This is a genomic window from Blastococcus sp. SYSU D00922, from assembly GCF_054050495.1.
In genome coordinates this window covers 111,886-159,351 of record NZ_JBJGZL010000010.1, presented here as the reverse complement: position 1 = coordinate 159,351, position 47,466 = coordinate 111,886, and the positions used below count along the sequence as shown (strand labels likewise).

At 75.9% G+C, this 47,466-nt stretch carries 44 protein-coding genes, 1 pseudogene and 1 riboswitch (1 of these 46 only partly in view); of the genes and pseudogenes, 19 read left to right on the top strand and 26 right to left on the bottom strand.

What is annotated here, in order from left to right; translation table 11 throughout:
* The 9 genes from ACI78T_RS15445 to mraZ form a co-directional block, all read right to left on the bottom strand.
* Nucleotides 1–761 (bottom strand): UDP-N-acetylglucosamine--N-acetylmuramyl-(pentapeptide) pyrophosphoryl-undecaprenol N-acetylglucosamine transferase (locus ACI78T_RS15445; protein WP_456558996.1); only part of this gene is annotated, 761 nt, incomplete at its 3' end.
* Nucleotides 758–2,296, bottom strand: coding sequence for a putative lipid II flippase FtsW (gene ftsW / locus ACI78T_RS15440; protein ID WP_456558995.1), 1,539 nt, complete (start codon nucleotides 2,294–2,296; stop codon nucleotides 758–760). The genes ftsW and ACI78T_RS15445, both read right to left, overlap by 4 nt.
* Nucleotides 2,297–2,489: 193 nt before the next feature.
* Nucleotides 2,490–3,569, bottom strand: a complete 1,080-nt coding sequence (gene mraY / locus ACI78T_RS15435; RefSeq protein ID WP_456558994.1) for a phospho-N-acetylmuramoyl-pentapeptide-transferase — start codon at nucleotides 3,567–3,569, stop codon at nucleotides 2,490–2,492.
* Nucleotides 3,566–4,975, bottom strand: a complete 1,410-nt coding sequence (locus ACI78T_RS15430; RefSeq protein ID WP_456558993.1) for a UDP-N-acetylmuramoyl-tripeptide--D-alanyl-D-alanine ligase — start codon at nucleotides 4,973–4,975, stop codon at nucleotides 3,566–3,568. The genes mraY and ACI78T_RS15430 overlap by 4 nt, the downstream gene beginning before the upstream one ends.
* Nucleotides 4,972–6,492, bottom strand: a complete 1,521-nt coding sequence (locus tag ACI78T_RS15425) for a UDP-N-acetylmuramoyl-L-alanyl-D-glutamate--2,6-diaminopimelate ligase (protein WP_456558992.1) — start codon at nucleotides 6,490–6,492, stop codon at nucleotides 4,972–4,974. The genes ACI78T_RS15430 and ACI78T_RS15425 overlap by 4 nt, the downstream gene beginning before the upstream one ends.
* A gap of 100 nt (nucleotides 6,493–6,592) precedes the next feature.
* A complete protein-coding gene (locus ACI78T_RS15420; RefSeq protein WP_456558991.1) occupies nucleotides 6,593–8,416 on the bottom strand; it encodes a peptidoglycan D,D-transpeptidase FtsI family protein in 1,824 nt (607 codons plus the stop codon).
* 3 nt (nucleotides 8,417–8,419) lie between these two features.
* The gene (locus ACI78T_RS15415) at nucleotides 8,420–8,905 is read right to left on the bottom strand and encodes a hypothetical protein (protein ID WP_456558990.1); all 486 of its coding nucleotides are present in this window, start codon (nucleotides 8,903–8,905) and stop codon (nucleotides 8,420–8,422) included.
* Nucleotides 8,902–9,906 carry a 16S rRNA (cytosine(1402)-N(4))-methyltransferase RsmH gene (gene rsmH / locus ACI78T_RS15410; protein ID WP_456558989.1) on the bottom strand — a complete coding sequence of 335 codons (1,005 nt, stop codon included), beginning with the start codon at nucleotides 9,904–9,906 and terminating at the stop codon, nucleotides 8,902–8,904. The genes ACI78T_RS15415 and rsmH overlap by 4 nt, the downstream gene beginning before the upstream one ends.
* A gap of 393 nt (nucleotides 9,907–10,299) precedes the next feature.
* Entirely contained in the window at nucleotides 10,300–10,734 is a 435-nt protein-coding gene (gene mraZ / locus ACI78T_RS15405; protein WP_456558988.1) for a division/cell wall cluster transcriptional repressor MraZ, read from the bottom strand.
* Between the two features lie 270 nt (nucleotides 10,735–11,004).
* Between mraZ and ACI78T_RS15400 the strand changes: the two genes are divergently transcribed.
* The 3 genes from ACI78T_RS15400 to ACI78T_RS15390 are packed head-to-tail and all read left to right on the top strand — an operon-like array spanning nucleotide 11,005 to nucleotide 15,734.
* Nucleotides 11,005–11,988: an AAA family ATPase gene (locus tag ACI78T_RS15400; protein ID WP_456558987.1), complete on the top strand. Its 984-nt coding sequence runs from the start codon at nucleotides 11,005–11,007 to the stop codon at nucleotides 11,986–11,988.
* A 6-nt stretch (nucleotides 11,989–11,994) separates the two neighbouring features.
* A complete protein-coding gene (locus ACI78T_RS15395; RefSeq protein ID WP_456558986.1) occupies nucleotides 11,995–13,377 on the top strand; it encodes a DUF58 domain-containing protein in 1,383 nt (460 codons plus the stop codon).
* The gene (locus ACI78T_RS15390) at nucleotides 13,374–15,734 is read left to right on the top strand and encodes a transglutaminase family protein (RefSeq protein WP_456558985.1); all 2,361 of its coding nucleotides are present in this window, start codon (nucleotides 13,374–13,376) and stop codon (nucleotides 15,732–15,734) included. The genes ACI78T_RS15395 and ACI78T_RS15390 overlap by 4 nt, the downstream gene beginning before the upstream one ends.
* Nucleotides 15,735–15,803: 69 nt before the next feature.
* Here ACI78T_RS15390 and ACI78T_RS15385 read toward each other — a convergent pair whose 3' ends face one another.
* Together ACI78T_RS15385 and dinB are read right to left on the bottom strand one after the other, a co-directional pair.
* The gene (locus ACI78T_RS15385) at nucleotides 15,804–16,214 is read right to left on the bottom strand and encodes a DUF3040 domain-containing protein (RefSeq protein WP_456558984.1); all 411 of its coding nucleotides are present in this window, start codon (nucleotides 16,212–16,214) and stop codon (nucleotides 15,804–15,806) included.
* Between the two features lie 125 nt (nucleotides 16,215–16,339).
* Complete coding sequence (gene dinB, locus ACI78T_RS15380; RefSeq protein WP_456558983.1) at nucleotides 16,340–17,620, bottom strand: DNA polymerase IV; 1,281 nt, start codon at nucleotides 17,618–17,620, stop codon at nucleotides 16,340–16,342.
* A 227-nt stretch (nucleotides 17,621–17,847) separates the two neighbouring features.
* On the opposite strand from dinB, the gene ACI78T_RS15375 reads away from it, so the two are divergent.
* From ACI78T_RS15375 to ACI78T_RS15365, 3 genes are all read left to right on the top strand, one after another.
* Nucleotides 17,848–18,123: a BatC protein gene (locus ACI78T_RS15375; RefSeq protein WP_456558982.1), complete on the top strand. Its 276-nt coding sequence runs from the start codon at nucleotides 17,848–17,850 to the stop codon at nucleotides 18,121–18,123.
* Between the two features lie 314 nt (nucleotides 18,124–18,437).
* Nucleotides 18,438–19,403, top strand: coding sequence for a cupin domain-containing protein (locus ACI78T_RS15370; RefSeq protein ID WP_456558981.1), 966 nt, complete (start codon nucleotides 18,438–18,440; stop codon nucleotides 19,401–19,403).
* On the top strand, nucleotides 19,400–20,356 hold the full coding sequence (locus ACI78T_RS15365) for a sucrase ferredoxin (RefSeq protein WP_456558980.1): 957 nt from the start codon (nucleotides 19,400–19,402) through the stop codon (nucleotides 20,354–20,356). Before ACI78T_RS15370 ends, ACI78T_RS15365 begins: the two co-directional genes overlap by 4 nt.
* On the opposite strand, the gene ACI78T_RS15360 is transcribed toward ACI78T_RS15365, so the two are convergent.
* The 7 genes from ACI78T_RS15360 to ACI78T_RS15330 form a co-directional block, all read right to left on the bottom strand.
* A complete protein-coding gene (locus tag ACI78T_RS15360) occupies nucleotides 20,357–21,529 on the bottom strand; it encodes an alkaline phosphatase family protein (protein ID WP_456558979.1) in 1,173 nt (390 codons plus the stop codon). It lies immediately after the preceding gene.
* A complete protein-coding gene (locus ACI78T_RS15355) occupies nucleotides 21,526–22,278 on the bottom strand; it encodes a methyltransferase domain-containing protein (protein WP_456558978.1) in 753 nt (250 codons plus the stop codon). Before ACI78T_RS15355 ends, ACI78T_RS15360 begins: the two co-directional genes overlap by 4 nt.
* Before the next feature lie 35 nt (nucleotides 22,279–22,313).
* Nucleotides 22,314–23,837 carry an LCP family protein gene (locus ACI78T_RS15350; RefSeq protein WP_456558977.1) on the bottom strand — a complete coding sequence of 508 codons (1,524 nt, stop codon included), beginning with the start codon at nucleotides 23,835–23,837 and terminating at the stop codon, nucleotides 22,314–22,316.
* An 83-nt stretch (nucleotides 23,838–23,920) separates the two neighbouring features.
* On the bottom strand, nucleotides 23,921–24,406 hold the full coding sequence (locus ACI78T_RS15345; protein ID WP_456558976.1) for a VOC family protein: 486 nt from the start codon (nucleotides 24,404–24,406) through the stop codon (nucleotides 23,921–23,923).
* Between the two features lie 92 nt (nucleotides 24,407–24,498).
* On the bottom strand, nucleotides 24,499–28,266 hold the full coding sequence (locus ACI78T_RS15340) for a DNA polymerase III subunit alpha (protein ID WP_456558975.1): 3,768 nt from the start codon (nucleotides 28,264–28,266) through the stop codon (nucleotides 24,499–24,501).
* Complete coding sequence (locus tag ACI78T_RS15335; RefSeq protein WP_456558974.1) at nucleotides 28,263–28,769, bottom strand: SAV_6107 family HEPN domain-containing protein; 507 nt, start codon at nucleotides 28,767–28,769, stop codon at nucleotides 28,263–28,265. Before ACI78T_RS15335 ends, ACI78T_RS15340 begins: the two co-directional genes overlap by 4 nt.
* Nucleotides 28,769–29,092, bottom strand: a complete 324-nt coding sequence (locus ACI78T_RS15330) for a DUF6504 family protein (protein WP_116452504.1) — start codon at nucleotides 29,090–29,092, stop codon at nucleotides 28,769–28,771. Before ACI78T_RS15330 ends, ACI78T_RS15335 begins: the two co-directional genes overlap by 1 nt.
* A 227-nt stretch (nucleotides 29,093–29,319) precedes the next feature.
* On the opposite strand from ACI78T_RS15330, the gene ACI78T_RS15325 reads away from it, so the two are divergent.
* The 5 genes from ACI78T_RS15325 to ACI78T_RS15305 are packed head-to-tail and all read left to right on the top strand — an operon-like array spanning nucleotide 29,320 to nucleotide 34,013.
* Nucleotides 29,320–29,859, top strand: a complete 540-nt coding sequence (locus ACI78T_RS15325) for a YbaK/EbsC family protein (RefSeq protein ID WP_456558973.1) — start codon at nucleotides 29,320–29,322, stop codon at nucleotides 29,857–29,859.
* The gene (locus tag ACI78T_RS15320) at nucleotides 29,856–30,443 is read left to right on the top strand and encodes a GNAT family N-acetyltransferase (protein WP_456558972.1); all 588 of its coding nucleotides are present in this window, start codon (nucleotides 29,856–29,858) and stop codon (nucleotides 30,441–30,443) included. The genes ACI78T_RS15325 and ACI78T_RS15320 overlap by 4 nt, the downstream gene beginning before the upstream one ends.
* Before the next feature lie 2 nt (nucleotides 30,444–30,445).
* Nucleotides 30,446–32,098: a phytoene desaturase family protein gene (locus ACI78T_RS15315; protein WP_456558971.1), complete on the top strand. Its 1,653-nt coding sequence runs from the start codon at nucleotides 30,446–30,448 to the stop codon at nucleotides 32,096–32,098.
* Nucleotides 32,095–32,892, top strand: a complete 798-nt coding sequence (locus tag ACI78T_RS15310; protein WP_456558970.1) for a carotenoid biosynthesis protein — start codon at nucleotides 32,095–32,097, stop codon at nucleotides 32,890–32,892. Before ACI78T_RS15315 ends, ACI78T_RS15310 begins: the two co-directional genes overlap by 4 nt.
* Complete coding sequence (locus tag ACI78T_RS15305) at nucleotides 32,889–34,013, top strand: glycosyltransferase family 2 protein (RefSeq protein WP_456558969.1); 1,125 nt, start codon at nucleotides 32,889–32,891, stop codon at nucleotides 34,011–34,013. Before ACI78T_RS15310 ends, ACI78T_RS15305 begins: the two co-directional genes overlap by 4 nt.
* Here the strand turns inward: ACI78T_RS15305 and ACI78T_RS15300 are convergent.
* Nucleotides 33,961–34,887, bottom strand: coding sequence for an alpha/beta hydrolase fold domain-containing protein (locus ACI78T_RS15300; RefSeq protein ID WP_456558968.1), 927 nt, complete (start codon nucleotides 34,885–34,887; stop codon nucleotides 33,961–33,963). The two genes, ACI78T_RS15305 and ACI78T_RS15300, sit on opposite strands and share 53 nt — an antisense overlap.
* Before the next feature lie 70 nt (nucleotides 34,888–34,957).
* On the opposite strand from ACI78T_RS15300, the gene ACI78T_RS15295 reads away from it, so the two are divergent.
* Both ACI78T_RS15295 and ACI78T_RS15290 read left to right on the top strand, forming a co-directional pair.
* Complete coding sequence (locus ACI78T_RS15295) at nucleotides 34,958–35,599, top strand: flavin reductase family protein (protein WP_456558967.1); 642 nt, start codon at nucleotides 34,958–34,960, stop codon at nucleotides 35,597–35,599.
* Nucleotides 35,600–35,618: 19 nt separating this feature from the next.
* Entirely contained in the window at nucleotides 35,619–36,509 is an 891-nt protein-coding gene (locus tag ACI78T_RS15290) for a dihydrodipicolinate synthase family protein (RefSeq protein WP_456558966.1), read from the top strand.
* A 6-nt stretch (nucleotides 36,510–36,515) separates the two neighbouring features.
* Here ACI78T_RS15290 and ACI78T_RS15285 read toward each other — a convergent pair whose 3' ends face one another.
* The 3 genes from ACI78T_RS15285 to ACI78T_RS15275 form a co-directional block, all read right to left on the bottom strand.
* Complete coding sequence (locus ACI78T_RS15285; protein ID WP_456558965.1) at nucleotides 36,516–37,490, bottom strand: carbohydrate kinase family protein; 975 nt, start codon at nucleotides 37,488–37,490, stop codon at nucleotides 36,516–36,518.
* 113 nt (nucleotides 37,491–37,603) lie between these two features.
* Nucleotides 37,604–38,257 (bottom strand): CDP-alcohol phosphatidyltransferase family protein, encoded by a 654-nt coding sequence (locus ACI78T_RS15280; protein WP_456558964.1) that lies wholly within the window; start codon nucleotides 38,255–38,257, stop codon nucleotides 37,604–37,606.
* A 41-nt stretch (nucleotides 38,258–38,298) separates the two neighbouring features.
* Nucleotides 38,299–38,661: a hypothetical protein gene (locus ACI78T_RS15275; RefSeq protein ID WP_456558963.1), complete on the bottom strand. Its 363-nt coding sequence runs from the start codon at nucleotides 38,659–38,661 to the stop codon at nucleotides 38,299–38,301.
* 71 nt (nucleotides 38,662–38,732) lie between these two features.
* Here ACI78T_RS15275 and ACI78T_RS15270 point away from each other — a divergent pair, with 71 nt between their 5' ends.
* A complete protein-coding gene (locus ACI78T_RS15270; protein ID WP_456558962.1) occupies nucleotides 38,733–39,368 on the top strand; it encodes a hypothetical protein in 636 nt (211 codons plus the stop codon).
* A 3-nt stretch (nucleotides 39,369–39,371) separates the two neighbouring features.
* On the opposite strand, the gene metF is transcribed toward ACI78T_RS15270, so the two are convergent.
* Nucleotides 39,372–40,274: a methylenetetrahydrofolate reductase [NAD(P)H] gene (metF, locus tag ACI78T_RS15265; RefSeq protein WP_456558961.1), complete on the bottom strand. Its 903-nt coding sequence runs from the start codon at nucleotides 40,272–40,274 to the stop codon at nucleotides 39,372–39,374.
* Between the two features lie 196 nt (nucleotides 40,275–40,470).
* On the opposite strand from metF, the gene ACI78T_RS15260 reads away from it, so the two are divergent.
* Genes ACI78T_RS15260 through ACI78T_RS15250 form a run of 3 tightly spaced genes read left to right on the top strand, consistent with a single transcriptional unit; the run spans nucleotide 40,471 to nucleotide 44,005 of the window.
* Complete coding sequence (locus tag ACI78T_RS15260) at nucleotides 40,471–41,589, top strand: polyprenyl synthetase family protein (protein ID WP_456558960.1); 1,119 nt, start codon at nucleotides 40,471–40,473, stop codon at nucleotides 41,587–41,589.
* Nucleotides 41,589–43,073 carry a phytoene desaturase family protein gene (gene crtI / locus ACI78T_RS15255; protein ID WP_456558959.1) on the top strand — a complete coding sequence of 495 codons (1,485 nt, stop codon included), beginning with the start codon at nucleotides 41,589–41,591 and terminating at the stop codon, nucleotides 43,071–43,073. Before ACI78T_RS15260 ends, crtI begins: the two co-directional genes overlap by 1 nt.
* Nucleotides 43,070–44,005, top strand: a complete 936-nt coding sequence (locus ACI78T_RS15250) for a phytoene/squalene synthase family protein (RefSeq protein ID WP_456558958.1) — start codon at nucleotides 43,070–43,072, stop codon at nucleotides 44,003–44,005. Before crtI ends, ACI78T_RS15250 begins: the two co-directional genes overlap by 4 nt.
* Here ACI78T_RS15250 and ACI78T_RS15245 read toward each other — a convergent pair.
* The 3 genes and pseudogenes from ACI78T_RS15245 to ACI78T_RS15235 form a co-directional block, all read right to left on the bottom strand.
* Nucleotides 44,002–44,211: pseudogene (locus ACI78T_RS15245) on the bottom strand (lycopene cyclase domain-containing protein); the annotation flags it as partial. The gene ACI78T_RS15250 and the pseudogene ACI78T_RS15245 overlap by 4 nt on opposite strands.
* On the bottom strand, nucleotides 44,208–44,549 hold the full coding sequence (locus tag ACI78T_RS15240) for a lycopene cyclase domain-containing protein (RefSeq protein ID WP_456558957.1): 342 nt from the start codon (nucleotides 44,547–44,549) through the stop codon (nucleotides 44,208–44,210). The gene ACI78T_RS15240 and the pseudogene ACI78T_RS15245, both read right to left, overlap by 4 nt.
* A 43-nt stretch (nucleotides 44,550–44,592) precedes the next feature.
* Complete coding sequence (locus tag ACI78T_RS15235; RefSeq protein ID WP_456558956.1) at nucleotides 44,593–44,916, bottom strand: Rv2175c family DNA-binding protein; 324 nt, start codon at nucleotides 44,914–44,916, stop codon at nucleotides 44,593–44,595.
* A gap of 13 nt (nucleotides 44,917–44,929) precedes the next feature.
* Between ACI78T_RS15235 and ACI78T_RS15230 the strand changes: the two genes are divergently transcribed.
* Nucleotides 44,930–46,060 (top strand): alpha-hydroxy acid oxidase, encoded by a 1,131-nt coding sequence (locus tag ACI78T_RS15230; RefSeq protein WP_456558955.1) that lies wholly within the window; start codon nucleotides 44,930–44,932, stop codon nucleotides 46,058–46,060.
* 4 nt (nucleotides 46,061–46,064) lie between these two features.
* Nucleotides 46,065–46,148: riboswitch (ZMP/ZTP riboswitch) on the top strand.
* A gap of 24 nt (nucleotides 46,149–46,172) precedes the next feature.
* Nucleotides 46,173–47,466 carry the 5' portion of a glycine hydroxymethyltransferase gene (locus ACI78T_RS15225; protein WP_456558954.1) on the top strand. Its footprint extends 152 nt past the window's final position, so 1,294 of the gene's 1,446 nt are visible here — the first part of the coding sequence; its start codon is at nucleotides 46,173–46,175; the stop codon falls past the right edge of the window.

The following is a 47,466-nucleotide window of genomic DNA, read 5'->3' as shown; positions in this document are numbered from 1 at the left end:
CCCAGCCGCCGCGCCCGACCCCCCCCCCCCCCCCGCGGGCGGGCGCGCCCGCCCCCCCGGCCGCGGCCCCCCCCCCCCCCCCCCCCCCCCCCCCCCCCCCCCCCCGCCGCGGTGAGCGCATCCGCCGCGGCCACGGCGGCCCGGTTCAGCGTCTGGGCCCCCTGCGAGCCCCCGAAGACCAGCAGCGTGGGCCGGTCGGCGTCCAGGCCGAACTCGGCCCGCGCCTCGGCGCGCAGGGCGGACCTGTCGAGCGAGGCGATGGCCCGCCGCAGGGGCATGCCCACGTGCTCGGCGTGGCGCAGCGGTGTGCCGGGCGCCGTCACGCCCACGCGCGCGGCCAGCCGGGCCCCGACCCGGTTGGCCAGCCCCGGCAGGGCGTTCTGCTCGTGCACCACCACCGGCACCTTCGACCGGCGGGCGGCCAGATAGGCCGGCAGGGCGACGTAGCCACCGAACCCGACGACGACGTCGGCGGCCAGCTCGTCGAGCAGCGCGCGCGTGTCGGCGACAGCTCGGCGGACGCGACCGGGGACCCGCAGCAGGTCGAGGGTCGGCTTGCGCGGCAGCGGCACCGGGGGGATCAGGCGGAGGTCGTAGCCGCGGGCCGGGACCAGCCGGGTCTCCATGCCGCGGGCCGTCCCCAGGCAGGTGATGCGCAGCTCCGGGTCGCGGCGGCGCAGCGCGTCGGCCAGCGCCAGCATCGGCTCGATGTGCCCGGCGGTGCCGCCCCCGGCGAGGACGACGCTCGACAGGTCGCTCATCGGGGACCTCCCGGCCGGCGCGGGGCCCCCGAGGGTGGCAGCCGGCGACCGGAACCCGGGCCGACCGGACGGCGCTCGCGCGGGGTCACCACGCGAGATCGCGGCTCGTCCCGGACCGGCACGGGCGCCGGCGGGAGGTCGCGCGGGGGCACGCGGCGCGGCGGACCGGACCGCGTGTGCACCACCGTGCGGCCGGGCCCGCCGACCGTGCGTGCGGGCTCGCGGTCCTCCGGCCGGCGGCGGGGCCGGACCGGGTCGACGGCGGCGGCCGGCACGGGCAGCAGGAAGCGGGCCACCCGGCCGCGCTCCTGGCGGCGCTGGAACTCGATGGCGGCGGGCTCGGCGCGGGCCAAGCGGGCGAGCAGCCCGACGATGAAGAGGGTGAGCACGAGCGACGTCCCGCCGGCCGAGATGAGGGGCAGCTGCACGCCGGTCACCGGCAGCAGGCCCACGACGTAGCCCATGTTCATGGCGGCCTGGCCGACCAGCCAGACGGTGATCGCCACGCTGGCCAGCTGCACGAACCGGTCGGCGGAGCGGCAGGCGATCCGGAAGCCGGCCCAGGCGAGGACGCCGTAGAGGACCACGACCACCAGGCAGCCGAGGAAGCCGAGCTCCTCGCCGATGATCGCGAAGATGTAGTCGGACTCCGCGTGCGGCAGCAGGTTCCACTTCATGGCGCTGTTGCCCAGCCCGACGCCCCAGAACCCGCCGGTGGCCAGCGCGTACATGCCGCGGATGGCCTGGAAGCCGCCGTCGGTCGGATCGGCGAACGGGTCCATGAACGCGGTGATGCGGGCCATGCGGTAGGGCGCCAGCTTCACCATCGCGGCGAGGATCACGGCGGCGGCCGCGACGAACCACCCGAACCAGCGCAGCGGCATCCCCCCGCCCCAGAGCAGGCCGACGAGCACCAGGCCGAGGCTCACCACCGCGCCGAAGTCGGGCTCGGCGATGAGCAGCAGCGAGAGGATGCCGAACACCGGCAGCACCGGGACGAGCAGCGACGTCGTCGTCAGGTACCGCTCGCGCAGCGCGAGGACGTGGGCGCCCCACAGGGCGAAGACGAGCTTGGCGAGCTCGGAGGGCTGGAAGTAGGTGACACCGAGGTCGATCCACTGGCGGGCGCCGTTGAGCTCGGCGCCGATGCCGGGGATCAGGACGACGAGCAGCAGCCCGAAGCTGGCCAGCAGGGCGATCGGCGACCAGCGCCGGATGAAGCCGACGGGCATGCGCAGGGCGGCGAACATGGCCACCAGGCCGACGCACGCCAGCGCCACCTGCTTGACCCCCGGCGCCCACGCCGGCTCGTCGGCCAGGGCCGCCTCGATGGCAGAGGCGGAGAAGACCATCACCAGGCCGATCGCCAGCAGCAGACCGGCGGAGCCCAGCACCAGGTGCGAGCTGGTCATGGGCCCGTCGAGCCAGGCGGGTCCGCGGAAGCGCGGCTCGCGCTCGTGACGGGTCGGCGTAGCCCGTTCCCGGGCGGCGGTGCGCTCGCTGCCCGTGGGGCGCGGACGGGTGCTCGTGGTCATCGGGGACCACCCGACCCGGCGCGACGCATGGGCCCATCGTGACGGGTGTGACTCGCGGTCCCCGCGAACCCCCGCGCGTGTCGCGGGAGGAACAGGGCCGGTGACGGCCCCCTCACAGTGCCCCGTTCGCTGCCGCGGGACGCTCCGCTCCTCGCTCGCTGGCGCTCGCTGCGATGCTCACGTCCCTGTCCGCTCACAGTCCGACGAAGCCGAGCCAGTCGGCGTAGAACAGACCGATCCCGAAGGCCACGGCCATCGCCGTCACCAGCCAGAAGCGCACGATGACGGTGTTCTCCGTCCAGCCCGCGAGCTCGAAGTGGTGGTGCAGCGGCGCCATCCGGAACACCCGCCGTCGGGTGGCGCGGAAGAAGGCCACCTGGATGACCACCGACAGGGTCACCGCGACGAAGAGCCCGCCCAGGACGATCAGCAGCAGCTCGGTCCGGGTGACGATGGCCAGCCCGGACAGCAGGCCGCCGAGCGCCAGGGAGCCGGTGTCACCCATGAAGATCCGCGCCGGGCTGGTGTTCCACCACAGGAACCCGAGGCAGGCGCCGAGACCCGCGGCGGCCACCAGGGTGACGTCGAGCGGGTCGCGGACGGTGTAGCAGCCCTCGATCAGCTCGTTGGCGCAGTCGTGGGTGAACTGCCAGAACGAGATGAAGACGTAGGAGGCGAACACCATCGCCGACGCGCCGGCCGCCAGCCCGTCGAGCCCGTCGGTCAGGTTCACCGCGTTGGAGAAGCCGGCGATGAACAGGTACGCGAGGATCACGAACGCGATCGAGCCCAGCGCGAACGGGGCGATGTCCCGCACGTAGGAGACGACCGTCGAGGCGGGCGTGATGCCGTCGGTATTGGGGAAGTTGATCGCCATCACCGCGAAGGCCACGCCGACGACCAGCTGGCCGACGAGCTTGGCCGTCTTGTTCAGCCCGAGGCTGCGCCGGTGCCGGATCTTGAGGTAGTCGTCGAGGAACCCGACGGTGCCCATGCCGACCATCAGGAACAGCAGCAGGAGCCCGCTGGCGGTGAAGCCCCAGTTGTCCTGGTCGCCGAGGAACAGGTGGGCGATCACGTAGCCGCCGACCGTCGCGCCGACGATCACCGTGCCGCCCATCGTGGGCGTGCCCTTCTTGGACAGGTGGCTCTCGGGGCCGTCGTCGCGGATCTCCTGGCCGAGGCCCTGCCGGCGGAAGGCGCGGATGGCCAGCGGCGTGAGCAGGATCGAGATGATCAGGCTGAACCCGGCCGCGATCAGGACCGACCTCATGCGCCGGCCCCACCCGTCGGGACGTCGGCGGTCAGCAGGTCGGCGGCGAGCAGCTCGAGCCCGTAGGCGCGGCTGGCCTTCACGAGGACGACGTCCCCGGGACGGAGCACCTCCGAGAGCAGCTCGCGGGCAGCAGCCCGGTCCGGCACGTGCACCGACTCCTCTCCTGCGCGGCGGCCCCCGGCAGCCGCGCCTTCGGCTATGCCTACCGCATCGGCGCCCACGGCGACGACCAGGTCGACGCCCGCGGCGGCCGCGTCCCGGCCCAGCCGCTCGTGCTCGGCCGGGGCGCCGGGCCCCAGCTCCCCCATCGCGCCCAGCACGGCGATCCGGCGGGTCGCGGGCATCCCCACGAGCGCGGCCAGCGCGGCCCGCATCGACTCGGGGTTGGCGTTGTAGGCGTCGTTCACCACCGTCACGCCGTCGGCCCGCCGGTCGACCTCCATGCGCCAGCGGCTGCGGGCGGTGGCGGCCGACAGCGCCGCGGCGACGTCGGCAGGGGCCATGCCGGCGGCGATCGCCGCTCCGGCGGCCGAGAGCGCGTTGGCGACCTGGTGCTGACCGACGACCTGCAGCGCCACGGGGTGCTCCTCACCCGCGGTGACGAGCGTGAACCGGGGTCGCGCGGCGTCGTCGAGCGCGATGCCGGTCGCGCGGACGTCGGCGTCCTCGCCGAGCCCGGTGGTGACGACCGTCGCGGCGGTGCGCGGGGCCATGCCGATCACCCGCGGGTCGTCGGCGTTGAGGACGGCGGTGCCGTCCGCCGGCAGGGCCTCCACCAGCTCGCCCTTCGCCTGTGCCGTGCCCTCGGGGCTGCCGAACTCGCCCAGGTGGGCCGACCCCACGTTCAGCACCACGCCGATGCGCGGGCGGGCGACGCGGCAGAGCCGGGCGATGTGCCCCACCCCGCGGGCGCCCATCTCCAGGACGAGGAAGCGCGTGGAGGCGTCGGCGTCCAGCACCGTGAGCGGCAGGCCGATGTCGTTGTTGTACGACCCGGGCGGGCTCACGGTCGGCCCGGCCGTGGCCAGCACCTGGCCCAGCAGGTCCTTGGTGGACGTCTTGCCCGAGGAGCCGGTGATCCCGAGCGTGACGAGGCCGCCCTGGACGAGCCGGGCGTGCACCCCCGAGGCGAGCCGGCCGAGTGCGGCGACCGGGTCGTCGACGACCACGGTCGGCAGGGCGTCGTCGGTCCGGGTGGCCAGCGCCGCCACCGCACCGGCCGCGGACGCCGCGCCGAGGAAGTCGTGGCCGTCGACCCGCTCCCCCGCGACGGCGACGAACAGGTCCCCGTCCCCCACGGTGCGCGAGTCGAGGGTGACCTTGCCGGTCACGCGGACGTCGGCGGGACCGGTCAGCCGGCCACCGCTCAGGTCGGCCACCTCGGCCAGCGAGAGCTCGATCATGCCGGCGCCCCCGCCAGCACCTCGCGGAGCACGTCGCGGTCGTCGAAGGGGTGCACGGTGCCCGCGATCTCCTGACCTGTCTCGTGACCCTTGCCCGCGACCAGCAGCGTGTCGCCCGGGCGGGCCAGGCCGACCGCCACCGCGAGGGCGTCCCTGCGGCCGGCCACCTCGTGCACCTCGGCCCGCCGGTCGGCGGGCACGTCCTGGACACCGGCCAGCATGGCGGCGCGGATCGCCGCCGGGTCCTCCGACCGCGGGTTGTCGTCGGTCACCACGAGGACGTCGCTGCCGGCCGCGGCGGCCGCGCCCATCGCGGCCCGCTTGCCCGGGTCGCGATCTCCACCGCAGCCGAGCACGGTGATCAGCCGCCCCGTCGTCGCGGCCCGCAGCGCGTCCAGCGCCGTGGTGACGGCGTCGGGCGTGTGGGCGTAGTCGACGACGGCGACGAACGGCTGACCGGCCTCCACCGGCTCCATCCGGCCCGGGACGACGGTGGCGGCGATCCCGGTCATCGCGTCCTCCACGGCGACGCCGACCGCGTCGAGCAGGGCCACGGCGAGGACGGCGTTGGCCACGTTGAACAGCCCCGGCAGCCGGAGCCGGCCGGGCACGGTGCGGCCGTCCGGAGCGGTGAGCGTGAAGGTCGACCCCCCGTCGGCGGCCGGCGCCACGTCGGTCGCCGTCCAGTCCGCCCCGCCGGTGATCGAGACGGTGGCGGCGTCCGGGCGCAGCACGGCCAGCCGGCGGCCCGCCTCGTCGTCGACGGTGACCAGCTCGCGGGCGGCCCGCCCGTCGAAGAGCATCGCCTTGGCCTGGAAGTAGTCCTCGAGGGTCTCGTGGAAGTCGAGGTGGTCGCGGCCGAGGTTGGTGAAACCCGCGGCGGCGAACCGGACCCCGCCGACGCGGCCGAGCACCAGCGCGTGGCTGGAGACCTCCATGACCACGGCCGTCACCCCGGAGGAGGCCATCGTGGCGAGCAGCCCGTGCAGGGCCGGCGCCTCGGGGGTGGTGCGCACGCTGGGGAAGGCCGTCTCGGTCGGCGTGCCGTCCGAGGCGCGGCCGCGGGTGCGGGTCTGCACGGTGCCGATCAGGCCGGTGCCGAGCCCGGCGGCGGCCAGCCCGGCCTCGACCAGGTAGGCCGTCGTCGTCTTGCCGTTGGTGCCGGTGATGCCGATGACGCGGAGCGCGCGGCTCGGCTCGCCGTAGACGCGGTCGGCCACGAGGCCGAGCACGGCGCGCGGGTCGTCGACCACGCACACCGGCAGCCCGGTGGCGCGCGCGGCGTCCAGGCCGGTGGGGTCGGTGAGGACGGCGACCGCGCCGCGCCCGGCGGCGTCGGCGGCGAACCGCGCGCCGTGGGTCCGCGCGCCCGGCAGGGCGGCGTACAGGTCACCGGGCCGGACGTCGCCGGAGGCGAGGGTGACGCCGGTGACGGTCGTGCCCTCCGCGCCCCCCGTCGCGGGGACGCCGACGAGATCGGCCAGGTCGGCCAGCGTCACGGGGTGGGCCGGGGTCACGGGACTCCAATCTACCGGCGGGACACCGGCGGGCCCGCACAGCAGGGCCGTCGCGCCCGTGGCGGACGCCGGGCGCGGCGGCGTGCGGGGAGGGTGGGGCTCAGGGGGTGGGAGTGATGACGAAGTCCGGTCGCGCGGCGCCGGACGGGACGACGCCGTCGGCAGTCAGCGCGAACCGCATGATGTCGGCGAACACGGGCGCCGCGACCTGACCGCCCTCCGCCTCGCTGGTCGGGCGCTCCAGGTCGACGGCGACGACGTACTGCGGGTCGTCGGCCGGCGCGAAGCCGACGAACGTCGTCACGTAGCCGCCGCCCGCGTAGCAGTTGCACTCGGGGTTGGCCCGCTGCGCGGTGCCGGTCTTGCCGGCGACGCGGAAGCCCTCGATCTGGCCGCGGGGCGCGGTTCCCTCCGGCCCGACGACCGCCTCGAGCATGTAGGCCATCTCGCGCGCCGTGTCCTCGCTGATCACCCGCGTGCCCTCGGGGTCCGGCGTCTCGGTCACCCGGCCGTCCGGGTCGGTGACCGACTCGACGATCCGCGGGGCGATCCGCACGCCGTCGTTGGCGATGGCCTGGTAGACCGAGGCCATCTGCAGGGTCGTCACCGAGACGCCCTGGCCGATGGCGACGTTGGCGGCGCGGATGCCGCTCCAGTCGTCGGAGTCCTGCAGGATGCCGGCGCTCTCGCCCGGCAGCTCGATGCCGGTGGTGTCCCCGATGCCGAACGCGCGCAGGTAGTGCTCGAGCTTCTCGTCGCCGACCTCGCGGGCCAGCATGATCGTGCCCACGTTGCTGGACTTGGCCAGGATGCCGGTGACCGTCCAGTCGATCGGCGCGTGGTCGTGCGCGTCGGTGACCACCTTGTCGCCGGCCTCGATGTGGCCGTTGACGGAGAGCACGGTGTCCGGCTCGGCGACACCCTCCTCCAGCGCGGCCGACATGGTGACGGCCTTCATCACCGAGCCCGGCTCGAAGACGTCGGAGAGCACCGGGTTGCCGAGGAGGTCCGGGTCGGTCTGCGAGTAGTTGCCCGGGTCGTACCCGGGGCACGACCCCATGGCCGCGACCTCGCCGGTGCGGACGTCGAGCACCACGGCCGACGCCCGGGTCGTCGCGCCGTCGGCGCAGGCCTCCGCGAGCCGCTGCTCGGTGACGTACTGCAGGTCCTGGTCCAGCGTGAGGGTGACCGAGTCGCCGTCGGTGGCCGGCGTGGACTCGTCGATGCCGGACGGGATCGGGTTGCCGCCGCTGCCGACCTCCACGCGGCGGGTGCCCGGCGTACCGGCCAGCTCGTCCTGGAAGGTCTGCTCGATCCCGGCCAGCCCGGCGCCGTCGCGCCCGACGAACCCGACCACCTGCCCGCCGACGGTGCCGGCCGGGTAGAGCCGGACCGGGTCGTCCTCGAGGAAGATGCCGAACAGCTCCAGCGCCTCGATGGCGTCGGAGGTCTCCGGCGGCACCTGGGTGGCGAGGACGACGTAGCGGCTGTCGGCCGACAGCTTCTCGGTGAGCTCGGGCACCGGCGTGCCCAGCAGCGTGGTCAGCGCCAGGGCCGTCCGCTCGGGGTCCTCGACGACCTCGGGGTCGGCGACCACCTTCGAGGCGTCGACGGTGTAGGCGAACGGGTGGCCGTCCCGGTCGAGGACGGCGCCCCGCAGCGCGGCCACCGGGTAGGTCTGCAGGCGGTCCTGCTCGGCGGCGTTGGCGTAGGCCGCCCCGTCGACGCCCTGGAGGATCGCCAGCCGGCCGACGACGAGGACCAGCAGCAGCACCATGAAGGCCAGGCCCCACTGGTTGCGCAGGGTCCGCTGACCGACCGACAGGCCGACGCCGCTGCGCCGGCTGCCGGGAGCCCGGCGGGGCGTGAAGGGACCGGGCCGGCCGATCGGCCGGGGGCCGCTGCCGCGCGGAGGAGTCGGCACCGGTCAGTTCCCGCCCTGGGCGGCCTCGCCGTCGGCGCCCTCGGCGGGCACCGGCGTGCCGCGCAGCACGGATCCGCCGTCCTGGTCGATCACGAGGTAGGCGGCCGGTCCGGCGGGGACCAGGCCGGCCGCGACGGCCGCCGCGGCGATCTCGGCCGGCGTGCCGCCGCTGACCACCTGCTGCTCGAGCCGCTGCACCTCCTGGGCGCGGGCGGCGTTCTCCGCCCGCAAGTCCGTGGCCTTGAGCGAGTCCACGGCGATCGCGGTGTTGAGGACCAGCAGGCCCAGCGTGGTGCCCACGAGCATCGCCACGACGAGGAGCACGAACGGCGCCCGCGGGTGGCGCAGCGCCCGCGGCGCGCGCCGGCCGCGCGTGCGCGCGGCGGGCGCCGACGGGACCAGGCGCAGCTCGGGACGCGGGGTGGCCCGGGGTGCGGTGCGGGCCTGGACGCGCGGGCTCGCGGGAACTCGGGCGGTGGCGCGGGTCATGCGGCCCTCCGGATGCGTTCGGCGGCTCGGACGCGCGCGGACGCGGCCCGGGGGTTGGCGGCGAGCTCGGCCTCGGAGGGGGCCTCGCCGCCGCGGGTCAGCAGGCGCAGCACCGGCCCCAGCTCGGGGACGGGCATGGGGAACTCCGGCGGGGTCCGGTCGACGGCGTCGGCGGCGAGCGTCTGCTTGACGATCCGGTCCTCGAGCGAGTGGAAGGTGATGACGACGAGGCGGCCGCCGACGGCGAGGGCGTCGATCGCGGCGGGCAGCGCGCGCTCGAGGGCGCCCAGCTCGTCGTTCACCTCGATGCGCAGGGCCTGGAACGTCCGCTTGGCCGGGTGCCCGCCCGTGCGGCGGGTGGCCGCCGGGATGGCCTCCCGGACCAGCTCGGCGAGCCGGCCGGTGCTGGTGAAGGGCTCGCGGGCGCGCTCGCGGTCGATGGCGGCGGCGATGCGCGCGGCGAAACGCTCCTCGCCGTACACCCGCAGGACGCGGGTCAGCTCCTTCGGCGAGTAGGTGTTGACGATGTCGGCGGCGGTCCGGCCGGTGCCCGGGGTCATCCGCATGTCCAGCGGGGCGTCGGCGGAGTAGCTGAAGCCGCGGTCGGGGCGGTCGAGCTGCAGCGAGGAGACGCCGAGGTCGAACAGGACCCCCTGCACCTCGTCGATGCCGAGGCGGTCGAGGACGTCGGGCAGCTCGTCGAAGACGGCGGGGACGAGGGTGACGCGGTCGGAGTGGCCGGCGGCCTCGATGCGGCGGGCGGCCTCGGCGCGGGCGTCCGGATCGCGGTCCAGGCCGATCAGCCGGAGGCCGGGGTGGGCGTCGAGCATCGCCAGCGAGTGGCCGGCCAGGCCGAGGGTGGCGTCGACCAGCACGGCGCCGTCGGCGGCGCAGGCGGGGCCGAGGAGCTCGGTGACCCGCTCGAGCAGCACGGGCACGTGGACGGGGCGCGCGGGCTCGGGGCGGGCGGGCTCCGGCAACGCAGCATCCGTGCTGCTCATCGTGACTGCCTTCCGAGGGGATCCGGGCGTGCTTCCCGGAATGGTGCCGCGCTGACGGGCCCGGGGGTGGGACGCAGCGGTTCCGGTGGAGCGGGGTGAGCGAGGGGTTCGGTCCTGGGGCTGGTGGGGCGGGGTGGAGGTAGTGGGGCGTGGTGGAGACCTCGGGGCGGGAGCCCGTCCCCCGCGGGGGCCGCCTGGCGTCGGGGAAGAGCGTCAGGAGGCGTCCCGCGGGGGCTCGGGGTGGTCCGCCCACCCGGGACGGGCGTCGGGCGAGGACGTGGGACCGAGCCGCGGGGAAGGCGGCTGGGGCCCGGGCCGGTCGAGCCGCGGGGAAGGCGGTTCGAACGGGAGGTGTCCTCGAGCGCCCGCGAACGGGTGGAGGCGTTCCCGGGATCACGACAGCGTCGGCATCCCCTCGCTCTCCATGTCGGCGTAGGCCGCTTCCAGCTCGGCCACGTAGGCCTCCCAGTTGGCGGCGTCCCAGATCTCGAAGCGGGTGTCGACACCGACGACGACGACGTCGCGGTCGAGCCCGGCGTACTCGCGGAGGCTGGCCGGGATGGTGATGCGGCCGGTCTTGTCGGGCTCCAGCTCCACCATCGAGCCGAAGCTCATGCGGGCGGCCATGCGCGCCCGGGCGGTGTCGGAGGGGGCCATGGCGGCCATGGCGGCGCTCTGCTCGGCGACCCGGGCCATGGTCAGCCCGTAGATGCAGCGCTCCTGGCCCTTCTTGATCACCATGCCGTCGGCCACCTGGTCGCGGAACCGGACGGGGAGGGCGAGCCGGCCCTTCTCGTCGAGCCGCAGCGGATAGCTGCCGACGAACACCGGATCACCTCCCGCATCTGTCCTCCACTGGCTCCGCAGCGACCCCTGGCCGGTCCCTGCCTCCCCACCGGGCGACACAGTAACCCACCAGCCCCCACTCGACACCACTCGACGCCGTGTCGTGACCTGGTCCTCCCACCGGCTGCCGGCCCCTGCCCGGCGGGGGTGAGCGCGCAGGTCACGGGGCGGTCGGGGGTCCCGGGGTGGGGCGCGGTGGGACGCGGGGGCGAGCGCCGGTCGCGGAACCGTTTCGCCACGTACGGTGGAGAGGTGACGGAGGCGACACGCACCGCCGACGGAGCGGCCGATCCGTCGCTCGATGTCGCGGCGACAGGTGCCGGGATCGCGGCCAACATCGGCCGCGTGGTCCAGGGCAAGGACGACGTGGTGCGGCTGGCCCTGGTGGTGCTGCTGGCCGAGGGGCACCTGCTGATCGAGGACGTGCCGGGCGTGGGCAAGACGACGCTGGCCAAGGCGCTGGCCGCCTCCGTCGACGCGACGGTGCGGCGGATCCAGTTCACGCCCGACCTGCTGCCCAGCGACGTCACCGGCGTCGCGGTCTACGACCAGGAGTCGCGGGCCTTCGAGTTCAAGCCGGGCGCCATCTTCGCCAATGTCGTGGTGGCCGACGAGATCAACCGCGCCTCGCCCAAGACCCAGTCCGCCCTCCTCGAGTGCATGGAGGAGCGGCAGGTCACCGTCGACGGCGTCAGCTACGAGCTGGCCCGCCCGTTCATGGTGATGGCGACCCAGAACCCGCTGGAGATGGAGGGGACCTACCCCCTGCCGGAGGCGCAGCGCGACCGGTTCACCGCGCGGGTGTCGATGGGCTACCCGGGCCGCGAGGCGGAGCTGGCGATGCTCGACGAGCGCTCGACCGCCGACCCGCTGGCCTCCCTCTCCCCCGTGGCCGACGCCGCCACCGTGCGCGACCTCGTCGGGGCGGTCGGCACCCTCTACGTCTCCGACGCCGTGCGGCGCTACGTGGTCGGGCTGGTCGAGGCCACCCGGCGGTCACCGCACCTGCGGCTGGGCGCCTCGCCGCGGGCCGGCCTGCAGCTGTTGCGCGCCGCCCGGGCGTCGGCCGCCCTCTCGGGGCGCGACCACGTGCTGCCCGACGACGTCCAGCAGCTGGCCGCGCCGGTCCTGGCGCACCGGCTCCTGCTGACCGCCGACGCGGCCCTGGGCCGGCGCAGCACCGAGCAGGTGGTGGCCGAGCTGCTGTCCACCGTCCCGGTCCCCCGCGGGCGCTGAGCCGCCGTGCCGACGCAGGCTGGCCGGGTCCTCTCCTCCCTGACCGTCCGCGGCCGGTGCGTCGTCGCGGCCGCCGCCGCGCTGCTCCTCGTCGGGGCGCTCCTGGGTGAGCGCCCGCTCGTGCAGCTGGCGGTGTTCACCCTCGCGCTACCCCTGCTGTCGGCCGTGGCCGTCGCCCGGCAGCGGTTCCGCATCAGCGCCCGCCGCAGCGTCTCCCCGCCGCGCGTCCCCCGCGGCGAGTCCGCGGAGGTGGTCCTCGAGATCGCCAACGCCGACACCCGCCCCGGTGGGCTCTGGGTGCTGACCGAGCAGCTCCCGGGCGACCTGGGCGCGTCCCCGCGGTTCGTCGTCGACCACCTCGCGCCGGGCGCGCGGTCGGCGCTGCACTACCGCGTCGAGGGGCACCGGCGCGGGCGGCACGTACTCGGCCCGGTGCGGCTGCGTCTGGTCGACCCGTTCGGCCTGGTCGAGCGCAGCGCCGTCGGCTCCGACAGCGCGCCGCTGCTCGTCGTCCCGCGGGTCCAGCCGCTCGGTGAGGGCGGCCCGGCCGGTGGTCAGGGCGGCGGCGGCGAGGGCAGCCGGCGCACGATCGCCGTCCACGGCGAGGACGACGTCAGCACCCGGGAGTACCGCCACGGGGACGACCTGCGGAAGGTGCACTGGCGAGCCACGGCCCGCACCGGCGAGCTGATGGTCCGGCTCGAGGAACGCCCGTGGCGCGCGCAGGCGACGCTGCTGCTCGACACCCGTGCGCGCGCCCACCTCGTGGCGCCGCGCACCCGCGACGCGGCTGCCCTGCACCCTAGGCCGGCCGGCGACGACGCACCGCCGGCGGACAGCTTCGAGTGGCTGGTGGAGGCGGCCGCCAGCATCGGCACGGAGCTGGCCCGCCGCGGCGCGGTGCTGCGGGCGGTCACGGACACCGGGGAGCTCGTCCCCGCCGGCGGCCGCGGCCGACTCTCGGCCGACGACCTGCTCGACCGCCTGGCGGCCATCGGGCCGTCCCGGATGCCCGGGCTGGGGGTCGGTGTCGAGCACGTCTGCCGCGCCGCCGGCGACGGCCCGGTCGTCTGCCTGCTGGGGGCGGTCGGGCCGGACGACGTCGGCGAGCTCATCCGCAGCCGCTCCGGGCCCACCACCGACCTGGCGGTGCTGACCGACATCGAGAGCTGGGCCGACCCCGCGCCGGCCCGCGGCCGCCGGACCATGTCGGCCGCGTCGCGCGGCGCCCTGGCCACCCAGCGGGCGGACGCCGCCACCCTGCTGCGCGCCGCCGGCTGGCGGGTCGCCGTCGCCCGCGCCGACCTGACCGTCGCGGAGGTGTGGGCGGCGCTCGGCGGGCCCGCTCCGGCCGCGCCGTTCGCCGGCCGGGAGGGGGTGCCGGCGTGACCGAGGTGGAGGTCCGCCCGGCGGTGGCCGCGGCGCTGGCCACGCTGCTCGGCGCGGCCGCGCTGACCCCCGTCTACACCTCCGGCGCCTGGCTCGGCCCGGTGCTCGCCGTCGTCCTCACGGTCCTGGCCGGTGGCCTGCTGCTGCGCAGCGGGGGCGCCGCCCTGTGGGCCGCCGTCACCCGCGGGCGGGCCCCGGGCGCGGCGGCGACCGCGATCGCCACCGCGCTGGTCCCCGCCGGGCAGCTGCTGCTCCTGCTGGTCGTGCTCACCGCCCTCTTCGCGCCGGGCGACGCCTTCGTGGGGCTGATCCCCACGCCGGGCAGCCTCGCGGACCTGTACGCGGTCCTGACCGAGGGCACGGCCGAGCTGCAGGAGCAGGCGACACCCGCGCTGCCGCTGACCGGGCTGCTCGCGCTCACCGCCGTCTTCGTCGGGCTGACCGCCGTCCTGGTGGATCTCGTGACCGTCGCCGGACGCCAGGCCACCCTCGCCGGGCTGGGGCTGCTGGTCCTCTACTGCGTGCCGGTGGCCACCGTCACCGGCACGATCGGCCTGGTCGCCGTGGCCGCGCCGGCCGCGGGCCTCGCCCTGCTGATGTGGACCGACCAGCGGCGCCGGCTGGCCGCGGCGGGGCGGACCACCCGCCGCACCGGGCCCACGGGCGGGCTCGCCGCACTGCGGATCGGGGTGGCCGCCCTCGCCACCGGTCTGGTCCTCGGCTCCTTCGTCCCGGTGCTCGCCGAGGGCTCGCTCGCCACGGGGCTCGGCGGCGGGGCCGGCGGGGCCACCGGCACCTCGCTCGACCCGGTCGCCACGATGTCGGGTCAGCTCACCCTGCCGGAGCCGATCGACCTGCTGCGCCTGGACGCCTCCGTCGCCGACCCCGGGTACCTGCGGGCGGTCGCGATCGACGAGTACGACAACGAGGCCGGCTGGACGCTGTCCAACCTGCGCGGCGAGGAGTCCATCGCCGACGAGGGCGAGCTGGCCCCGCTGCCCGGCCGCCAGTCCTCGCGCACGGTGCGCGCGGACATCTCGGTCCTCCAGCACGACGACAGGTTCCTGCCGACGCTGTTCTCCCCGCAGTCGGTCGAGCTCGCCGGCGGTGGCGACGAGGGCTGGCGGTTCGACCCCGAGACGGGCACCGTCTACGGCCGGGACGTGACCAGCGGGGGCCTGACGTACTCGGTGACCGCCAGCGAGCCGCGGCCGACGCAGGCCCAGCTGACGGGCGCCGCGCAGCTCCCCCCGGACGACCCGGTGCAGCAGCAGTTCACCGCGCTGCCGCTGCTCGACCCCGCGGTCACCGACGTCGTGGCCGCGGTGACCGCCGGTGCGGGGACCCCCTACGAGCGGGTGCGCGCCATCCTCGAGTTCCTGACCGACCGCGGGAACGGCTTCGTCTACAGCCTCTCCACCGAGCCGGGCACCAGCGGCGACGACCTGGTCGACTTCCTGCGGCTGCGCCGCGGCTACTGCGAGCAGTACGCCGGCGCCATGGCGGTCATGGCCCGGGCGGTGGGGGTGCCGGCGCGGGTGGCTCTGGGCTACACGCCGGGCACCGAGCAGAGCGACGGCAGCCGGTTGATCACCAGCGACGACGCGCACGCGTGGGTGGAGGTCTACTTCGAGGACCTGGGCTGGGTGCCCTTCGACCCCACGCCCATCGCCCGCGACCGCGCCGTCGACCTGCCGTGGGCGCCCCGGGCCGGCGAGGAGGAGCAGCCCGACAGCCAGGCCGAGGTGCCGGTGCCGACGGCGCCGTCCCAGCCGGTCCCCACGACCCAGCGGGACCGCGCGGCGGAGGGCGCCCCGGGTGGCGGGTCCGGCGGGTCGGACGACGGCCTCCTGTGGCCGGTGGCCCGCTGGGCGGGCCTGGCGCTGCTGGCCGCCGGAGTGGTCGCGGCCCCCGCGGGTGTCCGCGTCCTCCAGCGCCGCCGCCGGGTCGCCACCGGGACGGCTGGCTCCCTGTGGGACGAGCTGACCGCGACCGCGCTGGACGGTGGCCTGGGTCTGCAGCCCGCGTGGACGCCGCGGCAGGTGGCCCGCGAGCTGGGCACCGTGATCGGCCGCTCCGCGACGTCCGAGGAGGGGGCCGACGCCGTCCTGCGGCTGGCCCTGGCCGAGGAGACCGCCAGCTACGCCCCGGCGGGCGCGCAGCGGGTGCACCCGGACCTGCCGGTCGCGCTGCGGACCGCGCGTCGGACCCTGCTGGCCGCCCTGCCGCGGCGCGACCGGCTGCGGGCCCGTCTGTGGCCGGCCTCGCTGGTGTCGGGAGCGGCGGGCCGGGTGGTCGAGTCGCTGAGCCGACGGCTCCCGCGCCCCGTGCGGCGGGGCGGTACCCGCGCCGTGTGACCCGGCCACCTCCCGGGACGACGAGAGCCGCCGTCCCGGAGGACGGCGGCTCTCGGTGGGTGCGGGGGGCTACTGGTCGTAGCGGCGGCGGAAGCGCTCCTCGAGGCGGCTCTTCAGCGGCTGGCGACCAGCGCGGCCGCTCCGCCCGGGGCGGCCGGGCCCGGCCGGGCCGCGGGTCCCGGAGGGCGCGCTCCCGGCCTCGACCGCGCCGGTGGCGGTCTTGTAGTTCAGGACGCCGAGCGCGAGCCCGCCGAAGGCGATGAGCGAGCCCAGCACGCCGATCAGCACCGACTGGGCGACGGCTCCGCCGACGAGGACGGCGAGGCCGACCACGACGAGGACGGCGCCCAGCTGCAGCTTGCGCCGGGCCTTCAGCCGGCGATCGCCGGTGCGGACGGACGACGCGAACTTGGGATCGTCATCGACGAGGGCGCGCTCGATCTGCTCCAGCAGACGCTGCTCGTGCTCGGAGAGCGGCACGTCGACCTCCAGTAGGGCCTAGCCATTGCCGTCGGAGGCATCCGCCGACGGTGGCATCGAGGATACGAGCCCTTCGCAGGGTGCGAAAGGCGACCGCGCGGCGACCTGTCGGGATCGTCGTCCGATCACTCCTTCGGGTAGCCAACGGCCGGGCCCGCGCCGGGGTTCCGCGCCGCCCGCGACGCCGCATCCGCGCTGGTGGGGCGGCTGCTGCCCGGCCGCCCCACCCGGTGCAGCAGCGTCGCGGGGCGGACCGCGCCGGCCCCGAAGCGGCGGGCGGCGCGGTCGGCGGCCAGCTCGGCCTCGCGCCGGCCGTGCTCCCGGGCGCCGAGCTCGAGCTGCTGCGGTGCGTTGCCGGCCTCGACCAGGCGCTCGGCCCGGACCCCGACCAGCCGGATGCGCGCCCGCTCCAGCCCGAGCGCGTCGAAGAGGGCGCGGGCGGTCTCGTAGAGCTCCTGCCCGACGTCGGTGGGGACGTCGAGGGTGCGGCTCCGGGTGATCGTGGCGAAGTCGGCGAAGCGGACCTTGATGGTCACCGTGCGGGCCAGCCAGCCCCCGGCGCGCAGCCGCCCCGCCGTCCGCTCGGCGAGCAGGAGGAGCTCCCGGTGGATCACCGCCGGGTCGTCGACGTCGGTGCCGAAGGTCTCCTCGTGGCCGGTGGACTTCTCGGGCTCGTCCGGCACGACCCGGCGCGGGTCGCGGCCCCAGGCCAGCTCGTGCAGGTGGCTGCCGGCGGCCGCGCCCACGGCCCGCTGCAGGGTCTTGGCCGGGACGTGCGCCAGGTCGCCGACGGTGCGCAGGCCGAGGCGGAGCAGCTGCTCCTCGGTCTTGGGGCCCACGCCCCAGAGGGCGCCGACCGGGAGCGGGTGCAGGAAGTCCATCACCTCGGCCGGGCGGACGACGAGCATCCCGTCGGGCTTGGCCCGGGTGGAGGCGAGCTTGGCCACGAACTTGGTGCCGGCCACCCCGACCGAGCAGGTGATCCCCTGCTCGTCGAACACCCGGGCGCGGATGTACTCGCCGATCTCGGCCGCGTCCCCCAGCCGGCGCCCGGCGCCGGACACGTCGAGGAAGGCCTCGTCGAGCGAGAGCGGCTCGACCACCGGGGTGATCGAGCGGAACAGCGCCATCACCGACCGGGAGACCTCGCTGTAGAGCGCCATGTCCCCCGGCAGCACCGTCGCCGTCGGGCACAGCCGCAGCGCCCGGGCTGTCGGCATCGCCGCGTGCACCCCGTAGCGGCGCGCCTCGTAGGTCGCCGAGGTGACCACGCCCCGGTTCCCCGACCCACCCACGATCACGGGGGTGCCCGCCAGCTCGGGGTGCTTGCGCACCTCGACGCTGGCGAAGAACGCGTCCATGTCCACGTGCAGGACGCCGCAGCCCTCCGCCCGGCCCGAGCCCACCTCGTCCTCCCTCCGGTGTCGAACACGTGTTCGATCCCCCTGCCGGACACTACCGGCGCGGCCCACCGGGCGCGCACCCCTCCGCCGTGTCGTGTCCTCCCGTGACCGGTCGACGTCGCCGCAGGTCGGGGCTGGTGGGCAGGCAGGTGTCGGACGAGGATGAGCGAGGTAAGCAGCGACGGGGGGCTGCCGTCCGGCAGCCCCGGATCGACCTGGACGGAGACGGCATGGCTCTCGACGACGACGACATGACCAGCACGGAGGGTCCCGCGGACGGCGGCGCGTCCGGCACCCCGGGCACGCACGACGGCGGTGCTGACGGCGGGGCCGACGGCGGCGCCTCCCACGGCCCGGCCGACGGTGGCGCCGACGGCGGTGCCGATGGTGGCGCGGACGGCGGGGCCGACGGCGGCGCGGACGGCGGCGCGGACGGCGGCGCCGATGGTGGTGCCGATGGTGGTGCGGACGGCGGTGCCGACGGCGGCGCGGACGGTTCGGCCTGAGCGAGAGCCCGACCACGCAGGGCCGGGCGGAGCAGGAGCTCCGCCCGGCCCTGCGGCGGTGCACGGACATCGACCCGCAGGTCTTCGCCGAGGAGTACTGGGCCCGGCGCCCCCTGCTCACCCGCGCCGAGCAACTCGGGAGCGGGGCCCCCGGCCGCTCCTTCGCCGACCTGCTCGACCTCGCGGCCGTCGACGAGCTGCTCTCCACCCGTGGCCTGCGCACGCCCTTCCTGCGCATCGCCAAGGACGGCGCCGTCGTCGACCCGAAGCGCTTCACCACGTCGGGAGGCGCCGGCGCCGAGATCGGTGACCAGGTGTCCTCGGACGCCGTGCTGCGCCTGTTCGCCGACGGCAGCACCGTCGTGCTCCAGGGTCTGCACCGGCTCTGGCCGCCGCTGATCGAGTTCGCCGACCAGCTGGCCGCCGACCTCGGGCACCCCACGCAGGTCAACGCGTACATCACGCCGCCGTCCTCCCGCGGGTTCAGCCCGCACTACGACGTGCACGACGTCTTCGTGCTCCAGGTGGCCGGCGAGAAGCACTGGACGATCCACGAGCCGGTGCTGCGCGACCCCCTGCGCACCCAGCCGTGGAACGACCGCGCCGCCGAGGTGGCCGCCGCGGCCGAGCGCGAGCCGGTCATCGACGCGGTGCTGCGCCCCGGGGACGCGCTCTACCTGCCGCGCGGCTTCCTGCACTCGGCCGTGGCGCTGGGCGAGATCAGCGCGCACCTGACGATCGGCGTCCACCCGGTGACCCGCTGGGCGGCCGCCGAGTCGGCTCTCGACCTGGTCCGGGCCCTCGCCGCCGAGGACCCCGAGCTGCGCGGTTCGCTGCCCCTGGGGCTCGACCTGGGCGACCCGGAGTCGGTGCGGGACGACGTCGCCGCCGTCGTCGCGGGGCTGCGGGACTGGCTGGGGCGCGTCGACCCCGCCGACGTGGCCGACCGGCTGCGGGCCTCCACCTGGGCCCAGGTGCGCCCCGAGCCCGTGGCACCCCTGGCGCAGTCGGCCGCGGCCGCCGCGCTGGGTCCGGACTCCGTCCTCCGGCTGCGCCGGCGGCTGCGGTGCACGCTCCGCGACGGCGCCGAGGGCCGGATCACGCTGGTCGCCGGCCGTCGGTCGCACTCCTTCCCGGGCGACGTGCGGCCGGCGCTCGAGGCGCTCCTCGACGTCGGGGAGCTCAAGGTCGGCGACCTGCCCGGCCTGGAGCCGGCCGACCGGATCACCCTGGCGCGGCGACTGGTCACCGAGGCGATCGCGACCGTCCCCGCCCCGTGAGCGACAGCCCTCCGACCGCCTCCGACGACTTCTGCCGGACGGAGGCCCCCGCCCGCCCCGTGGGGCGGCTCGACGAGACCCGCTGCTCGGTGCAGGCCCTGGCCCGGGGGGACTCCCCCGTCGCGACCGCCTCACCGGCGCAGCGGTGGCTGCTCATCGAGCAACCGGGGCCGTGGGGCCGGGACGCGCTGACCGAGTCCCGGTTCGACGCCGCCGTCGCCCCGTCGCTCGCGCGGCGTTCCCGCGCCGAGGGCGTCCGGCTGCTGCTGGTCCGCCGTCCCGGCGACCGGCTGGCCGACTCCGGCCGCCGATGGGCCTACGTCGACGGGCGGCCGGGTCACGAGGGCCTGTGGTGGTCGGTCCGGTCCACCGACGCGGACCTGCTCACCGCGCCGTGGGACGGCTCCGTCGGCGAGCCGGCCGTCGGCCCCACCTACCTGGTCTGCACGCACGGCGGGCACGACGCCTGCTGCGCCCTGCGCGGCCGGCCGCTGGCGCGCGCGCTGCCTGCTCCGGGGCCGGCCGACGTGTGGGAGTGCAGCCACCTGGGCGGCGACAGGTTCGCCGCGAACGTCCTGGTGCTGCCGCACGGCTTCTACTACGGCCAGGTGCCCGGCGACGGCGCCGAGATCGTCGCCGCGCACGCGGGCGGACGGGTGGCGCTGCCGTGGCTGCGGGGCAGGGCGGGCGTCCCCATCCCGGGCCAGGCGGCCCAGCACTTCGCCCGCGGTGAGCTGGGGCTGCTCGAGGTCGACGCCCTGCCCGTGCTCGCGGTGGCCCAGGAGACACCGCCGGGTGCCGAGGTCGAGCGGTGGACGGTGACCCTCGCGGGGCCGGACGGCGAGGTCGTGACGCGGGTCGAGAGCCGGCCGTCCGCCGTCGCGGCGCGCCTCACCTGCCGGGCGACGCACCCGGCGCACTCGCGCACCTGGCACGTGACCTTCGCGGCCTGATCACCCGAGGGCGCGGCCCCGGGCGGTGAGCAGCGGGATGGCGAGCTCGGTGGCGGTGAGCGAGCCGTGGTAGCCGACGAGGCTGCTGGGGCCGGGCTCCAACCGCGGGGTCGTGAGGGCCCACGTGCCCCGCGCGAGCGCGACGACGTCACCGATCCGGCCCGCCACGTCGTCGCCGACCGGACCGAAGACCCCGCTGGCGACGGCCTCCTCCCGGCTGGCGACCCAGGCCCGGTGCCCCAGCACCTCGCGCCACCGGTGCAGGACGTCGTCGGCCGCGCCCGGCTCGGCGTGGACGTAGCGGGCCCGCGGCTCCCCGGCCAGGAGCCGGACGCCGTCGGCGAGCGCGGGCTCCTCGTCGAGGTCGAACCGGGTGTCGTCGGGGACGTCGAGCATGCCGTGGTCGGCGGTGACCACGAGGGCCGCGTCGTCGGGCAGGCCCCCTACCAGCTCCTCGACGACGCGGTCGACGAACGCCAGCTGCGCGCGCCAGGCGGCCGAGCCGATCCCGCGCACGTGCCCGGTCAGGTCGAGCTCGGGGATGTAGCCGTAGACCAGCGCGCGCGGGGTCGCGGCGAGGGAGCGGAGCACGAGGGCGCAGAGGTCGCCGTGGCTCACCGCGCCGGCGTAGGTCGCGCCGCGGTACACCGCGCGGGTGAGGCCGGAGCCGGCGTACGCGTAGGGGCCGACCGCCGTGGCCGGGACACCCGCCGCCTCGGCCTGCTCGAAGACGGTGCGGCGGGCCTGCCAGACGTCGGGGTCGGGGTCGTCGGCCCACTGGACGTGGTTGAGGGCCCGCTCCTCCCCCGGCACGGCGGTGACGAAGCCGAGGATGCCGTGGGCGCCGGGTGGGAGGCCCGTCCCGAGGGTGGCCAGGCTGACCGGGGTCGTGCTCGGGCACGGGGCGGACAGGTCACCGGCCGGACTGCTCAGCGCGGCCAGGGTCGGCGCGAGATCGGCGTGGGCGCGGACGAGGTCGGCGCCGAGACCGTCGACGAGGAGGACCGCGACCCGGCGGGCACCCCCCAGGGCGACCGTGAGGTCCAGCGGGTCGGCGGGGAGGCCGCCGCGCTCGACGGGCACCCCGACGGCGCTGGCCGCACCGGGGAGGACGTCGGCGAGGGTGGCGGTGCCGTACCGGGGGGCCGCGAGGTCCGGTGGCAGCGGCTTCACGCGCGCGCGGCCAGGACGTGCAGCGCGGTGGCGATGTCGCGGTAGGGCGAGGTCTCGGCGAGGGCGACCTCGAGCGCGCGGACCGCCTGCGGGTCGGCCCCCGACGTGGCGTCGAGCAGGTCGGCGACGACGGACACCCCGCGCCAGGGGCCGGGACGGAGACCGGCGCCCTCGGCGAGCGCCAGCAGGTCCCCGGGGGCGAAGCGGCGCCGGGCGGGCTTGGCGCGGCCGGGCTCGGGGTCCCGGTCCTCGACCAGCGCGAGGGCCTCGACGGGGTGGCCGGCGACGGCGCGGGCGAGGACGGCGCCGGCGCGGTTGGCCGTCGCCACGCTCACCTGGCCGCCCGGCCGCAGCACGCGGGCGATCTCGCGCAGCGTGACGGCCGGGTCGTCCACCACCTCGAGCACGTAGTGGCACAGCGCCAGGTCGTAGCCGGCCGCGGCGTCGTCGGCGGCGGGCAGGACCTCGTGCAGGAGGTCGCCGTCGCCCTGGACCCCGCGCACCCGGGCACCGACGCCGTCGTTCTCGGCACGGCGGCCGAGGGTGGCGAGGGCGTCGGCGCTGGGGTCGACGACGGTGACGTCGTGGCCGAGCCGGGCCAGCGGGACGGCGAACATGCCGCTGCCGCCCCCCACGTCGAGGACCCGCAGCGGGGTGCCGGCACCGACCAGCGGGTCGAGCGCGGCCCACACGGCAGCGGTCCGGGCGGGCAGCTGCTCCGAGGCGGGCGAAGCGGGGGCGGTCGGCACCCCAGGGAGCCTAGTGGCGGGCCGCGGAGGGACGCCTAGTTGATGCAGGCGGTGTCGGTCGCCGTCCGCTCGTTGGTCTCGGGCTCGCCGCCGGATGTCTCCTCCGGCGGGGTCACGCCCTGGCCGACGCCGTTCCAGTCGCCGCCGATGACCAGCTGCACGGTGCCGGCGGCGAGGCTGTCGTCGACTGCCACGGCCGCGCCCGGGACCTGCGCCGCGACGAGCGCCGCCGCGGACTCGTCGCCGGGGGCGTGCAGGACCGTCGTCCTCTCCGTGGAGTCGGCGTTCCCGCCGCTGCTGGCGTCGAAGCCGGCATCCGCGAGCGCGGTGGCGGCGGTGGCCGCCGCACCGGAGATGCCCGAGCCGTTGAGGACGCTGACCGTGACGTCGGCCGGCTGCACCTCCGGGACGTCCTCCGCGGGTGCTTCCTGCTCGGGCGCCGGCTCGGCGGCGAGGGCGGCGAAGAACGCGTGCACGTCCGCCTCGCTCGACGGCTCCAGCACGTCGGCGCCGTCGATCCGGACCGGCGTCAGGCCGGGGACCGTCTGGAAGGTGATGTTGCCCGGCTGCACGTTCTGCATCTGCGCGGCCAGGTCGAAGATGTCCAGCCCCCGGTCGAAGGTGATGCTGCTGCCGACCCGCTCGACGATCTGCTTCTGCTTGCCGAGGTCGAACAGCAGGTCGGTGGAGAGGACGTTGCGCAGCATCCCGGCGATGTAGACCTGCTGGCGGACGACGCGGTCGAGGTCGGTGCCGGGCAGGCCGTGCCGCTGCCGGACGAACTTGAGCGCGTCCGCGCCGCTGATGGTCTGGACGCCGGCCGGGAAGTTCGCGCCGGAGAGCGGGTCGCTGGTCGCCTGGCAGAGGTTGACCTCCACCCCGCCGACGATCTCGCTGAGGTTGATGAACCCGAGCAGGTCGATCTCGGCGAAGTGGTCGATCTGCAGGCCGGTGAACTGGCTGACCGTCTGCACGAGCAGCTGCGCGCCGGCGGCGTCGCTCTCCTCGTCGCTGCCCTGGTTGTCGTTGTAGCCGCGGGCGTAGGCGGAGTTCAGCCGCCCCTCGCCGTAGCCGGGGATGTCGACGTAGGTGTCGCGTGGCAGCGAGACGAAGGACGCGGCCGACCCGTCGGCGGGCACGTGCACCAGCATCATCGAGTCGGTGTTCAGCACGCCGTCGGCGTCACCGGTGCTGAACTGCGCCTTCTGCTCCTCGGTGAGCCCGTCCCGGGAGTCCATGCCGACCAGGAGCAGGTTCATCTCCGAGCCGGCGTGGTCGCTGCCGTTGACGTCGGAGTTGCCCGAGTCCGGGATGGCGTCGGTGCGGCTCACGCTGGCCTCGGCGACCTTGGTGAGGTACCAGCCCCACCCGCTGCCGGCGAGCACGAGGACGGCGAGCACCGCGGCCACCGACCGGGCGATGACGGTGGCCCGCGCGGACGTCCGGGGGCGGGCCGGCCGCCCGGAGGCGGGCCGACCGGCCGGGCGGCCGCCTCGGGGCTCCCTGCCCGCGCGGGGGTCCAGGTGCGCGGGCAGGGGGCGGCGCTCGTCCCGGCTCATCGAGCGCCCGCCTCGTCCGTCACCCCTGCATCATCCCGCACCCGGGGCGAGGGTGGGTGCGCGCCGCGCGGTGTCGCCGCTGGTCAGACCGGCACCCCGTCGGCGGCCCGCCGGATCTCGGCCAGGTCGATGCGGCGCATCTGCAGCATCGCCTGGGTGGCGCGCGCCGCCCGGGCGGGGTCGGGATCGTTGGTCAGCTCGATCAGCTCCTCCGGGAAGACCTGCCAGGAGACCCCGAACCTGTCCTTGAGCCAGCCGCACATGCTCTCCTCGCCGCCCTCGACGAGCCGGTCGTAGTAGCGGTCGGACTCCTCCTGGTCCTTGCAGACGATCTGGAAGGAGATGGCCTCGGTGAACGGGAACTGCGGCCCCCCGTTGAGGGCGGTGTACGGCTGGCCGTCGAGGGTGAAGTCGACGGTGAGGACGTCGCCCTCCTTCATCGGCGGGGGCATGTCGGGCCCGTAGCGGGTGACGGCACCGATCGAGCTGTTCGGGAAGATCGACGTGTAGTGCCGCGCGGCCTCCTCGGCCGTCCCGTCCATCCAGAGGCACGGGATCTGCTTGGGCATGGTGGGTCCTCTCTCGCGTCCGGCTCCCCCGGTACTCGTGCTGACCGTGCCGGCGCGGCGGACTCATCGGTGCGGGGTCCGCTCGCGCCGTGTCAGTGGCCGGAGCTGCCGGGGCTGGAGTGCCACAGCTTGCGGGGCGGCCCTGACGCGGCCCGCCTCGCCGCGACCTTGGAGTCCTCCCCGGCCGGCTTGATGTCGGCGTAGGGAGACATCCGGAAGCCGGTCGGGTGAACCAGCACCGGCCGCACCATGACCGGCCGCGAGCCGTGCGAGGCCGCGGCCCCGGCGATCGCCTGCTCGGTGAACTCCCCCGGCGCGGCCATCAGCTCGCGCACGCCGTCCAGACCGTCGGCCTCCCACGCCTCGTGCAGCGCCGGCAGCTCCCACGCGCCGGTCGCCCGCAGCGAGACCCCCCGCGGGCCGGTGCGGCGCAGCACCCCGCGGATGACCAGCAGCCACGAGTGGAAGACGGTGGCGGCGTAGGGCCCCTGCGCGTCCTCGAAGAAGGTCGAGTCGGTGCAGCCGGTGCCGTCGTCCAGGGTCACGAAGACCACCCGCCGGCCCGAGCGGATCGGCGGGGTCTGGGTCGCCACCTTCACCCCGGCGACCAGCACCTCCGCACCGCTGCGGCAGCCGAGCAGCTCGCCGGCCGGCACCGCGCCCAGGGCGGACAGGAACGGCCGGTAGAAGTCGACGACGTGCCGGCTGGCGTCCAGGCCCAGCACCTCCAGCTCGGCGCGGACCAGCTCGGCGTCGGTGAACTCCGGCAGCCCGCTCCCCTCCGCCCAGGTCAGGGTGGTCTCCTCCGGTCCTTCCTCCTCCTCCTCCGCCAGCTCCAGCCCCATCAGGTCGAGGCTCAGCTGCCCGTTCGAGCTCGCCCGGGCGCCGCTGCGGCTCCACCGGTCGAGCTCGCCGATCTGCAGCAGCAGGTCCCGCCGGGTCACCTGCTTGCGGCGGTGGGTCGGCCGGCCGGCCTCGCGGTCGCGCACCCCGAAGCCGTAGAGGGAGTCGAAGCCGCCGGCGAGCACCAGCCGCTCCACCACCGGCCGCGAGACCGACGCGCGGTGCCAGAAGTCGGTCAGCGACCGGTAGGGCTGCCCGGTGACGATCCGGGCCACCTCGTCCTCGGAGATGCCCTTCACGTCGGCCAGGGCCAGCCGGATCCCGTAGCGGGACGGGTCGCGCATGTCCGCCGGCATCCACTCCGGGCGCGGCCAACCCTCCACCTCGACCTCAGCCTCAGGGTCGGGTTCCAGCCGCTCCACGCGGTAGGTGCCGGCCGAGGCGTTGACGTCGAGGCCGAGCACCCGGATCCCGAAGTTGCGGGCGTCGTCGAGGATCAGCCGCTTCGGGTACATGCCGGGGTCGTGGGTGAGCACGCCGGCGAGGAAGGCCGCCGGGTGGTGGGTCTTCAGCCACGCCGACTGGTACGTGGGCAGCGCGAACGCCGCCGCGTGGGCCTTGCAGAAGCCGAAGGACCCGAAGGCGGCCAGCACCTCCCACACCCGCTCGGCCACCTCGACCGGGTAGCCGTTGTCGAGCAGCCGGGGCACGAACCAGGCCCGCACCTCGGGGTGGGCGTCCTTCTCCCCCAGCGCGCGGCGCACCTCGTCGGCCTCGGCCAGCGACACCCCGGCCATCCGCGCCACGATCTGCAGCACCTGCTCGTGGAAGACCACCACCCCGGCGGTCTCCGCGAGGCAGAACTCGAGGTCGGGGTGCGGGTACTCCGCCTCCCGCCAGCCGTTCCGGGCCATGAGGAACGGGGTGACCATGTCGCTCTTCACCGGCCCCGGCCGGAACAGCGAGATGTCGATGACGATGTCCTCGAACGTCTGCGGGCCGAACTTGCCGACCAGCTCCCGCTGCCCGGGTGACTCGATCTGGAACATGCCGAGGGTCCGGGTGCTGCGGATCAGCTCGAACGTCGTCGGGTCGTCCCGCGGGATCGCGTCGATGTCGACGGTCTCGCCGTCCACCCGGGCCACCTCGTCGAGGGCGTGCGCGATCGCGGACTGCATCCGGATACCCAGCAGGTCCAGCTTGAGCAGCCCCAGCTCCTCGACGTCGTCCTTGTCGAACTGGCTCATCGGGTAGCCGAGGTAGCTGTTCTCGACGGGCGTGCGGTCCAGCAGCGTGGCGTCGGACAGCAGCACCCCGCACGGGTGCAGCGCGATGTGCCGGGGCAGCCCGTCCAGCCGGGCCACGAGGTCGAACACCAGGTCGAGATCGCCGCTGCCGCCGGAGCGCCTGGACCCCAGCCGGCTGGCGCGCAGCTCCGGCAGGTCCTTGAGCGCGGCGTGCACCTGGTTGGCCCGGATGTGCGGGAACGCCTTGGCGACCGCGTCGATCTCCGCCGGCGGTAGCCCGAGCGCGGCCCCGACGTCGCGGATGGCGTGCCGCACCCGGTAGGTGTCCATCATCGAGATGCAGCTGACCCGGTCGGCGCCGAAGCGGTCGATGACCGCGTCGTAGACCTCCATGCGCCGCGCGGACTCCACGTCGATGTCGATGTCGGGCAGCTGGTGGCGCAGCGGGGAGAGGAAGCGCTCCATCAGCAGCCCGTACCGCAACGGGTCGACGTCGGAGATGCCGAGCAGGTAGGTGACCAGGCTGCCGGCGCCCGACCCCCGCGCGGCCGCCCGGACCCTCAAGCTCTTGATGAGGTCGACGACGTCGGCGACGGTGAGGAAGTAGGACGGGTAGCCCAGCTGGTCGATGACCGCGAGCTCCTCGTCCAGCCGCTGCCGCACCCGCTCCGACGGCGCCATCCCGCGCCGGCCCATGCCCGCCTCGCACCGGGCCCGCAGCACCTGCGAGGGACCCATCCCCCGCTCGGCCGGCGTGGTGACGACGTCGAGCTCGGGGTAGCGGACGCTGCCGATGCCGAGGTCCTCGCGGATGTCGACGACGCACTGCTCGGCCAGCCGGGCGGTGCCCTCGAGCAGGCGCAGGGCGGCGTCCCGGTCGGGACCGGCGACGTCCTCGGCCACCGCGGCCATCTCCTTGCCCGACTTCAGGTAGCCCTCGGCGGTCCGCCGGTCGACGTGGCGCTCGTCGAGCGCGACCAGGCGGCGGGAGGCGTCCAGGACGTCGGCGGTCGGTGCGTCCAGCGCGTCGACGTAGCGGACGGCGTTGCTGAGCACCACCGGCACGCCCTGCTCGGCGGCGAACCGCAGCATCGCCTGCGCCCGCGCACGGTCACCGCGGCCGCGGTGGTGGACCAGCTCGAGCACCAGCTGGCCGGGGCCGAAGGCGGCCCGCCAGGCGTCCAGGTGCGCGGCGGCGTGGTCGGTCCGGCCGGTGAGCAGCGCCCGCCCGACCGGTGAGTCGGGGCCGAGCAGCGCCACCAGCCCGCCGGCGTGCTCGGCGGCGGTCGCCAGCGAGCTCACCGGCTCCCCGCGGGTGCCCCGCAGGTGGGTGGCGCTGGTCAGCCGGCACAGCGAACGCCAGCCGGCACCGTCCCGGGCGAGGAAGGTGACCCGCGGCAGCCGCGGGTCGACGCTCGCCCCGCCCCGGGCCGGGACCTTGCGGGAGGGCACCGTGCGGGACGACACCGTGCGCAGCCGCGGCGGGCGCGCGCCGGACTCCTCCCCGCCCAGTGCGTGCGCGAGCGCCGGCGGGACGGTGGCGTCGAGCGCGGGCGCGACGGCGAGGTCCACCCCGAAGATCGGCCGCACCCCGGCCGACCGGCAGGCCAGCGCGAACTTCACCGCGCCGTAGAGCCCGTCGCGGTCGGTGAGCGCCAGTGCCGACATGCCGTGCTCGGCGGCGCGGGCCACCAGGTCGGCGGGGTGGTTGGCCCCGTACCGCATCGAGTAGCCGGAGGCGACGTGCAGGTGGACGAAGGGGTCGTTCACCGCCGGGAACGCGAGCCGGGACCGCCGGCCCCGCGCGGACGGGTGAACGGCGAGCGGGTGGGCTCGGGCGGGGGCGGGGTGGCGAGGAAGTTCTCCACCACGACGAGGAAGGCCCCGACGTCGCGGACCAGGTCGTCGGCCTCCCGCTCGGTCACCGCGTGGGACAGCCCCGCCTCGGCCGCGGCGCGCTTCGAGGCACCCGCGGCGAAGAAGGTGGCCCACTCCCCCAGCTCGGGAGCGACCTGGCCGAGCAGCACCCAGGCGCTGCGCGGCCGGCGCCGGGCGGGCTCGGGCCGGGTGCGCGCGGCCAGCACACCCGCGGCCGCGCGCAGCGCACCCAGGTGTGCGGTGGCGTACCGCTGCCGCGGATCGGTGTGCCCGGTCGCCTCGCGGAGCGCGCGGTGCGCCTGGTCGAGGAGCTGGGTGGCCGCGGGCGGCAGCGCCGGAGGGAGGGGCAGCTGGGTGGCCGGCACCTGGTCGGGCATGGCTCGGAGGGCGCCCATCAGTCGTGCACCCGGACCAGCCACCAGCGGTTGCCCGCGGCGTCCCAGGTCAGGTCGTAGACGCCGGCGAAGCTGGTGCGCGACCGCCCGGCCCGCACCGCCTCGACCCGCCACACCTCCTGGGTGGAGACCAGCTCCGCGGAGGCCCCACCGGGACCGGCGTCCTGCCGCCACCAGGGCGCGGTCTCGACCCACGAGTCGAGCAGCTCGCCCACGAGGTACCGGGACTGCCCGCGCCAGAACTGCACCGGGCCCAGCGGACCCCGCTCGACCTGGACCTCCTCGCCGACCCGTCCCGCGAGCTCACCGAGCACCCGGCTCATGACACCCTCCCCACCTCTGGCCACACCACGCGCCGCTCCCGGCCACCGCTCCGGACGGGGAAGGGCCGGGGAACGGTGGAGGAGCGACGCTGTTCGAACGTCTGTTCGAACACGGACCAGTAGACCGGAGCCGCTCGCGGTCGTCAAGACGGGAGCCGTCGTGTCGCCGGGCCTCCGGAACCGGAACCGCGGCGGCACCGGTCCCGGCCCGGTGGCAGGATCGGCGCATGCCTCCGCCGACCCCCGCGACCGAGCCGGAGCACCCCCGGGTCGCCGAGGTCGCACGCCTGCTGCGTGCGGCGGGAGCCGCCGGGACCGTGCGCCACCTCCCCGACAGCGCGCGGACAGCCGCCGCGGCCGCCGCCCAGCTCGGCGTGCCGGTGGGTGCGATCGCCAACAGCCTGGTGTTCGACGTCGGCGGCAACCCGCTGCTGGTGATGACCAGCGGCGCCCACCGCGTGGACCAGGAGCTGGTCGCCGGCCTTCTGGGCGTCCCCCGGGTCGACCGCGCGGACGCGGACTTCGTCCGCCGGCACACCGGTCAGGCGATCGGCGGCGTGGCCCCGATCGGCCACCCGGAGCCGATCGGCACCCTCGTCGACGTCGAGCTGGCCCGCTACGACCAGGTCTGGGCCGCCGCCGGGCACCCGCACACCGTCTTCCCGACCACCTACGACGAGCTGCTCCGGCTCACCGGCGGGACGGCGGCCGAGGTCGGTCCCGGGCCGTCCGAGGTCCCGACGACGACCGAGGCGGCCGTGCGATGACCGACACCCGGCCCACCACCCGCGTGATCGAGCTGCCCACGGAGTGGCTGCGCGAGCACATGCACGAGGCGCTGATCATCTACGGCCTCGCCATGGGCTACGACTCCGCCGTCGTCGCCGGCCGGTACGGCTACGCCATCCAGCACACCGAGCGGCCCGGCTTCAAGGCCGTCGGCGCCTTCGCCGAGACGCCGGACGGTGAGCAGCTGGTCGGCTTCGGCTACGGCTACGTCGTCGCCCCCGGCCAGTGGTGGCACGACCAGGTGCGCGCCGCCCTCGACCGGCGGACGGCGAAGAAGTGGCTGCCCGACGCCTTCGAGGTGTGCGAGCTGCACGTGCACCCCGACCACCAGAGCCGCGGCCTGGGCCGGCGGCTGCTGCACGCCCTCGTCGCCGGCATCCCGCAGCCGACCGCGCTGCTCTCCACGCCCGACGCCGACACGAAGGCCTTCCGGCTCTACCACGCCGACGGCTTCGTCGACCTGGCGCGCGGCTACCACTTCCCCGGCGACTCGCGGCCGTTCGCCATCCTCGGCGCGCGCCTCCCGCTGCATCCGCAGGACCGCGCGCCGGCGAACAGCTGAGCGTGAGCACACCTCCCCCGGCCGACGCCGACGTCCGTGTCGACGTGGCCGTCGTCGGCTCGGGCCACAACGGCCTGGTCGCCGCCTGCTACCTGGCCCGCGCGGGCCTCTCGGTCGAGGTCGTCGAGTCCGACACCGTGCTCGGCGGGGCGGTGTCGACGGTCGAGCGCTGGCCGGGCGTCCGGGTCGACCGCGGCTCGAGCGCGCACGTGATCATCCGGCAGAGCGGCATCGTCGAGGAGCTGGACCTGGCCGCCCACGGCCTGCGCTACCTCGACTGCGACCCGTGGGGGTTCGCGCCGGCCCCCTCCCCCGGCGATCCCGGCCCCGACGGCCGCCCGCTGGTCTTCTCCGTCGACCTCGACGCGACGTGCGCCTCGATCGCCGAGGCGTGCGGTCCGGGCGACGCCGCGGCCTACCGGCGGTTCGTCGAGGTGTGGGGGCCGCGCAGCCGCGCCGTCGTCGCGTCCTTCGGCCGGCGGCCGAACCCGGCCGGCCTGATCCGCTCGTTCTGGCCGCTGGGGGCGCCCGCCGGCGGGCGGCCGCGGACGCCGGGCGGCGAGCTGGCGGTCGACTTCCTCGGGTCGGGGGACGCGCTGCTCGACCGCTGGTTCGCCAGCGAGCGGCTCAAGGCGGCGCTGGCGTGGTTCGGCGCCCAGTCCGGGCCGCCCATGTCCGAGCCCGGCACCGCCGCGATGGTCGCCTGGGTCGCGCTGCTGCACGACATCCCGCCGGGGCACCCGGTGGGCGGCTCCGGCGGGCTCACCACGGCGCTGCGCCGGCGGCTGGAGTCCGACGGCGGGCGGGTGGTGCTCGGCGACGGAGCTGCCCGGCTGCTGACCCGCGACGGCCGGGTCACCGGGGTGGAGACGGTCTCGGGACGCCGGATCGCGGCCGACGCCGTCGTCGCCGCCTGCCACGTCGACGTGACCCGGCGCCTGGCCGGGGACGCCGCCCCGCCGGCCCTGGCCGACGCCGCCCCGCCGCTGGGCAACGGCTTCGGGCTGGTGGTGCGGGCACTGACCGACGCACCGCCGATCTACCCCGGGGTCGGCGCCGACGAGGCGCTGTCCGGCCTCCAGCTGCTCTGCACCGACCGCGCCGACCTCGCGGCGGCCCACGGCGACTTCTCCGCCGGCCGGCTCCCGCGGGTCCCCGTCCCCCTCGGGATGTGCTTCTCCGCGAGCGACGACACCCTCGCGCCGGCGGGCCGGCACGTCGTCACGATCTGGGGGCAGTGGTACCCCTACGAGCTCGCCGACGGCGCCGACTGGGACGAGCTCGCCGAGGCCGAGGCGCGGCGCCTGATCGCCGAGGTCGACCGCTTCGCGCCCGGCTTCGCCGCCTCGGTGCGGGAGACCTACGTCCAGACGCCGCTGGCCCTCGAGCGGGAACTGTCACTGCTCCGTGGCAACGTCATGCACGTGGAGATGGGCCTGGCCAGCATGTTCGCCTTCCGGCCCACCCCGGCGCTGTCCGGCTACGCGGTCCCCGGCCTGGCGGGTCTCTACCTGGCCGGCGCCTCCACCCACCCCGGCGGCGGGGTGTCGGGCAACTCCGGGCGGACGGCGGCCCGCGTGCTGCTCGCCGACCGCCGTGGTGTCCGCCGGACCGTCCGCGGCGTGGCGGCACGGCTGCGCCGGACGCCGGCATGACGACGGCGGTCGTCGGACGGAGGTGGTCTCCCGGCGTCGCCGGGGCCGTCCCGCTGCTGCTGGCGGTCGCCCTCGTGCTGACCGCGATCGCCTACCCGCTCACCGCCGGCGCCGCCCGCGACGGGGTCAGCTGGACGATCGTCGTGCTGGGGTCGCTGCTCTCGGTGGTCCACGCGGGCCTCAGCCGCGGCCGGCGGACGGCCGTCGGGCTGCTCGTGCTCGTCGTGGTCGCCGCCGTCGCGTTCGAGTCCGTCGGTCTGGCCACCGGCTTCCCGTACGGCAGGTACGAGTACAGCGACGCGCTCGGCCCCACCCTGCTCGGCGTGCCGTTCCTCGTCCCCCTCGCCTGGCTGATGATGGCCTGGCCGAGCTGGGTGCTGGCGGGGCACCTCGCCGCGCACCCCGTGGCGCGGGTCGTCTGGGCGGCCGCGGTCTTCGCCGCCTGGGACGTCGTCCTCGACCCCCAGATGGTGCAGGCCGGCTACTGGACCTGGGCGGACCCGGAGCCGGGGCTGCCCGGCATCGACACGGTCCCGCTGACCAACCTGGCCGGATGGCTGCTCGCCGGGCTGGTGCTCATGGCGCTGCTGGACCGGCTGGTCGCGCGGACCTCGGTGCCGGGCGCCCCGCGGATCGGCGACGCGGCGCCGCTGCTGGCGCTGGGCTGGATGACCCTCGGCGGCGCCCTCGCGCACGCCGGCTGGCTGGGGCTGCCGGGCTCGGCGGCCTGGGGCGCCGGCCTCGCCGTCCCCGTCCTGGCGGTGCTGGGCGTCCGGGCCGCCCGACGCCGGTGAGCGGACGAGCGGTCCGCGCGCTCGCCGGGCTCTCGGTGGCGGGCGCCCTCCACGCGGCGCTCAACGTCGCCCTGCTCCGCCGCCCGCCGGCCGACCCGCCGCCGGTGCGGCGGCCGGTCACCGTCGTCGTGCCCGCGCGCGACGAGGAGGCGGAGATCGGCGGCTGCCTGGCGGCGCTGCTCGACCAGCGCGGGGTCCCCGACCTCCGGGTCGTCGTCGTAGACGACGGCTCGACCGACGGGACGGCGGACGTGGTGGCGGCCGTGGCCGACCCGCGCGTCCGCCTGGTGCGCGCCGCCCCGCTCCCGCCCGGCTGGCTGGGCAAGCCGCACGCGTGCGCGACGGGGGCCGCCGAGGCGGGCGACGCCGACGTCCTGGTCTTCGTCGACGCCGACGTGCGGCTGTTCCCCGACGCCGTCGCCGGGGCCGTCGCGGTCCTCGACCGGCACGGTCTGGACCTGGCCTCGCCCTGGCCCCGGCCGGTCGCGCACGGCGCCGCCGAGCGGCTGGTGCAGCCCTTGGCACCGTGGCTCTGGGCGACGACGCTCCCCCTCCGGCTGGCCGAGCGCCGCGGGAACCCGTCGCTCGCCGCCGCCAACGGGCAGTTCCTGGTGCTGAGCAGGAGCGGGTACGACCGCGCCGGTGGCCACGCGGCCGTGCGCGGCGAGGTGCTCGAGGACATCGCGCTGCTGCGGGCGGTCAAGCGCGCCGGGGGGCGCGGGGTGCCCGTCGACGGGTCACGGCTGGCGGCCTGCCGCATGTACGACGGGTGGCCGGCGCTGCGCGACGGCTACGCCAAGTCGCTGTGGGCCGCGGTCGGCGGGACACCCGCGGCCGGTGTCGCCGCAGCCGCCGGGCTGACCGCCGTGTGGGTGGTGCCGGCCCTCGCCGCACTGCGCGGATCACGGGCGGGGCTGGTCGGCTGGCTCGCCGGGGCGGCGGGGCGCGCGGTCGTCGCCGCGGCCACCGGCAGCCGGGTCTGGCCCGATCCGCTCGCCCACCCGCTGTCGGTCCTGCTGCTCGACGTCCTGGTGGTGCGGTCGGTGGCCGGGCACCGGCGCGGCACGCTCACCTGGCGGGATCGGCGCCTTCCCGCTGCCGGGGCGCCGCGGGTCCGGTAGCGACGTCCCGGACGATCGCCCGCGCCGCGGCCCGTCCCTCGGGCGCGGGGACCAGCGGGTAGACGTGCACGGCGCCCTCGCAGACGCTCAGCCGCACCGGCGCCCCCTCGGCCTCGGCCCGGTCGCGGAGCAGGAGGGAGTCGGGCAGGCAGATGTCCCGGGTGCCGACGTAGACGTCGATCGGCGCCAGGCCGGCCAGCGGGCCGTTGAGCGGGCTCAGCCGCGGGTCGGTGGGGTCGTCGCCCCCGGCCCACGCCTCGGCCGCGGGATGCAGACCCGCGGCGCTGAGCCACGGGTCGCGGGCCTCGACGGCGGGGACGTCGGGGTTGCTGATCGTGAGGTCCAGCCACGGGGCGATGAGGACCAGCCGGCGCGGCTGCGGCAGCCCCGCCCCCTCGAGCGTCCGCGCCAGGCCGAGGGCCAGGCCGCCCCCTGCCGAGTCCCCGGCGACGGTGACCGCCTCCGCGCCGAACGCGGCGACCAGGTCCCGGTACACGGCGGTGACGAAGGGATAGGCCTCGCGGTAGGTGTGCTGCGGCGCGAGCCCGTAGCTCGGCACCTCGACGCGGACGCCGGCGTCGGCCATGCGCGAGACGAGCGCCCAGTGCTGCGGGGAGATCTCGCCGATGTAGGCCCCGCCGTGCAGGTAGACCGCCGCCCGCTCGGCCGTCCGGCCGCGGGGCGCCACGGTGTGGCACTCGAAGTCGCCGATGCGGCGGCTGCTGACGTCGTGCCGCCGCCGCAGCTTCGCGGGCGGTCCGGACGGGCCCTTGGGCTCCGCGAGCCGGGCGCGCCCCCGCTCGGCGGTCGCCATCCGCCGCTTGTAGGCCAGGCGCACGAACGCCGCGACGGCTTGCATCTGCAGGCTGGTCACGGCCGGCACCCTAGGTGGCCGCCCCCACCCCGCCCGCGCCCGGCCCCGGGCTCCCCGCGACGATGGCCCGGTGAGCGACCGCGTGCAGTTCGACCCCACCGCCATGGAGGGCCGCGCGTTCTACCGCGTGCTCAACTCCGTCGTCGTCCCCCGGCCCATCGCGTGGGTGTGCAGCAGGTCGGCCGAGGGGGTGCTCAACCTGGCGCCGCACTCCTTCTACACGGTGGCGTGCGTCGACCCGCCGGTCGTGCAGTTCACCTCGGTGGGCCGCAAGGACTCGCTGCGCAACATCGAGGCGACCGGGGAGTTCACGGTCAGCCTGACCCCGGAGTGGTTGTTCGAGCAGATCAACGCCACGGGCACCGACTTCCCGCCGGGCGTCAGCGAGGCCGAGCAGGTCGGCGTGCGGCTCGAGGACAGCGACCGGGTGGGCGTGCCGCGGGTCGCCGAGTCGCCGGTGTCGGTGGAGTGCACGCTGCACTCGACGGTGCGCCTGGGTGACAGCACCGTGGTGTTCGGCCGCGTGCGGCTGATCAGCGTCCGCGAGGGCGCGGTGCGCGACGGGCGTCCCCGCATCGAGCACCTGCAGCCGCTGGCCCGGCTCGGCGGCAACGAGTGGTCGACGATCGGCGAGGTGAAGGAGATCCCCCGCATCCCGTACAGCCACTGGGCGGAGGACCCGTCGATCGGCGAGCGGCTGCGCACCGACTGACCCTGGCTAGGGTGGCCGCGTGGCGGCCGACCTGCAGCTCAGAGGTGTCTTCGTCCCGCTGGTGACGCCGTTCGACGAGCGCGGCGAGGTGGACCTCGACGCCCTGGAGCGCCTGGCCCACGACGTGCTCGACGCCGGGGCCGCGGGGCTGGTGGCACTCGCCACGACCGGTGAGCCGTCCTCCCTCGACGACGCCGAGCGCGCCGCCGTCCTGGACGCCTGCAGCCGCGTCTGCACCGACCGCGGAGCCGGGCTGCTCGTGGGCGCCGGCACCAACGACACCCGCACCACGCTCGCCCGGCACGAGGCCCTCGCCGACGTGCCCGGGGTGACCGCGTCGCTGGTCGTCGTCCCGTACTACGTCCGCCCGACGGAGGCGGCGATCGTGGCGCACTTCCAGCACGTGGCCGCCCGCTCGCCGGTCCCGCTGGTCGCCTACAACGTCCCCTACCGCACCGGACGGGGGCTCGGCGCCGCGTCGCTGCTGGAGCTGGCCGGAACCGGGAACGTCGCCGGGGTGAAGCAGGCGGTCGACGGCATCGACGCCGACACGCTCACCGTCCTCGCCGGTGCGCCCGAGGGGTTCGCGCTGCTCGGCGGGGACGACGCCTACCTGTTCCCGCTGACCCTCATGGGCGCGCCCGGGGCGATCGCCGCCTCGGCGAACCTGTGCACCCAGCGCTTCGTGGCGATGGTCGAGCACGGCCTGGCCGGGGAGGTCGCGCCCGGGCGGGCGCACGCGGAGGCGCTGCTGCCCCTGGTGCGGGCGCTGTTCGCCGAGCCCAGCCCGGCGGTGATCAAGGCGCTGCTGCACGCCGACGGCCGGATCCCGACCGCCGACGTCCGGATGCCGCTGTCGAACGCCTCGACGGCCGCCGTCGAGCAGGCGCTGGCGGCCCGGCCGCGCTGACGCCGGTCAGGGCAGGTGCGGCGCGACCTCGTCCGCGGCGTCCGCGCCGAAGGCGTCGGCGAACCGCTCGAGGAAGCTCTCCTTGGGCAGGTCGTACTCCTGGGTGCCGATGACCTCGACGGCGGCGGTGGCCACGGCCGAGCCGAGCTGGGTGGCCCGCTCCAGGTCCAGCCCCCACATGCGACCGGCGATGAACCCGGCGCGGAGGGCGTCGCCGCCGCCGGTGGGCTCGACCGGCTTGGTCTCCGGGACGGCGATGACCGAGATCGGCTCGGCGTCGGCCTGCCGCACCAGGACGCCGTCGGCGGCCCGCGTGGTGATCCACGTGCCCACCCGGGCCAGCACCTCGCCCTCGTCCCAGCCGGTCTTCTGCTGGAGCAGGTGGGACTCGTACTCGTTGGTGAACAGGAGGTCCGCGCCGTCGACCAGGTCGCGGATCATCTCGCCGTCGGCCCAGGCCAACTGCTGGCTCGGGTCGGCGGCGAAGCGGTAGCCCCGCTGCCGGCACTCGTCGGTGTGCCGCACCATGGCCCTCGGGTCGTTCGGGCCCACCACCACGAGGTCGAACTCCCCGACGCGGTCGGCGACGGGGCCGAGCTCGATGCTGCCCGCCTCCGACATGGCGCCCGAGTAGAACGAGGCGATCTGGTTGTTCGCCGCGTCGGTGGTGCAGACGAACCGGGCCGTGTGCTTGAGCTCCGACCAGTGGACGCTGCCGGTGTCCACGCCGTGCCGGGTCAGCCACGAGTCGTACTCGGCGAAGTCGCTGCCGACGGCGCCGACGAGGATCGGCGCCAGCCCGAGCAGTCCCAGCCCGTAGGCCATGTTGGCGCCGGCTCCGCCGCGGTGCTGGACGAGGTCGTCGACCAGGAAGGAGAGCGAGACGTTCTCCATCTGGCCCTCGACGAACTGCTCGGCGAACCGCCCGGGGAACGTCATCAGGTGGTCGGTGGCGATGGAGCCGGTGACGGCGACGGGCACGGGGCGGTCCTCCGGGAGCGGATCGGCGGAACGGCCGCACGATGTCGGGTGCCCGGACGACGGCCGGGGCACCGCACAGCTTAGGAGCCGCGGTGCGCAGCGGCTCGACGGCGTCAGCCGGCCAGCATCCGGCGCAGCGAGAGCCCGAGCTGGACGACGGCGACCGCGCCGAGCGCCGTGCCGACGGCCGCGCCGGCGGTGACGACCTCCCCGACGAGGTCGAGACCGGCCACGACGCCGGCGCCCCCGAGGGTCATGCCGGTCATCGCCACCCGGGTGGGCCGCTCCCAGACCGACAGGAGGCCCGTCTCCTCGACCCCCGCCTGCCCGGCCCGGGCCCGCAGGTAGTCGGGGAGCCAGCAGAGCGCGCCGAAGGCGACCGCCAGCCAGCCGGGCGCCCCGGCGACCCAGAGGGCGAGTGCGTAGGCGACCTCGGTCAGCCGGTCGACGACGGAGTCGAGGACGAAGCCGCGCCGCGACGCCCGGCCGGTGCCGATGGCCAGCGCCCCGTCGAGCGAGTCGAGCAGCCCGGACAGCCCGACCAGCAGCCCGGCCGCGATCAGCCAGGTCCCCCCGGCGCCGGCGACGGGGACGGCGGCGGCCGCCACGAGCAGCCCCAGCGCGGTCGCCGCCAGCGGGGGCAGCCCGGCGAGCGGTCGCGCCAGGCTCCAGGCGATGCTCAGCCAGCCGCGGACCAGCGGGCTGTCGGTGGGGGTGTTCCCGTGCCAGCGCGACCAGGCGGCGAGGTACTCGTCCCGGCTCAGCACTGCCCCTCCCCCGCGGTCACCCGCGCAGTCGACCAGACGCGTCATCCTCGCGCCACGACAAGGGCGCAGATCGCGAGCACGAGCGCGACCGGCGTCATGACCAGGCGCTCGGGCCGGCTGCGGGAGATCCCGTTCACCAGCACCCCGAGCGCGAAGTACCCGGTGATCACCCAGGCCCAGGCCCCCGCCTCCCCGGGCCGGTCCACCTCCCGCCAGAGCAGCCACGCGACGGCCGCGTAGAGGAGGACGGAGACCGCGCTGCCCACCCGGAGCCCCCGCGGCAGCACCTCGTGCTGCCCACCCCACGCGAACCTCCCCAGCGGCCGGCCGGTGACCAGCAGGAGCTGGAGGACGGCCAGCGCGGCGAGCAGGACGGAGGCAACCACGGCCGCGACCAAGATCACGAGCGCACGCTAGCGGGTGACCGTGAGCCTCCTCGCGTTGGCCGCGGACGGGAGCGGGGCATGGGAGGGGCATGGCACAGATCAGCGACGCCGTGGTCGTCGACGTCCTCCGGCGCATCGACTCCCTCACCGCGCCCGTCCTCCGCCGGGCCGGTCGGCCGCCGGCCCTCCCGCAGGCCGAGCGCGACCAGTGGTGGGCCGACCGCGTCTCCCGGGTCGTCGCCGGCCTCTCGGCGGCCCCCCGGTTCGCCGGCAAGCTCGCCGATCTCCTCCCGCTCCAGAACACCGTGGGGGCGGCGGTCCAGTGCGCCGTCGTCCTCGGGGTGGCGTCGGAGCACGGCGTGGAGGACAAGGCCGCGCGGATCTCCCTGCTCAGCCGCGTCCTGCTGCGCCGCGAGCTGAGCCCCGAGCAGGTGGAGCCGCTGCTCGAGCGGGCGCGGGGCACCTACGCCGAGGAGGCGCTCGGTGCCCGCGAGACCCGCGGCGGCCTGCGGGGCAACCTCCGGACCCTGTGGCGGGCCGCCGGCCTGCTCGGCCGCATCGACGACCTCCTCGACGCACGCCCCAAGGGGAAGCTGCGGCACCGCGCGCTGTCCAACCTGCCGGTCGTCGGCGTGTTCGGCGGGTACGCCGCCGAGCGCGAGGGCCTGCGCCGGGCCGCGGCCGAGGCGGCCGCCGTCCTCGACGGGCGCCCGGTCAGCCGGTAGCCGTCAGGAGGTGGCCGTCTGGGGCACCAGGTTGGCGTACACCTCACGGGTCGCCGTGGAGCGGTTCATGGTGATGAAGTGGATGCCGGGCACGCCCTCGGCCAGCAGCGTGCGGCACAGCTCGGTGGCCACCTCGACGCCGTAGGCCCGGACGGCGGCCTTGTCCTCGGGCCGCTCCCCGTCCAGCTCGGCGAACCGGTCGGCCAGCTCCTGCGGGAACGCCTGACCCGACAGCTCCACGATCCGGGTGATCTGCCGGGCGTTGGTCACCGGCATGACCCCGGCGATGATCGGGACGTCGCAGCCGGTCGCGGCCACCCGGTCGCGCAGCCGCAGGTAGTCCTCCGCGCGGAAGAACATCTGCGTGATGGCGAAGTCCGCGCCCGCCCGGCACTTGTCCACGAACATCTGGACGTCGGTCTCGAAGTCCGGCGACCGCGGGTGGGTCTCGGGGAAGGCCGCGACGCCGACGCAGAAGTCACCCATCGACTTGATCAGCTCGACCAGCTCGGCGGCGAACTGCAGCCCCTCCGGGTGGGGCACCCACTCCGCCTGCGGGTCGGCGCCCGGCGGGTCGCCGCGCAGCGCGAGCAGGTTGCGGACGCCCGCGTCGGCCAGCCGGCTGACCACGTGCCGCAGCTCGGCGACGCTGTGGTCCACGGCGGTCAGGTGGGCCAGCGGCGTCATCGTCGTCTCGTGGGCGATCCGCTCGGTCACCGCGAGCGTGCCCTCGCGGGTCGACCCGCCGGCTCCGTAGGTGACCGAGACGAACGACGGCTGCAGCCGCTCCAGCTGGCGCAGCGTCGTCCACAGCTGCGCCTCGCCCTCGGGCGTCTTGGTCGGGAAGAACTCGAACGACCACGTCGGCTGGTCGGTGGCGAGCAGTTCCCGCACGGTCGGGGTCACGGACACCCAGGGTACGGGCGGACCAGGACGCCGAGAGCACGACATTTCTCACGTCCGGGCGCATCCGGGACGGCGTCGGCGGCGGAAGGAACGGGGACGGCACCCGCGCGAGACAGATGGAGAGACGATGACCCGGAGCACCGGACCCGCCCTGCTCCCGCGATCGCGCACCACCGGGTTGGGCGATACTGGGCTGGTGACCGCAGGGACCGAGGCTCGCGACCCTGCGACCGCTCCACCGCTGGCCGCGGCCGGGCTCGACCGGCTCCGGTCGGCGGTGAGCGACGCTCTCTCCGAGTTCCTCGACCGCCAGCGCGACACGCTGGCCGCGATGGACCCCAGCCTCATCCCGGTGGTCGACGAGGTGTGCGCGCTGGCCGAGGGCGGCAAGCGGCTGCGCCCGGCGTTCGCGTACTGGGGCTGGCGCGGCGCCCGCAAGCCCTCCGCCGGGGAGGACGAGGACGCGGTGCTCCGTGCCGTGGCGGCCCTGGAGTTCGTGCACGCCAGCGCGCTGGTGCACGACGACGTCATGGACGGCGCGCACACGCGGCGGGGGCGGCCGGCCACCCACGTGGGCTTCGCCGCCCGCCACTCCGCCCACCGGCTCGACGGCGACCGGGAGCTCTTCGGCACCGGCGCGGCGATCCTCGTCGGTGACCTGGCCCTGGTGTGGTCCGACGAGCTGCTGCGGCGCTCCGGCATCTCCGCCCCGGCCCTCGGGCGGGCCCGGGCGGTCTGGGACACGATGCGGACCGAGGTGACCGCGGGCCAGTACCTCGACCTGCTGCGCGCCGCGGGCGGCCTCCCCGGACCGGACGGCGCCCTGACGGTGGCGCGCTACAAGAGCGCCGGCTACACCGTGCAGCGGCCGCTCCAGCTGGGTGCGGCCATCGCCGGGGCGGGCCCCGAGGTCGCCGACGCCTACACGGCGATCGGCCTGCCTCTCGGCGAGGCGTTCCAGCTGCGCGACGACGTCCTCGGGGTGTTCGGCGACCCGGCCGTGACCGGCAAGTCCGCGGACGACGACCTGCGCGAGGGCAAGCAGACGCTGCTCATCGCGCTCGCCGAGGAGGCCGCCGACGCGGCCGGCCGGAAGCTGCTCGACGAGCTTCTCGGCAACGGCGACGCCGGCGCCGAGGAGTTCGACGCGCTGCGGGCGCTGCTCGAGTCGACCGGCGCCCGGGCCCGGGTCGAGGAACGCATCACCGAGCGGACCGCCCTGGCCCGGGCCGCGATCGCGGCGGCCCCGCTCGCCCACGACGCCCGGGCCGCTCTCGACGCGCTCGCCGTCGCGGCGACGTCGCGCACCGCCTGATGCCGCGCACGGTTCCCGGGCGCACCGACCGGGTCGTCGTCGTCGGCGCCGGTCTCGCCGGGCTGGCCACCGCGCTGCGGCTGCGGGGCGCCGGCCGCGAGGTCACCGTCGTCGAGCGGGCCGCGGGCCCCGGCGGACGTGCGGGCCGGGTGGAGCGGGACGGCTACGCGCTCGACACCGGACCCTCGGTGTTCACCGCCCCGGAGATCCTCGCCGACACCCTCGGCGCGGTCGGCGACAAGCTCGAGGACCGGCTCACCCTCGTCCCGCTGGAGACGACGTACCGGGCGCAGTACGCCGACGGGACGCACCTCGACGTGCACGCCGACCCCGAGGCCTTCGCCGCCGAGGTCGCCGCCCTCTGCGGCCCCGCGGAGGCCACGGCGTTGCGGCGCTACCTCGCCGACCTCGCCGAGCTGTACCGCCTCCAGCTGAGCACCTTCATCGACCGCAACCTCGACTCGCCGCTCGACCTGCTCGGCCCCGAGCTCGTGGCGCTGGCCCGCCGGGGCGGGTTCGGCCGGCTGTCCCGGCACGTCGAGCGCTACTTCGCCGACGACCGGCTGCGCCGCCTGTTCAGCTTCCAGGCCCTCTACGCGGGGGTGTCGCCGTTCCGCGCCATCGCGGCCTACGCCGTCATCGCCCAGCTCGACATCGGCGCCGGCGTCTGGCACCCGATGGGCGGGATCGCCGCCGTCCCGGACGCCCTCGCCGCCTCGGCCGCCGACGCCGGGGTCGCGATCCGGTACGGCGCGACCGTCGACGAGCTCGAGACCTCCGGACGGCGGGTCACGGCGGTGCGGCTCGCCGACGGCGACCGGCTGCCCGCGGACACCGTCGTCGTGACGACCGACCAGCCGTGGCGGCTGGTGCCCGGCCTGCGGGGACCGCGCCGGCCGGTGTACTCGCCGTCCTGCGTGGCGCTGCACGTCGGCGTCCGCGCCGAGCTGCCCGGGCAGGCGCACCACACGATCAGCTTCGGGCACTCGTGGCGCGGGGTGTTCGACGAGCTCACCCGGGACGGGCGGCCCATGAGCGACCCCAGCCTCCTCGTGAGCATGCCCTCGCGCACCGACCGCGGGCTGGCGCCCGAGGGCGGCCAGGTGCTCAGCATCGTGGCGCCCACGCCGAACCTCGACCGGCGCAGCGGCGGCAACCCCGACCTGGACTGGACGACGCTCGGCCCCCGCTACCGCGACGAAGTCCTGGCGACGCTCGAGGCCCGTGGCTGGACCGGCCTCACCGGCGGGATCGAGGTGGAGGAGATGGCCACGCCGCTCGACTGGGCCGCGCAGGGCATGGCCGCCGGCACGCCGTTCGCGCTGGCCCACACGTTCGGGCAGACCGGGCCGTTCCGGCCGTCCACGCTGCCACGCCGCGGGCCGGAGAACGTCGTCCTGGCAGGCTCGTCGGTGCAGCCCGGCGTGGGGGTGCCCATGGTCCTGATCAGCGGGCGGCTGGCCGCGGAGAGGATCACCGGATGACCGCCGTCGCCGCACGCCAGGAGCAGCTCGCCGCCGCCTACCGGCACTGCGCGGCGATCGCCGCCCGCCACGGCAAGAGCTACCACCTGGCCACCCGGCTGCTCACCCCCGACCGGCGGCCGGCGGTGCACGCGCTCTACGCCGCCGCACGCACGGCCGACGACCTCGTCGACCTGCCCGGCGCCGACCCGGCCGGCGACCTGGCCGCGTGGTCGCGGGCGGTGCTCGAGGAGCTGGAGACGGGCTGGTCCGAGGACCCGGTCCGCCTGGCGCTGGTCGACACCTACCGCCGCTACGACATCCCGGTCGAGCACCTGGTCGACTTCCTCGCCGCGATGACCAGCGACCTCGACGTCGACTCCTACGCCGACCTGGCGGCGCTGGACCGGTACATGTGGGGGTCGGCCTCGGTCATCGGCCTGCAGGTGCTGCCGGTCCTCGGGACCGCGCCCGGCGTGGCGCGGGAGGAGGCGGCACCCCACGCGATCGCGCTGGGCGAGGCGTTCCAGCTGACCAACTTCCTCCGCGACGTGGCGGAGGACGTCGACCGCGGCCGGGTCTACCTGCCCGAGGACGCGATGGCCGCCCACGGGGTGACCCGTGAGCAGCTGGCCGAGAAGCGGCACGACGCACGGTTCGAGGCGCTGATGCGCGAGATGGTCGCCGTCGTCCGCCGCCGGTACGACGATGCGGCACCGGGCACGCCGCTGCTCGCGCCGGAGTCGCGGGACTGCGTCCGCGCCGCGACCGACCTGTACGGCGGGATCCTCACCGAGATCGAGCGGGCGGGCTACCGCGTGCTCGACGGCCGGGTGTCGGTGTCCAAGCCCCGCCGCCTGGCGGTGTTCGCGCGCCGGTTGACCGCCGCCCAGGTGGCCAGGGTGAGGGTGACCATGGCGAAGCCGAAGAGCAGGTCCTCGACCGGCGCGTAGGCGATCCGCGGGCCCCAGATGGTGCGCTCGTCGTAGGTGACGACGTCCAGCCCGGTGAGGACGCCGTTCATCAGCAGCTGGAACGTCACGATGATCGCGTAGGCGGTCCAGAAGACCTTCCGGATGACCATGCGCGTCCGGTAGACGGCGAGGTCGACGACGAGGACGCAGACGACGGCGAGCACGGCCAGCGCGGAGTAGCTCATGCCTCCTCCTCCACCGGGTAGCCGGCGTCCCAGCCGGTCACCCGCCGCACCGCCTCGAGCGCCAGCACCGAGCAGAGCGGGACGACGAGGAAGAAGAGCACCTCCTCGACCGGGATGCCGCCGGGGAGGCGCACGCCCAGGGTGAGCTCGTCGCTGTAGCTCCAGTGGCCCTGCGCGATCGCGTAGAGCACCCAGGCGACGAAGACGGCGAACTCGGGCAGCACCGCCAGCAGCAGGCGGCGCCAGCGCGCGTAGACCCGCACCCGGAGGACGAGCTCGAGCGGGGCGGTCACCACCAGGCACCCGGCGAGCAGCGCCAGGTACGTCAGGGAGCCCACGGGACCAGCTTCGGCCCGGGACCCCCGGCCGGATGCACCGCGCTCAGAACGCCAGGGCCTGCGCCCGGCGCGTCACCTCGGTGTGCCGGTCGTCGCGCAGCGCCTGGACCGGCGTGCCCGGCAGCGACTCGTCCTCGCGGAACAGCCAGTCGAACGCCTCCTGGTCGCTGAACCCGCCGTCCTTGAGGACGGTCAGCAGGCCGGGGAGGTGCTTGAGGATCGCGCCGTCCTGGACGAAGTCGGCCGGGATCTTCCCGTTGCCGCTGCCCGGGACCGCCATCAGCTTCCGGTCGCGCAGCAGCTGCCGGACCCGGTTGGGCGACGTGCCCAGGAGCTGGGCGACCTCGGCGGGGGTGAGCGTGTCCATAGGGTGCGAGCCTATGGCGACCGTCGGACCAGCAGACAGCCCGGTGCCCGGTCAGCGGCGGCGTGCCGTCGGCGAGGAGACGCCGGAGGACCGGGAGCCGCCGTTCCTCGACCTCGGGGCGCTCGAGGCCGGCGCGCGCGACCGGCTGCCGGCCGACGTCTTCGACTACTACGCCGGCGGCGCCGGCACCGAGACGACGCTGGCCGAGGCGCCCGGCGCGTGGCGGTCCTGGCGGCTGCGGCCCCGGGTCCTCCGCGGGGTGACCGCCGTCGACCTGGCCACCGAGCTGCTGGGCACCCCGGTCGGGAGCCCGGTGGGTGTCGCCCCGTGGGCGTACCAGGGCATGGCGCACCCGGACGGCGAGCTCGCCACCGCCCGGGGGGCCGCGGCCGCCGGCTCGCTGATGACCGTCTCGACCAGCGCGACGCACACCCTCGAGGAGGTCGCAGCGGCGAGCAACGGGTCGCCGGCGTGGTTCCAGCTCTACCGCCTGCACTCCACCGCGCACACCGAGGACCTCGCCCGTCGCGCCGGCGCGGCCGGCTACCGCGCCCTGGTGCTCACCGTCGACCTGCCGCTGCTGGGCCGCCGGCACCGCGACCTGCGCAACGACTTCGCCCTGCCGGCGGACCTGCGGATGGCCAACCACCCCGCGGCCGACGACCGACCGACGCTCGACGACCTGGCCACGGCCACCTGGACGTTCGACGACATCGGGCGGTTCGGCGAGCTGTCGGGCCTGCCGGTCGTGGTGAAGGGGGTGCTGCGGGGCGACGACGCCCGCACCTGCGTGCGGGCCGGGGCCTCGGCGGTGTGGGTGTCCACCCACGGCGGGCGGCAGGTGGACCCCGCCGTCGCGAGCGCGCACGCCCTCCCCGAGGTGGCCGACGCCGTGGGCGACGAGGTGGAGGTCTACGCCGACGGCGGCATCCGCTCCGGGTCCGACGCGCTGACGGCACTGGCGCTGGGTGCCCGCGCCGTCTTCGTCGGCCGGCCCACGATCTGGGGGTTGGCGACCGGCGGGGCGGACGGCGTGGCGGCCGTGCTCACCGGCCTCGCCGGGGAACTCGCCCACACGATGGCGCTGTGCGGCCTGGACGACGTCCGGTCGGTGCCCCGCGACACGGTCAGGCCGGCGCGATAACCTCTGCACGGGCCGTGACTGGCGCGTCGAGGTGGGCCACCACCGGGGAGCGGTCTGCAGCATCCCGCCGTGCGCCTGGGCACCTTCCCGACGTCTCGCGCAGGAGCCCCACATGACCTCCTTCGATGCCAGTGCGGCCTCGGCCGCCTACCGCAACGCCCTGCAGGTGATCGGCTCCGTCGAGCCCCGCGTCGCCGACGCGATCGGGCAGGAGCTGGCCGACCAGCGGGCCTCGCTCAAGCTGATCGCCAGCGAGAACTACGCCAGCCCCGCCGTCCTGCTGACCATGGGCAACTGGTTCAGCGACAAGTACGCCGAGGGCACCGTCGGGCACCGCTTCTACGCCGGCTGCCAGAACGTCGACACGGTCGAGGCGCTGGCCGCCGAGCACGCGCGCGAGCTGTTCGGGGCGCCCCACGCCTACGTCCAGCCGCACTCCGGCATCGACGCCAACCTGGTGGCCTTCTGGGCGGTGCTGGCCTCGCGCATCGAGTCGCCGGCGCTGGAGAAGGCCGGCGTGAAGCACGTGAACGAGCTCTCGGAGTCCGAGTGGTCCGAGCTGCGCCGCGCGCTGGGCGACCAGCGCATGCTGGGCATGTCCCTCGACGCGGGCGGTCACCTCACCCACGGCTTCCGCCCGAACATCAGCGGCAAGATGTTCGAGCAGTCCTCCTACGGCACCGACCCGGCCACCGGCCTGCTCGACTACGACGCCGTCCGGGAGAAGGCCCGCGAGTTCCGGCCGCTGATCCTCATGGCCGGCTACTCCGCCTTCCCGCGCCGCGTGAACTTCGCGACGATGCGGGAGATCGCCGACGAGGTGGGCGCCACGCTCGTCGTCGACATGGCCCACTTCGCCGGCCTGGTCGCCGGCAAGGTGTTCACCGGCGACTTCGACCCGGTGCCGCACGCCCACGTCGTCACCAGCACCAGCCACAAGTCGCTGCGCGGCCCGCGCGGTGGCTTCGTCCTCGCGCAGCCGGAGTACGCCGACGCCGTCGACCGGGGCTGCCCGATGGTGCTGGGCGGACCGCTCCCCCACGTGATGGCCGCCAAGGCCGTGGCGTTCGCCGAGGCCCGTCAGCCGGCCTTCGCGCAGTACGCGCAGGACATCGTCGACAACGCCGTCGCGCTGGCCGACGGGCTGAAGCGCCGGGGCGTGAAGCTGGTCACCGACGGCACCGACAACCACCTGGTGCTGCTCGACGTCAGCTCCTTCGGGCTCACCGGCCGCCAGGCGGAGTCCGCGCTGCTGGACGCCGGCATCGTCACCAACCGCAACGCCGTCCCGGCCGACCCGAACGGCGCCTGGTACACGTCGGGCGTGCGCATCGGCACACCGGCGCTGACCACGCGGGGCTTCGGCGCGGCGGAGTTCGACCAGGTGGCGGAGCTCATCGCGGGCG

What these genes read in the sequence shown, in the direction of transcription:
- ftsW (WP_456558995.1), bottom strand. Translation starts at nt 2,296, where the DNA reads ATGACCACGAGCACCCGTCCGCGCCCCACGGGCAGCGAGCGCACCGCC.
- mraY (WP_456558994.1), bottom strand. Translation starts at nt 3,569, where the DNA reads ATGAGGTCGGTCCTGATCGCGGCCGGGTTCAGCCTGATCATCTCGATC.
- ACI78T_RS15430 (WP_456558993.1), bottom strand. Translation starts at nt 4,975, where the DNA reads ATGATCGAGCTCTCGCTGGCCGAGGTGGCCGACCTGAGCGGTGGCCGG.
- ACI78T_RS15415 (WP_456558990.1), bottom strand. Translation starts at nt 8,905, where the DNA reads ATGACCCGCGCCACCGCCCGAGTTCCCGCGAGCCCGCGCGTCCAGGCC.
- rsmH (WP_456558989.1), bottom strand. Translation starts at nt 9,906, where the DNA reads ATGAGCAGCACGGATGCTGCGTTGCCGGAGCCCGCCCGCCCCGAGCCC.
- ACI78T_RS15375 (WP_456558982.1), top strand. Translation starts at nt 17,848, where the DNA reads ATGGCTCTCGACGACGACGACATGACCAGCACGGAGGGTCCCGCGGAC.
- ACI78T_RS15350 (WP_456558977.1), bottom strand. Translation starts at nt 23,837, where the DNA reads ATGAGCCGGGACGAGCGCCGCCCCCTGCCCGCGCACCTGGACCCCCGC.
- ACI78T_RS15345 (WP_456558976.1), bottom strand. Translation starts at nt 24,406, where the DNA reads ATGCCCAAGCAGATCCCGTGCCTCTGGATGGACGGGACGGCCGAGGAG.
- ACI78T_RS15335 (WP_456558974.1), bottom strand. Translation starts at nt 28,769, where the DNA reads ATGGGCGCCCTCCGAGCCATGCCCGACCAGGTGCCGGCCACCCAGCTG.
- ACI78T_RS15330 (WP_116452504.1), bottom strand. Translation starts at nt 29,092, where the DNA reads ATGAGCCGGGTGCTCGGTGAGCTCGCGGGACGGGTCGGCGAGGAGGTC.
- ACI78T_RS15325 (WP_456558973.1), top strand. Translation starts at nt 29,320, where the DNA reads ATGCCTCCGCCGACCCCCGCGACCGAGCCGGAGCACCCCCGGGTCGCC.
- ACI78T_RS15320 (WP_456558972.1), top strand. Translation starts at nt 29,856, where the DNA reads ATGACCGACACCCGGCCCACCACCCGCGTGATCGAGCTGCCCACGGAG.
- ACI78T_RS15310 (WP_456558970.1), top strand. Translation starts at nt 32,095, where the DNA reads ATGACGACGGCGGTCGTCGGACGGAGGTGGTCTCCCGGCGTCGCCGGG.
- ACI78T_RS15270 (WP_456558962.1), top strand. Translation starts at nt 38,733, where the DNA reads ATGGCACAGATCAGCGACGCCGTGGTCGTCGACGTCCTCCGGCGCATC.
- crtI (WP_456558959.1), top strand. Translation starts at nt 41,589, where the DNA reads ATGCCGCGCACGGTTCCCGGGCGCACCGACCGGGTCGTCGTCGTCGGC.
- ACI78T_RS15250 (WP_456558958.1), top strand. Translation starts at nt 43,070, where the DNA reads ATGACCGCCGTCGCCGCACGCCAGGAGCAGCTCGCCGCCGCCTACCGG.
- ACI78T_RS15235 (WP_456558956.1), bottom strand. Translation starts at nt 44,916, where the DNA reads ATGGACACGCTCACCCCCGCCGAGGTCGCCCAGCTCCTGGGCACGTCG.
- ACI78T_RS15230 (WP_456558955.1), top strand. Translation starts at nt 44,930, where the DNA reads ATGGCGACCGTCGGACCAGCAGACAGCCCGGTGCCCGGTCAGCGGCGG.